The sequence below is a fragment of the Salinisphaera sp. T5B8 genome (assembly GCF_040361255.1).
Taxonomy (GTDB): Bacteria; Pseudomonadota; Gammaproteobacteria; order Nevskiales; family Salinisphaeraceae; genus Salinisphaera.
Genome location: NZ_APNG01000010.1, coordinates 115343 through 164425, shown reverse-complemented (window position 1 = coordinate 164425; position 49083 = coordinate 115343). Strand labels below are relative to the sequence as shown.

The following is a 49083-nucleotide window of genomic DNA, read 5'->3' as shown; positions in this document are numbered from 1 at the left end:
TTACGCCAGCGTTAGGATCGCGAATTTACAGAAAGGGTGTTGCTTATTCCGAGCAAACACCCGTCTGTCTATTCGATCACAAGCGCAGCTATGTGCGCGTCAGTACTGCGAGCTTATAGTGGCTATAGACGGAGCTGGGATCGCGCTTGGCACCGTCATCGGCGCGGCAATTTCGCAAATCGGGCCAATGGTGAAAGCCTTTCTCGAACATCGGGACTCGGTAAGCGACCGCGATAGAGAGCGAATTGAGCAAATGTACCGACTTGCTGAACAGCTTCAAGACGAGGCAATCCAGAAAACTCAAGAGCTATCTATCATGCGCAGCCGCGGCGAAGTTACCGACGGTTACTCGATTGCTCTCGACTCTCTCACTGAACTTCGAATAATTGCACGTCTATATTACGCAGACATTTTGAAGAACGACTTCGATCGTCTCTACCAAGCCTACTCCGAATGGCAAGACTGCGCAGGCAACTTGATGCTGGGTATCGGCCTAGGCTTTCCGGATATGGCGGCCAAAGGAGCAGACGGGATCGGCGCTGCGACGGAATCTTTGAACGGCAAAGCCACCGAATTTCAGGAAGCACTTGCCCCACTGTGCAAGCGCTAATTTCGGTATGCTCGAGAGCGGGCCTCCAGGCGAAGGCCCTACCCCGCTGATACGAAGAGGGAAAATTGGTCGGGGTAGCAGGATTTGAACCTGCGACCTTCTGCACCCCATGCAGACGCGCTACCAAGCTGCGCCATACCCCGAGAAGATGCGTATGGTATCAGAGATATGCCGTACGTCGAGCGATAATCGCAACGTCGATCGACTTGCCTGCGATCAGTCCAGATTTTGGGCGATGGCTTCGAGTTCCTGGCGGATCGAAGCGAGCGAATCGGCGGCGCTGGCCACCGGAAGCGCCGCGAGTACGCGGCCCTTGTCACGCAACTGCAGACGCGCGCCCTGAATGGTAAAACCCTGCTCGTAGAGCAACATACGGATATCGCGCGCAATGATGACATCGTGCTGCTGGTAGTAGCGGCGGTTACCGCGCCGCTTTACCGGTTTGAGCTGAGAGAACTCCTGCTCCCAGTAGCGCAGCACATGCGGCTTGACCCGACAAAGCTCGCTGACTTCACCGATCGTGAAGTAGCGTTTGTCGGGGATCCGCGGCAGTTCTTCAGCTGTTTGCGTCAATGCTCGACTCGACGCGGGCGCGCATTTTCTGGCCTGGCTTGAAACTCACCACACGTCGCGCGGAGATCGGGATTTCCTCACCGGTCTTGGGGTTCCGGCCGGGACGCTGATTCTTGTCCCGTAGCTCGAAATTGCCGAACCCGGAGAGTTTGACGTATTCCCCTTCTTCAAGGGTTTGACGTACTTCTTCAAAGAAGCAATCGACAAATTCTTTCGACTCGCGCTTGTTAAAGCCCAACTGGTCGAAAAGACTTTCGGTCAGATCCGCTTTGGTCAATGCCACGATTATTCACCCCTGATACGCGCGTCGCAGCGCTCGTGCAGAGCGGTCAGGACGCGATCGATTATTTTCTCCACCCGTTCGTCGGTAAGCGTGCTCGCTTTATCTTGGAAAATCAAGCCTAAAGCTACGCTCTTGAAACCAGTCTCAAGCCCTTCACCGCGAAACACATCGAAAATCTGAACCGAGCGCAATTCGGGCACATCGACGCTTTCGATCGCATCGACCAAGGCAGCGACCGGCACCCCCTCGGCGACGACCAACGCCAGGTCGCGGCGTACGGTCGGCTGCTCGGACAATGCTTCGAAACGGATATCGCCGGGCTTACCCAACGCTTCATAATCCACTTCAAAAACATACGGTAATTCTATGTTTTTATAGCGCTTCGAAAAGTCGGGAGATAGCTGGCCGAGCCAACCGACAGGTTTACCGTCCAGCACGATTTGTGCGCTACGGCCGGGGTGCAGGGCCGGATGGGCCGCAGCTTCAAAGGTCAGGCGGCCGGGCACGCCGGCGAACAACGCCTCGACATCGCCCTTGATGTCGAAGAAATCCAGTGCGCGGGCAGGCCGGTCCCAGTGCGTATCTTCCGCGAGACCACTGGCCAGGCCGGCCAGCGTATCGTGCTGGCCGATACCATGTTCGGACTGGCCGTCCGGAATGAAGCGCAGACCCCGCTCGTAGAGCCGAATCGTGGCCTGCTGGCGGCGTACGTTGTGATGCCAACTCGGCAGCAGCCCGGCCCACAGGGTACGCCGCATTTCCACAAGCTGATCGGAGATCGGGTTGTCCAGTACCACCGCGGGTTCGCCACCCGTGAGTTGCGCATGCAGCCCCGGCTCGACAAAGCTGTAGGTAATCGCTTCGTTATAGCCGCGTTCACGCAGGGTAATACCCGCATGGGCCGCCGTATCCAGACCGCCGTCCGCCGGCACCGGCGGCAGGGTTACGCTGGAATCGCGCGTCTGCAGATGGTCGTAGCCATACACCCGCGCGACTTCCTCGATCAGATCCGCTTCGATTTCGAGATCGTAGCGCCAGCTCGGCGGACACGCGATCCACTGGCCTTCGCCCTCGGCTTCCAGCGTGATACCCAGCGCGGGCAAAGCCTTCTCGACCCAGGCATCATCGACGCTCTGGCCCAGCAGGCGCGAAATATGGTGCGTATCGAGCGCGATACGCCGAGGCTGCGGCCATACCGGCGCACCTTCGGTTACGACGACGGGCCCGGCCGAGCCGCCCCCGTGGCCAACCAACAATTCGGCCGCGCGATCGAGGGCGAGCGAGTACAGGGCCGGATCAACGCCGCGCTCGAAGCGGTGCAGCGAATCGGTATGAATCTTGTAGCGCCGCCCCTGCCCGGCCACGGCCGCCGGCGTGAAACAGGCGGATTCGAACACGACATTGCGCGTGTGTTCGTCCACGGCCGTACGCTGGCCGCCAATCATGCCGGCGATCGCCACCGGCCCGCTGTCATCGGCGATGACCAGCGTGCTGGCATCCAGGGCGACATCTTCGCCGTCGAGGGTGACGATATGTTCGCCCTCACTCGCCAGCCTTACACAGATCGTGCCCTCGAGCTTGTCGGCGTCGAAGGCATGCATGGGCTGGCCGAACTCCAGCATTACGTAATTGCCGATATCCACCGGCAGGCTGATCCGGCGAACGCCAGCGCGGCGCAGTCGTTCGCTCATCCAGACCGGCGTCGCGGCGTTTGCCTGTATGTTCTCGATCGTGCGTGCCGCATAGGCCGCACAGCGATCGGGGGCATCGATACGCACCGCGCGCCGGGCGCCGATGCTTGCCGGCGGTGCCGAAATCGCGGGCGCGTGTACCGGCAGGTCCTGCGCGACTGCAATTTCGCGGGCCACACCACGCAGGCTCAAGCAATCGCCCCGGTTGGGGGTGAGATCTATATCCAGGATGCGATCCGGCAGCCCCAGATAGTCGCTCAGGGGCATGCCCACCGGCGCATCGGGTGCGAGCGCGAACAAGCCGGCCGAATCCTGACTCAACCCGAGCTCGCTGGCACTACAGAGCATGCCGGCCGAGGCCTCGCCGCGAATTTCCGTCGCTTCGATGGTCAGCCCGTTCGGCAGCGTGGCACCCACCAGCGCGACCGGCACCATAAGGTCGGTCGCGGCATTGGGCGCGCCGCAGACGATCGCCAGCGGCGTATCGCTGCCGACATCCACCTGGCAAAGCTTGAGCCGATCCGCCTGTGGGTGCGGCTTGCACTCGGTAATACGGCCGACCACGACGGCATCGAGCACTGGCCCGCCATCGAGCACGTCGTCCACTTCGAGCCCGGCCATGGTCAGCTCTCGGGTGAGCACATCGACCGATGCGTCGGTCTCGACCCACTCGCGCAACCACTGTTCGCTAATCTTCATACATCAGCCAATATCGAAAGAACGGTCGCACACCGCGCGCCAGCGCCGTGTGTACCCGCTAGGCGAACTGCTCGAGAAAACGCAGATCGTTGTCGTAGAATTGCCGGAGATCGGTCACGCCGTAACGCAGCATCGCCAGCCGCTCAACGCCCATGCCGACCGCATAGCCGGTATAACGCTGGCTGTCGATACCGGCAGCCTCGAGCACACGCGGATGCACCATGCCGCAGCCGAGCACTTCCATCCAGCCTGAACCCGTGCCCAGACTACGGCCATCGATATCGACTTCCGCGGAAGGCTCGGTGAACGGGAAATAGGACGGCCGAAAACGCAGCTTCAATTCGGTTGCGAAAAAACCCTCGAGAAACGCCTGCAACTCCGAACGCAGCTGGGCAAAACTTACGCCCTCGGCCACATACAGGGCTTCGACCTGATGGAACATGGGGCTATGCGTGCGATCGGAATCGCAACGGTAAACGCGTCCCGGCGCGATCACGCGAATCGGCGGCTGGCGCGATTCCATGGTGCGTACCTGCACCGGCGAAGTATGCGTGCGCAACAAAAGCCGCGCGCCATCGACATAGAACGTGTCCTGCATGGCCCGCGCGGGGTGATCCGGCGGCACGTTCAGCGCTTCGAAATTATGGTAATCGTCTTCGATTTCCGGGCCCTGGACGACCTCGAAACCGTTATGCACGAATAAACGCTCGATACGTTCGCGCGTTAACGTGATCGGATGACCTGCCCCGGGGCGCCGCCCTCGGCCGGGCAGCGTCACATCGACGCTCTCCTGCGCCATGCGGCGCGCCCTCGCCTCGGCCTCGAGGGCTTCGCGTCGGGTATTGATCGCATCCGCCAACTCGGCCTTGACGTGATTGATGCGTGCGCCTTCGTCGCGGCGCTGGTCGGGCGGCAAGGCGCCCAATTGCTTGAGCTGCGCGGTCACCGCGCCCTTTTTACCCAGCAACGATACGCGCTGCGCATCCAGGGCCTGAAGGCTGTCCGACGCCTCGATATCGGCGATCGCCTGCTTGCGCAGACGCTCGAGTTCGCTAGTCATGCGCCGCAACTCCTGCAACCGGAAATCTATGAAAAGCCCCCGGCCGACACAGGCACGCACTCACAAACACGAAAAGGGAAAGGCGACCGCCTTTCCCTTTATCGAGAATGCTCACTCGCTTGCCAATATCGGTTATACGATATCGGTCAGCCGGAGAATGCCCGATTCGAAGGAACCGGGCCAACGAGTCAGGCCTGGGCGGATTTCGCCTGCTCGACGATCGCCGCAAACGTTGCCTTGTCGCGCACGGCTAGGTCCGCGAGAATCTTGCGATCCAGCTCGATGCCGGACTTCTTCAGGCCGTTCATCAACTTGCTGTACGAGGTGCCCAGTTCCTTCGCGCCCGCGCTGATCCGCGTGATCCACAGCGCGCGGAAATCGCGCTTGCGGTTGCGACGGTCACGATAGGCGTACTGACCGGCCTTGAACACGGCCTGGCGGGCAACGCGATAGGTACGACTGCGCGCACCGTAATAACCCTTAGCCTGTTTGAGCACTTTTTTGTGACGGGCCTTGGCCGTCACGCCGCGACTGACTCGTGCCATTTTCGCGTTTCCTGTTTATAACTGTTTAAAAACTATCCGCCGACGTGCCAAACGGGCAGGTCGGCGAGCCGAATATCTTTCAGACCCGCTGCGCGCGCAGCGCCCTTCCCTATTTGTAGGGAATCAGGCGGTCCATGGCGGGCTGATCGCAATGCGCCACCAGCGCCCCCTGGGCCAGACGACGCTTACGCTTGGGCGCCTTCTTGGTCAGGATATGGTTGTCGAAAGCGCGACGGCGACGCAGCTTGCCGCTGCCGGTACGCTTGAAACGTTTCGCGGCGCCGCGGTTCGTCTTGAGCTTGGGCATAACTTCTCTCTAAATCGAACATGTCCCGGCCCGGCCGGGTCTGGTTACTTTTTGCTGTTCTTGGGCACGCCCTTGAGCGGTGCCATGACCATGGTCATCAGACGACCCTGCATCTCTGGATGCTGTTCGACACTGGCCATTTCTTCGAGGTCGTCGCGAACGCGGTCCATCAACTCCATGCCGAGTTCCTGATGGGCCATTTCGCGGCCACGAAAACGCAGCGTGATCTTGATCTTGTCGCCGTCTTCGAGAAACTCTTTAAGCTTACGCAGCTTGATGTTGTAGTCGCCCTTGTCTGTACCCGGGCGGAACTTCACTTCCTTGAGCTGCGTCTGCTTCTGTTTCTGCTTACCGGCCTGCTGCGTTTTCTTCTTTTCGAAGATGTGCTTGCCATAATCCATGATCCGGGTAACCGGCGGATTGGCATTGGGCGAAACCTCGACCAGGTCGAGTGAATACTCAGCTGCCTTTTCGAGCGCATCCTCGATTCGCATGATGCCGACTTGTTCCCCGTCGGGGTCGATCACGCGGACCTCCCGCGCGGTTATCGCATCGTTGCGACGATCCTTTTGTCCAGAAGCGATTTCAGCGTCCTCCTTGCATTACCGGCATATTCGTACTGCTTTTGCCACGCACGAATTGCGCGAAGCGCGCGAGTATAGCAGATGATAACGCGCACGCCAGCCTCATAAGGCTAATTTCTGGCCTTGATGCGTTCATTGGCCAGGGCCAGGAACGCATCGACGCTCATACTGCCGAGATCCTCGCCTTCACGGGTTCGAACCGCGACGGCGTTCGACTCGACTTCGCGATCGCCGACCACCAGAAGATAGGGCACGCGCTGCATCGTATGTTCACGAATCTTGTAGCCGATCTTTTCGTTTCGCAAGTCCGTATCCACACGTAGCCCCGCGTCACGAAGCTGCGTGGCCGTGTCTTCGACAAACCCGGCCTGGGCGTCGGTAATATTGAGCAATACCGCCTGCGAAGGCGACAGCCACAACGGCATGGAACCCGCATAGTGCTCGATCAGAATGCCGATGAAGCGCTCCAACGAGCCCAGGATGGCACGGTGAATCATCACCGGCACCTGACGATCGCCGTTCTCGTCGACGTATTCGGCACCCAGGCGCTCGGGCATGGAGAAATCCAGCTGCGCGGTCCCCAGCTGCCACACGCGATTTAGACAGTCGCGCAGGGAAAACTCGATCTTGGGTCCGTAGAAGGCGCCCTCGCCCGGTTGCAGCTCGAAGTCGAGACCCTTGTCTTCCAGACACTTTTGCAAGGCGGCTTCGGACTTGTCCCAGACGGCATCGGAACCGACACGTTTTTCCGGCCGAGTCGAGAGCTTGATGAGCACCTCTTCGAAGCCGAAGTCGCGATAGACCGCGTACAACAGGTCGATGAACGTACCAACCTCGGCGCCAATCTGGGCTTCGGTACAGAAGATATGCGCATCGTCCTGGGTAAACCCGCGCACCCGCATCAGGCCGTGCAGCGTGCCCGAGGGCTCGTTGCGATGACAGGAGCCGAATTCCGCCAGGCGCAGCGGCAAATCGCGATAGCTCTTCAACCCGCGATTGTAGATCTGCACATGGGCGGGACAGTTCATCGGCTTGACCGCGAACTGCCGCTCCTCGGAACCGGTAATGAACATGTCCTCGATGAACTTTTCCGCGTGGCCGGATTTTTCCCACAGCGACAGATCAATAAGCGAGGGCGTATGCACCTCGCGATAGCCCTGGCGGCTCAGCCGGGCACGGATGTAATCGGTGATCTGCAGATAAATCTGCCAGCCACGATCGTGCCAGAACACCATACCCGGGGCTTCTTCCTGGATATGGAACAGATCCTGGCGCCGGCCGATCAGGCGATGATCGCGCTTCTTGGCCTCCTCGATATGGGCGAGATAGGCCTTGAGATCCTTCTTGTTCGCCCAGGCGGTACCGTAGATACGGGTCAGCATCTCGTTGTCGGCATCGCCACGCCAGTAGGCGCCGGCCAGACTGGTCAGCTTGAACGCACGCAAATGCCGCGAATTCGGCACGTGCGGGCCGACACACATGTCGGTGTAGTCTTCATGGTGGTACAAGGCAATGGTTTCGCCCTCGGGGATGCCGTGCACGATCTCCTGTTTATAGGGCTCGTTGCGGGCGGCAAACGTGGCCAAGGCTTGTTCGCGGGTGACCACTTCGCGGATCACGTCGTGATCGCGCTCGGCCAGTTCATGCATCCGCGCCTCGATCTTTTCCAGATCTTCCGGCGTGAGGGTGCGGTCGATGGCGATATCGTAATAAAAACCGTCTTCGATGACCGGGCCGATCGCCATCTGTACGTTCGGATACAGGGTCTTGAGCGCCTGCCCGAGCAGATGCGCACAGGAGTGACGGATGATATCGAGCCCTTCGCGATCGCGCGCAGTGATCAGCGCGACCTCGGCGTCGTGATCGATTTCAACACAGGCGTCGGCGAGGCGGCCGTCGATTCGGGCGGCGAGCGTGGCCTTGGCCAGACCCGCACCAATGGACTCGGCGACCTGCATGCCGGTCACCGGATGATCGAAGTGCTTGACGGAACCGTCGGGCAAAGAGATAGCGGGCATGGCATTCCTTTGTCAGTGGCGGCCCATACCAGAGGCCGCGTGCATGTCACTCGCCGGACAGCGAATGCGCGAAACAAAAAAGCCGCGGGCGGGAAAACCCGGCTGCGGCTTCTTCAGGCTTCCGACTGTCGATCACCGTGGCATCGAACCACGGCACGACAACAGAGATAAACAAACTGGTAAGCGCGAGTGGATTCGATAACCGCGCGAAGCGAGGTAACGCGACCGAAGGGAGTCCGCAGGATCGGCTTCGTCAAGAAGCCGACAACCCCGACCCGTAGGGTCGGTGGTGAGAATCCCGTCGATCGCCGTGATATCGAACCACGGCACGACCGCCAGATATCAACAAACTGGTAGGCGCGAGTGGATTCGAACCACCGACCTCTACCATGTCAAGGTAGCGCTCTAACCAACTGAGCTACGCGCCTGTCGAGGTGCGAAACAATACCGGCGCCAGCGGGCCGAGGCAACCCTTTACCGAAACATTTTTGTGCCGCGGGACGATCGCTTACGTCCGACTACCCTCGCAGAACGACACCGCGTCAGCCGTAAGCGCGCCGAGTTCACACCCGCCGTCCCGGCGCAGCACGGGCTCGGCGCGCTGTGCCAGCCATGCCTCATGCCGGGCTAGGGAAGCTCTGCACAACCTGTCACGGTCGCGCCGGCGTGCTTTGCGCGCGATTGGCTAGGAAGTGAGAGCGTGGCGTGCTCGTTGCACGGTAGCAAACACTGACGCCGATCAAGCGCGCGCAAAGCCCCGGCCCCGAAGGGGTTCGGCCTCACAGACGCCGCGGCTGCGTTGCCGAGCTTGACCTGCCAATGAGGCAGGCGCTGCGCTCGGACGTCTTGTCGCACCGTCTGTGAGGACTCGAACGCGAGCCGCGAGAGGTTGCGCAGAGCTTCCCTGGCGAGCGTCCCGGGCGCTGGCCCGCATCGTAACCGGCGGCCCATGCGAGAAAACCCGGCCTGGCTGCGCCGTAGCGCTGGCGTTCGCGCGCTTGCAGACGGGCCATGCGCGTGGTCGGGTCGGTATGAATGAAGATGATGCGACCAAAGGCCTTTTCGACGGCGTCGCCCCACCCCATCACCGACCCCGCCACCACGGCACGCTCCGTCTTTCCCAGCGTCTTGAGCAAACGCTCGGCGCGCTCTGATGCGCCGTATTTGTACTGGAAAGGCGGATCACTGGGCTGCCAGTAATAATCGTCTGCCTCGACCCAAGCCACCGCCAGATGCGCGGCGAGTGCCTCGGCGAGCGTACTGGTACCTGAGCCCGGACCGCCGGTGACGAGCACATGCCCTTGCCTGGCTTCGGCAGCCACGAATGCCTCGCCCGCCGCAGTGCTCGATCAGCCGGCTTTGGCCGGCAGCTCGAAAGCGTGCTCGCGCAGCTTGCCGATCCGGTCGCGAATCTCGCCGGCCTGCTCGAATTCCAGGTTTTCGGCGTGCTTGAACATCTGCTTCTCGAGCTTTTCGATTTCCTTGGCCAGCTGGCTCGGGGTCATGCGTGCATAGTCGGCGCCGACTTCGGCCACCTTCTTGCGCTCCTTGACCTCGCTGTATTCCTCGTAGCCGTGGCGCATGACGTCGGCCACCGCCTTCTGAATCGTTTTCGGCGTAATGCCGTGCTCTTCGTTGAAAGCGACCTGCTTGGCACGGCGACGTTCGGTTTCATCCAGGGCTCGCCGCATGGAGCCGGTAATCTGATCGGCATAAAGAATCGCGCGCCCGTCGACGTTGCGTGCCGCCCGGCCGATGGTCTGGATGAGCGAGCGCTCGGCGCGCAGGAAGCCTTCCTTGTCGGCATCCAGAATACCCACCAGCGCGACCTCGGGAATATCCAGGCCCTCACGCAGCAGGTTGATGCCCACCAGCACGTCGAACTCGCCCAGGCGTAGATCGCGAATGATCTCGCTGCGTTCGACGGTATCGATATCCGAGTGCAGATAACGCACCGCGACACCCGCCTCGTGCAGGTATTCGGTCAGATCCTCGGCCATGCGCTTGGTCAGCGTGGTGACCAGAACGCGCTGGTTCTTGGCCGTGACTTCCTTGATCTCGGAGAGCAGATCGTCCACCTGATTGCCGGCCGGGCGGATTTCGACCTCGGGGTCCACCAGGCCGGTGGGGCGCACGACCTGTTCCACGGTGTTGTCGGCATGCTCGGTTTCGTAGTTGCCCGGCGTGGCCGATACATAAATCATCTGTGGCGCTACGCGCTCGAATTCCTCGAACTTGAGCGGACGGTTATCGAGCGCCGAGGGCAGCCGAAAGCCGTATTCCACGAGCGTTTCCTTGCGTGCCCGGTCGCCCTTGTACATGCCGCCGATCTGCGGAACGGTCACATGCGACTCGTCGAGCACCATGATGGCGTCGTCGGGCAGATAATCGAGCAGACACGGCGGCGGCTCACCCGGCGCACGGCCCGACAGATAACGCGAGTAGTTCTCGATACCCGAACAGAAGCCGATTTCGTTGATCATCTCCAGATCGAAGAGCGTGCGCTGTTCGATACGCTGGGCTTCGAGCAGCTTGCCCTGGGACTCGAACTGCTTGACCCGCTCCTTCATCTCAGCCTTGATCGAATCCATCGCCCCGACCATGCGCTCGCGCGGGGTGACGTAATGGGTCTTCGGATAAATCGTCAGCCGCGGCACTTTCCGGTTGACCGTGCCGGTAAGCGGATCGAAATACGACAGGCGTTCGACCTCATCATCGAACAGCTCGATGCGCACGGCCTCATCGTCGGCCTCGGCCGGAAACACATCGATGATTTCGCCGCGCACGCGATAGCAGCCGCGCTCCAGCGCCACGTCGTTGCGCTTGTACTGCAGCTCGGTCAGGCGCTTGACGATATCGCGCTGGCCGATGCGATCGCCCTGATCGAGATGCAGTACCATCGAGAAATAGGCCTTCGGATCACCCAGGCCGTAGATCGCCGAAACCGAGGCCACGATGATGGTATCGCGACGTTCCATCAGCGCCTTGGTCGCCGACAGGCGCATCTGTTCGATATGCTCGTTGACCGACGAATCCTTCTCGATAAAGGTATCCGAGGCCGGCACATACGCTTCCGGCTGGTAATAGTCGTAGTACGACACGAAGTACTCGACCGCATTATCCGGAAAGAACTCGCGCATTTCGCCGTACAGCTGGGCGGCCAACGTCTTGTTGGGGGCCATTATCAGCATGGGTCGGCCGGCCTGCATGGCGACATTCGCCATGGTGAAGGTCTTGCCCGAACCGGTTACGCCCAGCAGCACCTGGTGCGCAAGCCCGTCTTCCAGTCCTTCCAGAAGCCCCGCGATCGCCGTGGGCTGGTCACCGGCCGGCGCCCAGTCTGCCTTGAGTTTGAAACTGCTTTCGCTCATGAATATCCACAATTGGCACGATTGGCCTGAAAACAAGCCTCGTGCGAGACGGGTCCGGCTCCTTCGAGTGCCTACGCGAAGACATTCATACTGGAGGCACGGCCTACCACCTGGCCGCACGCACTTCGACCGATAAAAATTTGCGATTCGTGCTTGCCAAATCCATGGCTGTCCCCTAGCATACGCGGCCTTCGCTACAGAGCGAACACAAGCGGATATCCGATTCCCCGGTAGCTCAGTTGGTAGAGCGGGTGACTGTTAATCACTAGGTCGGCGGTTCGAGCCCGTCCCGGGGAGCCATTCCCATTCGGATAGTCCATGCAGGCCGGCTCATGCCGGCTTTTTTGTGCGCGGCTTCCTGGCCCGCCGCGCCACCATATCGCCTGCGACAAACCCCATACCTTATTAATAACGAGCCGTCTCGGCGTTGCGGACCTTGCAGATCGCGACAATGCGCTGGCCCCGCCTGCGTTCGCGCGATCGAGCGCATACTTGCGCGCCGCAACAACCCGGCGAGACGACGATCTCCTTCAGCGTCCGGTCATATTTGATTTAGATCAATTCGCTCACCCTGGCTGAGGGCTAGCATCTGCGCGTCGCCGTACCCCGGTTCGCTGAGAGTATTATTCGAAATCACAGCGAAAACCGGGGGTTGTCTGGTCTTGCAACCGCTGGAACGATCGATGGACGCTACCCCGCGCTATAACGAAAAGGTGGTGCGCCAGTTCACGCTGGTCACCGTGTTTTGGGGGATTATCGGGATGGCTGTGGGGGTGTTGATCGCCGCCCAACTGCTCTTCCCTTCCCTTAATTTTGATGTCCCATGGCTGACATACAGCCGTTTACGACCACTGCATACGAATGCGGTGATCTTCGCATTTGGCGGCTCAGGGCTGTTTGCGACTTCTTATTACGTCGTACAACGAACCTGCCACACCGGACTGTTCGGCGATCGCTTCAAGCTCGCCGCGTTCACGTTCTGGGGCTGGCAGGCGGTGATCGTCGGCGCGGTCATCACGCTTCCGCTGGGGCTGACCCAGAGCAAGGAATATGCCGAACTGATCTGGCCGCTGGATATCCTGATCGCGGTGGTCTGGGTGGTCTACGCGATCGTATTCTTCGGCACCATCGTCAAGCGCAAGGCCAAGCACATTTATGTCGCCAACTGGTTCTTCGGCGCCTATGTGTTGACCGTCGCTCTGCTGCATATCATCAACAGCATCCAGATTCCGACATCGTGGACGCACTCCTACCCGGTCTATTCGGGTGCGGTCGACGCGATGGTGCAGTGGTGGTACGGGCATAACGCCGTCGGTTTCTTCCTGACCGCGGGCTTCCTGGGCATGATGTATTACTTCGTGCCCAAGCAGGCCGAGCGCCCGATCTACTCCTACCGTTTGTCGGTCGTGCACTTCTGGGCGCTGATCTCGATCTACATGTGGGCCGGCCCGCATCACCTGCACTACACGTCGTTGCCGGAATGGGCACAATCGCTGGGCATGGCGTTCTCGCTGATCCTGCTGGCGCCGTCCTGGGGCGGCATGATCAACGGCATCATGACGCTCTCGGGCGCATGGCATAAGCTGCGCGACGATCCGATCATCCGCTTCCTGATCGTGTCGCTGTCGTTCTACGGCATGGCGACCTTCGAAGGTCCGATGATGTCGATCAAGACCGTGAACGCGCTGTCGCACTACACGGACTGGACCATCGGCCATGTCCATGCCGGCGCGCTCGGCTGGGTTGCCTTCATCACGATCGGCTCGCTGTATGCGTTGATCCCGCGCCTGTATGGCAAGACGCAGATGTATAGCGTCAAGGCCATCAGTCTGCATTTCTGGGTCGCGACCATCGGCGTAGTGCTCTATATCGCCGCGATGTGGATTTCGGGCGTGATGCAGGGCTTGATGTGGCGTGCCAGCAACCCGGACGGGACGCTGACCTACAGCTTCATTCAGGCGCTGCAGGCGACCTACCCCTACTACGCAGTGCGTTTGCTGGGCGGCATTCTGTTCCTGGCCGGCATGGTGATCATGGCCTGGAACACCTGGCGCACGATTTCTGGCCCGCGACCGGTCGCACAGACCGCCGCAGCCACGGCTTAATTCAGGGAGATCCGTTCACATGGCATCGCATGAAGTAGTCGAGAAGAACATCGGTCTGATGGCCATTCTCATCGTCATCGTCGTGAGTATCGGCGGGCTGGTGGAAATCGTGCCGCTGTTCTTCTCTGCATCGACAACCGAACCCGCCGAAGGCATCGAGCCTTACGGCGCGCTCGAACTGGCCGGCCGCGATATCTACGTGCGTGAGGGTTGCTACAACTGTCACTCGCAGATGATTCGCCCCTTCCGGGCCGAGACCGAGCGTTATGGCCACTATTCCGTGGCTGGCGAGTTCGTCTACGACCGGCCGTTCCAGTGGGGCTCCAAGCGTACGGGGCCGGACCTTGCACGTATCGGTGAGCGCTATAGCGACGAATGGCATCGGGCCCATCTGATGAACCCGCGTGACGTCGTGCCGCAGTCGAACATGCCAGCTTTTCCGTGGCTTGCCGATAACGAGGTCGACCCGGAAACGGTGGTAACCCGCATGCGCGTCCAGAAAGACTGGTTGAACGTGCCCTACACCGACGCCCAGCTCGACGAAGCAACGGCCAAGCTCGAAGGAAAGACCGAGATGCAGGCGCTCATCGCTTATCTGCAGCACCTGGGCACCGATTTCTCGGCGCAGGAGAAATAGCATGACCGTCGGCACATTGATGGGAATCGTCACGCTGGTCTTTTTCGTGATGTTCCTGGGAATCGTCGTGTGGGCCTATAGCAGCCGCCGTCGTGCGGACTTCGATGAAGCCTCGCGTCTACCTCTTAACGATATTGGCGATGACCGCCAGCACGGGGAGCGTCGGTCATGAATAATTTCTGGAGTCTGTTCATCATCGTTCTGGCGCTGGCGAATATCGCCGGTTGCTGGCTGCTGATTCGCTGGACCGCCAAGCCGCGGGCCGGCGAGGCATCGGCGGAGGAAACCACCGGCCATGTCTGGGACGGTGACCTGACCGAGTACAACAAGCCGATGCCGCGCTGGTGGCTGTGGCTGTTCTACCTGACCATCATCTTCGCGCTGGGTTATCTGGTGCTCTACCCGGGGCTGGGCAAGTTCGCCGGCGTGCTCGGCTGGAGCCAGTACGATGCCTACGAACAAGAGGTCGCTGCCGCCGAAGAGCGGGTGGCGCCGTTATATGCCGAATACGCGGCAACGCCGATCCCGCAACTCGCCGAGAACGGCGACGCCATGGACACCGGCCGCCGCCTGTTCGCCAATAACTGCGCTGTGTGTCACGGCTCGGACGCACGTGGTGCCACCGGTTATCCGAACCTGACCGACAACGACTGGCTCTACGGTGGTTCACCGGAAAATATCGAACGCACGATCCTGGGTGGGCGCAACGGTATGATGCCGGGCTGGAAGCCGGTACTCGGCGAAGACGGTGTCAAGGAAGTGGCGGCCTACGTATACCAGCTCAACGGCCGTACGCCGGAAAACCCGGATCTCGTCGAGGCGGGCAAGGAACGCTTCGCTGCGACCTGCGTGGGCTGTCACGGCATGGATGGCACCGGCAATCAGGCGATCGGCGCCCCCAATCTCACCGACGAGACCTGGCTACACGGCGGTTCGATCGAAAACATCCGCGATATCGTGGCCAACGGTCGAAGCAACCAGATGCCGGCACATGCCGACCTGCTCGGTGAGGATCGAGTGCACGTGCTCGCGGCTTATGTCTACAGCCTGTCGCACCCGAACGGCGCTGCGGCCACGCCGGACGCCAGCGAAAGCCAATAGGGATGCCATGAAGAATACGACGTACTACAAGCGTGACACCCGCCGCCGTATACACGTGTGGGGGGCGACACTCTGGCCGGCGTTTCTTGTCGCCGGCATCGGTTCGATCGTCTTCTTCGCCAACATCGATCCGGCAACGCTGCGTATGCAGACGTTGCCGGATATCCAGCTCAACCGTGAAGCCGGTTATGCCATCGGCTTTCTGATGTTCTGGGCAATCGGCGTAGCCTCCAGCGTGCTCACCACGCTGCTGCTACGGCGTCCGCGCACGCCACGCCCCGACCCCACGCCACGTGATACGAAATGACTAGTCGCCAGCAGACGCATCGCAGCCACCGTAAAGGCGCATCGGCCGAAGCCGCGCCGGTACAGCCCATCAGCATGTACCAGTCGCGTGCGAAGACCTATCCGCGCGAAATCAACGGCTTCTACCAGCGTCTGCGCACGATTGCGGTCTTCGTACTGCTGGGCCTGTTCTATCTGTTGCCGTGGATCTCCTGGAACGGACGCCAAGCCGTCCTGTTCGATCTGCCAGCACGCCAGTTCCATATCCTTGGCCTGACGTTCTGGCCCCAGGATTTCATTTACCTGACCCTGCTGCTCGTAATCTGCGCGTTGGGTCTATTCTTCGTGACCGCCGTGGTCGGCCGCGTGTGGTGCGGCTATGCCTGCCCCCAGACGGTCTGGACCGAAGTGTTCCTCTGGGTCGAAAGCAAGATCGAAGGCGACCGCATGCGCCGTATCAAGCTCGACCGCGGCCCCTGGAATGCCAACAAGATATGGCGCAAGACCGCCAAACACACGATCTGGGTAGTGCTCGGGTTATGGACGGGGTTTACCTTCGTCGGCTTTTTCACGCCCATTACCGATCTGGGCGCACGTTTTCTCACCCTGGACGTGGGTGGCTGGGAAGTTTTCTGGACGCTGTTCTATGGTTTCGCGACCTGGGGCAACGCGGGCTTTCTGCGTGAAAACGTATGTCTTTACATGTGCCCGTACGCACGCTTTCAGAGCGCGATGTTCGATCGCGACACCTATACGGTGTCCTACGATCCGAATCGCGGCGAACCCCGCGGTCCACGCAAGCGCGGCGCCGAGCCGAGCGCGCTTGGACTGGGCGACTGTATCGACTGCACCATGTGCGTCCAAGTCTGCCCCACCGGTATCGATATCCGCGACGGCCTGCAATACGAGTGCATCAACTGCGGTGCTTGTGCCGACGCCTGCGATACCGTTATGGATCGCATGAACTATCCGCGCGGACTCATTCGCTATACCAGCGAAAACGCACTCGAAGGCAAGCGCTCCTCGCTGCTTCGCCCGCGCGTGCTCATCTATGCCGCCCTGCTGGTCGTGCTGGCCGCAGCGTTCGTGCTCGGCATCGGAATGCGCAGCTCGCTGCGTATGGATATCCTGCCCGACCGTAACGCGCTGTATCGGGTCATCGACGATACCCATGTCGAAAACGTCTACGGAATCAAGCTCATGAACATGAGCCAGGAGCCTCGTGTATTCCGTGTGGAAGTCGCAAACAATAACGCATATTCCATCGAGACCGACCCGGAACGCGTCCGTGTCGCGCCCGGCGAAGTCCGCAACCTGCCGGCGCGTGTTAGCGTCGACAGCCGCAAAGTCCAAGGCGGCGGCCACGACATCGTGCTGCGCGCCTACAGTGTCGATGGCAGCACATCGGTGACCGAGACAACCCGCTTTCATATGCCGATCAACCGGTGAATACCATGTCGATGACGCAAACCGTTCGCCCCTGGTATCGCCACGTCTGGCCCTGGGCCCTGATGGCGCCCCCGGCCGCGTCGGTGGTGTTCTGGGCGGTCATCATCACCACCATGGCCGGCCCGCCGGATTTGGTGGTAGAAGACTATGCCAAGGTAGGCCTGACCTACACCGAAGATCAGAGCGCACGCCACGCAGCCGAACGCCTGGGCATCAGCGCAAATGCGCATGTCGATCGCGATTCGGGCGCTGTCAGCGTTCGCGTGGACGGCTTCGACTCGGCGCCTGAAACGCTTAGGCTGGCCCTGGTGCACGCCACGCAGGCCACCGCTGATCATGTCATCGAGCTAAAGCGCAACAGCGCCGGGATCTATCGCGGCAGCACCCCAACGCGCATCGTCGGCGCACGTGAATTGCGGTTGTCTCCCGCCGATGGCTCGTGGACTATCACCGGGCGCCTGATCGGCCCACAGGCGAGCGTCGCGCTCGCGCCCCGCGCACGGAACAAATAACCCATGAGCGACGCGGCTGGCCAGTGCTATCACTGTGGCGAAGCGTTGCCAAAGGGGCCGGTACGACGCGTGATGATCGCCGGCGTCGAACAACCCATGTGTTGTGCCGGCTGTGAAGCGGTCGCCCGTCTGATCGATGAAGGCGGGTTGGGCGAGTTTTATCGTTTTCGTAGCGAATACGCGCCCACGCCCGACGCCCAGCTAGCCGCGCACGACGATGAATGGAACGCCTACGATCGCGACAGCGTTCTCGAAAGCTACGTACGCGAGGTTAGCGACGCCACGTACGAAGCCGTTCTCCTGCTGGAAAACATCACCTGCGCGGCCTGCAGCTGGTTAATCGAGCGCGTACTCATAGATGACGACGGCGTTGACCATATTCAGGTCAACCCCGCAACCGGCCGCGCGATCCTGCGCTGGCGTGCAGACGAAACCGCCCTGTCCACCCTCCTGCGTCGTATCGCCCATCTGGGCTACCGGCCACACCTGCTCGGCGCCGATCAAGCCGTCCCGATGTTCACCCGCGAGCGGCGTGCCGCTCTCAAGCGTTTGATCGTGGCGGGCCTGGGCATGATGCAGGTGATGATGTATGCGGTTGCCCTCTATGCCGGGGCGATCTACGACGATATGGATGCCGACATCGCGCTGTTCCTGCGCGGCGTGAGTTTGCTCGTGGCCACCCCCGTATTGTTGTATTCGGGCACCCCCTTTCTACGCGGTGCCTGGCGCGACCTGCGCGCACGTCGGCCTGGGATGGATGTGCCGGTGAGTCTGGCGATCGGCGGTGCCTATGTCGCGAGCGTCTACCACTTCTTTACCGGCGGCGAGATCTATTTCGACTCGGTCACGATGTTCGTGTTCTTCCTCACCACGGCACGTTTTCTCGAAATGAGTTCGCGTCATCGCGCCGCGCTGGCGACCGGCGATAGCGCACGCGCCCTGCCAGCCACCGCCCGCCGTATCACCACGCACGGCGAGACCGAAACGGTCGCTCTTGCAGAATTGAGTGCCGGCGATCACGTGCGCGTACCTGCAGGCACGATCGTACCCGGCGACGGCCGAATCATCGCCGGGGAAAGCACATTCGACGAATCGCTTCTGTCCGGCGAGTTCATGCCGGCGGCCCACGGTACCGCCGAAAACGCGATCGCAGGCAGCCTCAACCTGACGTCGAGCGTCGACATCGAAATCGAGCGTGTCGGCCAGAACACCCTGGTCGCCGGCATCGTCCGTTTGCTCGAACGCGCCCAGAGCGAACGCCCGCGTTTGGCCCTGCTCGCCGACCGGATCGCTGGCATATTCGTCTCGGCCGTACTCGTACTGGCCACCGTAACCGGCTTCTATTGGTGGCAGGTCGCGCCGGAACAAACTCTGCCGATCGTACTCGCCGTGCTTGTCGTGACGTGCCCTTGCGCCTTGTCGCTTGCCACACCGACCGCGTTTGTTGCCGGCACGGCCTCGCTGGCACGCCGCGGGCTGCTCGTGGCCCGCGCCGGCTCGCTACAGACGCTGGCCAACGCAGATCACCTGATTCTCGACAAGACCGGCACGCTCACCCAAGCGCGCCTGGGTATCGAACGCGTCGAATGCCTAACGACGGATTACAATGCCGACACATGCCGACGAATGGCCGCCGCGCTACAGGCGCATTCGGCCCATCCGATCGCTCAGGCATTCCGCGACGATGCCGACGACAGCCTGACAGCGACCGACGTACGCGAGCATGCCGGCCAGGGAATCGAAGGCAACCTGGCGGGCCACCATCTGCGGCTGGGGCAACCGGCCTGGCTGGGCGTGAGCGAAGACGCGACGGATGGCGGCACACCGGTCGTGCTGGAAATCGACACCCGCCCCGTCGCCCGATTCGTGCTCGAGGATACGCCACGGCCGCAGGTACAGGCGTCCCTGGCCGCGCTGCGCGAACTCGGCCTGACGCTGGAAATCGCCAGCGGCGACAGCCCCGGCGCGGTCGAAGCAATGGCCAAGCGCATGGGGATCGACGACTGGCGCGCACGTATGACGCCGGAAGACAAGCTCGCCCGACTGCGCACACTGCAAAGCGAAGGCAAACGCGTTGTGATGGTGGGCGACGGCATCAATGACGCACCCGTGCTGGGCGGGGCCGATGTGTCCGTGGCCATGGGCAGCGGCTCCGTACTCGCTCAGGCGAAGGCGGACATGCTGCTCACGCGCGCACAGCTCGCCGATCTCGCGTCCGGCGTGCGCATGGCGCGTCGTACGATGCGCGTCATCCATCAGAACCTTGCCTGGGCCGCCTGTTACAACCTCGTCGCCCTGCCATTGGCCGCCGGCGGTCTTGTCCAACCCTGGATGGCGGCGTTGGGCATGTCGGCCAGCTCACTGCTGGTCGTCGCCAACGCGGCCCGTCTGGCGCGTGCCGATCATTATGAGCCGGTGCTTACAGGCGCGTCGCTCGCTCCGGCGTCGACGCCCGCGGTGTCGACATGACCATCGTACTCGTGCTGTTGCCATTGACGTTGCTGCTGGTCGGCGTTGCCGTCTGGGCTTTTTTCTGGGCGGTGGGCGACGGCCAATTCGACGATATGGATAGTCCCGCGTATCGCATTCTGCTCGATGACGACGACTGGCCTCACGCGCCCGAAGAGCACAAGCGTCCCCCGAATGCCCGCGCTGATGCCGACGACGCGCGGGAACAGAACGAGGACCGACACTCGGCGGAGCCACCCCCGTGAACGCAGACGGACTGACGTTCGCGGCCGCCCTGATTGCCGGCCTGGTCGGTAGTTCGCACTGTATAGCCATGTGCGGCGGCATCGCGATCACCTTCGGCGCACAAAGCCGACGTCGTCCCATCGTATCGGCGTTGCTCTACAACACCGGCCGTATCACGAGCTATGCGATTGCCGGCGCGCTGGCCGGTGGCCTTGGCGTCGGCCTCGGCCAGCTGCTCGATCCCCAGCTGTTGATCGTGATTCTGCGAGCCGTAGCCGGCGCGATGCTTGTCGCGATCGGTCTCCAGATCGCGTTGAACTGGCGCTTGCTGCGGCCGATCGAGAATCTCGGCTTCCGCCTGTGGCATCGCATTTCACCAGCCGCCCGCTCCTTGATCGGCCGGCGGGGCGCACTACCGGCCTTGCTGCTGGGCGGCCTGTGGGGCTGGCTACCCTGCGGACTCGTCTATTCGATTCTCGTGGCCGCCACCTTCAGCGGCGGCAGCCTGCAAGGCGCGGGGCTGATGCTGGCCTTCGGGCTGGGCACGGCACCGGCCCTCATTGCCACCGGCACGGCGGCCTCGCGCCTGCAACGGCTTACGCGTCGGCCAACGTTCCGACGTGCTGGCGGTGCATTCGTTGTTCTGCTCGGTTTGCTAACCGCCCTCATGCCCTGGCTAATGCATCACGCCCCCGAAGGGGGATATCTCAACATGTTCGGCCTGTGCGGGCCGGACGGAACCATACTCTAAGCCTACGTTCGGCGCGTATTCGCGCCGGCACAACCCGTTCCCCAACCTGTAAAAGGAAACGACAATGATGAAGAAACTTCTGGCTGCAAGCGCGCTGACCGCGGTCGGTGCCGTATTCATGGCCGGCCCGGCGGCTGCTGCCGATAGCTGCGAGCTGTCGATCAGCGGTAACGACCAGATGCAGTTCAACAAATCCGAACTCGTGGTCCCCGCCGACTGCGACGAAGTCACCCTCACCCTTGAGCATACCGGCAAGATGCCCGTGGCCCAGATGGGTCACAACTGGGTGCTGTCCAAGGAAGCCGACAAGCAGGCCATCACATCCGAAGGCATGCAGGCCGGCCTGGACAACGAATATCTGCCCGACGACGACAAGATCATCGCCCATACCGATCTGATCGGCGGCGGTGAGAGCTCGAGCGTGACCTTCAAGACCGCGGATCTTGAAGCCGGTGGCGACTACAGCTACTACTGCACCTTCCCGGGCCACAGCTCGATGATGCACGGCAAGCTGATCGTCAAGTAAGCGAGCTGCGATCATCGCATTGGGGCCACGCGGCGGTTGTCGCGTGGCCTTTTTTATGGAGATCGAATGCAGCGCAATATTCTCGGTTTTGGCCGCGACGATGAAGGCGACTGGGCTGCGCGGCTGGCCTGTGGCCATAACCGACACGTTCGTCACCGCCCGCCGTTCATAAACCGGCCCTGGGTCGTACACGCGGCCGGGCGCGCCTCCTGGTTGGGTCGATCGTTCGATTGCCTGCGCTGCGACCGTCTGGAATGGCCCGCTCGGATACTCGAACATTGCCCGCCGGACCACGAGTTCGCGCTCGCACCGGACGACGCCCACAACGGCATACTGCCCTATAACGGCGCGCCACACGGCTACTGGCAAGAAATCGAGATCGAGGCTGGCTCCGCATTGCTTCATATCCCGACCCTGGGCGTCGAACAATCGCTCGGCCCGGGGGCAAACACCGCCATACCACCGGCGCTGGCGTTCCGTCTACAAGCGCTCGTGGCGGTACGCGGGCATATTCGCTCGTACCGACTGATCTGAACGCGCCTTGTAACGAAAAAAAAGCCGGCGCGATAAGCGCCGGCTTTGTTGCTTGGAGCAAACGTGTGCTCAACCACCGCCCGGATTGTAGATTTCCGGTACGTCCTCGCCTTCGACTTTCAGAAAGCCAGCCAGTCCTCGCTCCATGCGGCTCAGCGCATGGTCGACAAGCACATACTTGCCAGGCACTTCCAGTTCGAAGTCGACGATCGTGGCACCGCCCGGCGGTACGCTGATGGTCTGAACATGCTCAGCCGGTGCACTGGTCGTGCCACCCCATGCATAGGCCTTGTCGAACATCTCACCAATGACGTGGAATGAGGATGTCGCATTCGGACCGCCGACACCGAAGTAGATGCGCACGGTTTCACCGACCTTCGCGGTCAGCGGGTGCTGATCGGTCAGGGCGCCGACGGCACCGTTGAATACATAGTATTCCGGTTTTTCATCAAGCAACTTGCGCACATCGAACGATAGCTCGCCATGCTGGCCATAAGCCTGCGTGGTGTAGATCTCGCCCTGCATCACATAGAACTCGTGGTCGACTGGCGGCAGCCCGCCTTCCGGTTCGACCAGAATCATGCCGTACATCCCGTTAGCAATGTGATGCGCCACCATCGGCGTCGCACAGTGGTAAACATACAGACCGGGTTTGATGGCCTTGAACGACAGACTTTTCTCGGCGCCCGGCGGTACCTGAAGTACGGTCGCGCCACCACCCGGGCCCGTGACCGCGTGAAAATCCACCGAATGGATCATCGTGCTGTCCTTGGCGTTGCTGAGCGTCAGGTCGACGGTATCGCCCTCTCGCACACGCAGCAGCGGGCCGGGCACCTGACCGTCGAATGTCCAGTAACGGTAGCTCGTGCCGTCCGCAAGCCGCGCCTGCTTTTCCACCGTCTGCATCTCGACGCTCACGGTCTTGGGACCGCGTTCGCCGATCGGGTCGGGCACATCGGCCGGGTCGCGGCTGATATCGTCGACCGTGCCGGTTTCATCACTGGCTTGGCTGTCGCCGATGATCAGCTTGCCTTCCATGCCAGCCGCGCGATGGCCGGGGATGGTGCAGAAGTAGGCGAATTCGCCCACTTCACTGGCACGGAATACGAATACCGAACTCGAATCCCGGCCCACCACTTGATCCGACTTCACATTCAGCTCGGGAATGGCGACATCGTGCATCGCTCCGTCGCCATTTATCAGCGTCAGCTGTACGACCGCGCCTTCCGGTACCTTGATCTGCGGATTGATACGGCCATCGATCTTGCCGCCCACGCCCTGAAAGTACATACCCTCTTCGCCGATGCCCGTCTTCAGGGTGATCGAGACATCCGGCTTCAATCCAACGCCATCGGCGATATTCGTTTGTGATGCCGTCGCTACGGACATGAAGCCCCCTAGCAGCAACACCCCCAATACACTGATCCAACGCCTCATTTTCATAGGAGCTCTCCCTGGCTACCCGTTATCGATAACGCGAGGATAGGTAGCGCAAGGCAAGCGAGCTTTGATATCGATCAAGACCGAACCGAACTTTCCGGTAACGGTTGTAACCTGCGCTTTCGGTCACTCGAGCATTCGGCGCAGAACATGTACGAGCCGGTATGCCAGGTGCGCCGGATTGCGCAATACGGTGTAGCCGTCGACACCGAATACCGCGGGCATATAGCCGGGCGCCTGACGGTCGACAGTGATGCAGAAGGTCTGGATATCATCGCTGCGCGCCTCGCGCACGGCCTGGCGGGTATCTTCGACGCCGTAGCGGCCTTCGTAACCATCTGCATCGTTGGGCTTGCCGTCCGAGATGACCAGCAGAAGACGTTTACGCTCTTTGCGACGCGCGAGCAGCGCTGTTGCGTGGCGGATCGCAGGCCCCGTACGGGTAAAGCGCTGCGGGGCCAGCGCCGCGATACGTCGCCGTGCTGGTTCGCTTTCGCGATCATCGAAACCGCGTACGCGATCGACACAGACCTGCGAGGCGGTTTCGCCGGAGAACACGTATATGGCGTGGGCATCGCCGAGCGCCTTCAATGCCTCGGAAACAACGAGCAGCGCCTCTTTCTCGACGTCGATGATGCGCCAGTGCGCATCGACCCACGCATCGGTGGAGCCGCTGATATCCACCAATAACATGATCGCCACATCTCTACGCGCGGCGATTGAACGCTGATAGACATGGTCGTCCGCTGTAGCGCCGGCACGGCGCTCGGCGTATGCCATGACCAGGGCATCGATATCCACGAGCTCGCCGTCCGGCTGGCGTCTTTGCCATTGCCGCTGCGCCCGCAGCTTCTGGAATTGGCGCCGTACATCGGCTAATAGCGCCCGACGACGGCGCATGAGCGCAGTCGCCCACTCCGTATCCCCGAGCTCGACGGCCTTGCTGTGTACGATGGCGGCGTTTTCACGGTAGCGACCGGCGCGATAATCCCATTCCGGATACGGCGTGCCCCCGCTACGACGGCGCTGTGCCGAAGCGGGTTTTTTTACCGGCGCCGCCGATTCGTCGGCGAGCAGGATCTCACGTACCGGATCGGGACTTGTCACCTGGCGGGCGCGGGGCAATTCAGCCACGGATTCCGAAAGTGCTTCGGGTTCGCTTTCATCGTCATTATCCGCGGGCCGGCGAAGTCCTTGCGGATCTTCGGCGTGCTCGTGGGGATCGTCGGTCTGAATCATCCATGGCCCGGGCGACGTATCGTCTTCGTCGTCCTCGCGGCCACGAATTTCCGGTGTTCGCTCGAGCGTTGCCACCCGCTCGGTACCTGCCGGTGCGCACGCGCCATGATCTCCAAGTTGCGTCGACCCATTCGATGCAGGCAGCACACGGCCCCACCACCAATCGCGCGGCAGCGGACTGTATTCGGCACCTGAGGTATCCAGTCGTGCTGCGTCGTCGAGCGCACGCGACCACGAATCCGAGGCGTGCGTACTCGCGCCGGCCTCGTCCCATTGCCTGCGCTCCTGCGCCTGCGAACGCCATGTCTCCAGCCGCTGTTGTACCGCGGACCGATAACGCAGGCCACGGCGTTGTTCCATGGCACAGGCATGCAGCAAATCCAGATCGCGTACCGTGCCGGGCAGAGTGGTTCGCAGTGTCAGGTCCGCGGCGGCGGCTTCGTAGAGGCAGAACAGGTCGTGCTGCAAGGCTGTAGCGCGTGGCAGGGTCCAGTCGCCGAGGCGACGCGCTCGAATCGCCTGATGCAACGCCATCACCCGATACAGTCGTTGCGTGCGCGCGCCATAACCACTGAGCCGCGGCGGCAGATAGATCGCGCATCCATCCGTGCCGGGCAACGCGCGCGTGTCGACATGGGCGCGCGGCAAACGCCGTACGACGCGCTCGATGAGTCTCGGCGGCGACGGCGGCTGCGCCACGCGTATCGGCAACTCGGGCACGAACAGGCTTTCAAGCAACAGCGCGAGACGGCGCTGATGGGATGCGAGAAGTTCAACAGCCGGGACATCAGCCTGGCCAGGCAGCGGGCGCAGCCGGTTGACCAGCCACTGCGCTGCGTCGATGAGTACGCCTTCCGGTTCTGCCATGGCCCGGGTCGCCGCCTAAACGAGCGCGACGTCGACCAGGTCGGCGAGCGCTCCGGCGACTTCCGGATCGTCGGTCAGAGGCGCGATCAGCGCTACGCGGCAAGCTGCTCGGGGCTCGATTCCGCACGCGATCAGGCGGGCTGTAGCCACGAGCAGCCGCGTACTGGGTACTTCGGCCAGGCCGCGATCCTCGAGCCGGCGCATGCGCCCGGCCAGCTCCACAAGACTATGCGCCGTCGACCGCGCCACCTCGGCCTCATGCGCCACGATTTCGGTTTCTCGTTCAAACGCGGGAAAATCGAATTCAAGCGCGACGAAGCGCTGCCGCGTGCTGGGCTTGAAATCCTTGAGCGCGTGCTGATAACCGGGGTTGTACGACACGACCAGCTGAAAACCCGGCGCCGCCACCAACGTCTCACCGGTCTTGTCGATCGGCAGCAGCCGCCGATGATCGGTGAGCGAATGAATGACGACCACCGTGTCCTGGCGTGCCTCGACGATTTCGTCGAGATAACAGATCGCGCCTTCACGCACCGCCCGGGTCAACGGCCCGTCCTGCCAGACCGTGGTATCGCCACGTACCAGAAACCGCCCCACCAGATCGCTTACCGACAGATCATCGTGGCAGGCGACCGTGATCAACGGGCGATTCAACCGCCAGGCCATATGCTCGACAAAGCGCGTTTTGCCGCATCCGGTCGGCCCCTTGAGCATCACCGCCAGTTGCTGGGCATGGCAATGCTCGAAGAGCGCGACCTCTTCAGCCGAACCCGCGTAGTACGGCGCGGGCGTGTCTGCAGCCATCGCCTGACTCATACCGTACCCGGCGCATGGCGTGATGCATTGGCACTGTCATGCGGCGCGGGGACACGAGTCGGCGCAAAGCGGAAGAAGTCGACGATATAGAGTATGACGCCGATGGCAAAGAGTGAACTGGTCGCCACGAGCATAACGAAATGAATCTGTATCTTGAGCTGGGTATCCAGATAGCCCAGGCCCATTACACGCTCCAGATACACCTGCCCGATGCCCGCGGTAGCGAACGACAGCGTCATGCCGAACATGCCCGCGATCTGCAGCCAGAACGCCCAGAAACCGAGGCTCTGTCCTCTTTCGGGATTGTTTTCGGTCAGATACGGCCGCGTGTAGCTGATCATCGCCAATACGATCATCGCGTACGCACCATAGAACGCCGCGTGCCCGTGCATGGCGGTGATCAACGTACCGTGTGTCCATTTATTGATCGACGGCCAGGTATGCGCCAGACCCAGCAAACCGGCGCCGAACAACGTGAATACTGCGCTGCCGATCGTCCAGTGTACAGCCAGCGTATTCGGGTGCGCGGCGCCCGAGCGACGCATGGCCGCATAGGCATAAATGGCCATGCCCACGAGCGCGACCGGCTCGAGCGCGCTGAAAAAGCCGCCGATCGGCAGCCAGTAGCCCGGCACGCCGGTCCAGTAATAATGGTGGGCCGTGCCGAGAATGCCCGCCATGAATACAAGGCCCACGATCACGTACAGCCACTTCTCCATGACTTCGCGATCCGCGCCGGATAGACGCACCAGCAGAAACGCCAGCATCGAACCCTGAATCATCTCCCAGACGCCCTCGACCCACAGGTGGATGGTCCACCAGCGATAGAAGGTCTCGACCGTGTAATTGTCGTAGGGCAACAGCGCTGGCAGATAGAGCAACGCCGCCAATACAAGACCCGCGATCAACACCCCCTCGGTCAGAGTCCAGCGGCCCGCCTTGCGGATCGTCATGAAAATGTTGAAGAAGAACAGCAGCATGACCGCAACGATCACGAGTTTCAGGGGATAGGGCTGTTCGAGCATCTTGATACCCGCGGTCCAGCCCAGCATGTAGCCCACGATCGCCGTCGCGCCCATGAGCGTCCAGGCAATCAGCTGTATATAGGCCAGACGCTCACTATAAAGCTCGGCACGCGACTCCTCGGCCACCACATAGTATGTGCCGCCCATGAAACCGGCCAAGACCCATACGATAAGCAGGTTCGTATGCATCGCCTTGGCGACATCGAACGGAATCAGGCCAATGAGCGGATCCGGGCCGAGATACTTCGCTGCCATGAGTAGCCCCATGACCAGTTGCAGCCCAAACAGGCAAAGGGCAACGGCGAAATACCAGTACGCAACGCGCTGAGAACGAAAACGCATGAAATCTCTCCCTACTTCAGAGTGCTGAGGTAATCGACCAGCGCATCGATCTGATCGCTATCAAGGTCTTTGCCGTAGTTGGTCGGCATGAAGGATGTGCCGTTCGCCGAAAAGCGATCCCCTCCAACGAGATGGGCACTGGGCGCGATAATCGACTCGCGCAGATAGCCCGCAGCCGTGTCCGCGCTACCGGTATAACCGTCATCAACCACGGTCTGACGCGCGCGCTCACCGACACCGGCCAGCGACGGGCCAGCCAGATCCACGCCGGGCGCAATCGAATGACAGCCGCTACAGCCGATGTTGGGCTCACTGAACAGCTGTTCACCGGCAGCGGCCCCCTCGGGCATATCCTGCGAGGGCGTATCGGCGTCCGTTACCCGGGTGCCGTTCGTACCCGGAAAGGTTGCACCGGAAACCAGAATCGGGCGCGGCGGCCATCCCTGGTTGTCGATCTCCGAAACCCAATCCAGAAACGCGATCACGTCGTCGATTTCCTTATCACTCAGCTCAGGGTTCGGCATGATCCGACGATGCCGCTGCTCCGAGTAGAACTTCGATGGATTTGCCAGAAACGCGGCCAAATACGCATGACCGCGCTGCTGGGTTATTTTTGTCAAATCGGGCGCGTAGTAGGCGCCCTCGCCAAGCAGCGTATGACAGTTGATACAGTTGTTGCTGTGCCATACATCCTTGCCGGCGATGACCTGCGCATCCATCTTGTCGACGTTGGTCAGTTCGCCGAATCGCGTATGGCTATGCAGTGTCAGCGCGAGAAATATCAACGAGAAACACGCTGTGCTGATTAGAAAGAACAGCCGACTTTGTCTTTTGGTCATGCAGCCTCCCAAGACCTTTTCACCGCGCCTGACAAAGGAATCTCAAACACCAATGAGATTCCAGTAGCGCACGACTTCAACCCCCGCGTACACGATGGTCGCGAACAAGGCTGCGGCCACGACCAGCCCCAGAGATTTAACGAGTAGAAACCACGGAAGGGTTGTTTGACGCATGACCTGCCCCGGATGAACAAATGTTTTTTGTCGTGCCCGGCTGCAAAAATGCTTTCCGAGCCGCGCCAGATTAATTCAGCCAAGCATGTCGAATCATTGACCTAAATCAAGACTTTTCCTTATTTCGCAAACGCCCGGAAATCGCCCGATTCTTTTTGCTGTCGTTTTATAAATTCGTGGGGCGATCGCCAACCGCCATCGGCTGGCGTAAGCCGACACCGTCGGCACTGCGGCGCTGGTTCGCTTTCGTGCGCGCGCGTCAGCAAGCCAGACGAGCCCGGCTTGGTTCGTCGCTTCTAACGACAACGGCAATCGCTTGCGCGCATGGGTGTGGCCGAGCGTAATGACATCGGCGGCGCCATGGCCGGTGTTCGGTGCGATACCGAACAGACCACGGGCGTGGTTCAGCTCAGGCGAAAAAGCCGTACGGGTTATGGCTGAGCGCCACGCTCACGATATAGGCAAAGACCAGGAGCGCAGCGATACAGGCTGCGCTACGGATCGCTTTCGTCGGCCCGCGCTTGAGCCCGATCGTGCCGAGCACGATATACGCGAGCAGCGCCAGCACCTTGGCACTCAGCCACGGCTGGGCGCCGGGATACTGGCCGAGCAGGACGACCAATCCCAGCGCACTGAGCAGGAGGACGGTATCGACACAGTGTGGCAGCACGCGCACCCAGCGTTGTTCGAGCCTCGCCGGCGCAAACACCATCCAGGCAGCGCGTACGACAAACAACGTCAGCGTCAGCACCACACTGCCGACGTGCAGCGTTTTCAGTACGACATACAAGGCCGCGATCGACACGCCTCGACCCGCTCAGCCCGGCTGCCCGTCGACACGCGGGCTGCAATAAATACGTCCGTAACGGATCGCCCACGGCAATATCGCCTCGAACCAGGCGCCGATGGCGACGAACAGAAACAGCCAGCGCGCATTGCCGGTGGTCGCCTCGGCCATGAGGCGTGCGACTACCGCCAATTGAAGAATCAGAAAACAAAGCACGCTGAGGTTATCCATCTCCAGTTTACGGCCGGAATGACCAAGGCTCACCCGGGTGACCATGGCAAACACCATGCTCGTGGCAAGGCCCATCCCCAGCGCGTGCGTGGGCGCAAGACCCAGTACCGCGCCGTAGCCCGCGAAAAGAGCCAGGCTCTGGATGGCCGACAAGCAAGCCGCGACCGGCAGCCAGGCGAAGGCCATATGCAGCGACCAGAGCAAGGGTACATGCGACGCCGCCCAGCCCCGCCAGCGAATGGCATGCCACGCAGTAACGAAAGCCAGCGGCAGGTCGACCACGAAAAGCCAGGCACCATAGCCGTTGAAGGCCAATACGCCGTGCCCGAGCGAGAGCGCGACGACCAGCGGTGGACTCCAGGGTGGCTGGTAGCGCCGGTAGTTGGCAATCATCGGCTCGGAAAAAAACGGCAGCATACGATGCGCTACCACGAATACGATCGGCCCGACGAAACCCCAAAGCGACAGCGAAGGCATCGCCGCGAATAGCGCCCGTTTATCATCCGCAAGCGCGACCAGCCCGCCGAGCACGCCGATGCACCCCACCGCTGCGACGATGATCGACCAGCGCGCATGCATGAGTGACGCGGCCCGCGCCACAAGAAGACACCGGATGAGTGCGACAAGGCCGAGCGCCCACGCAATACCGGTCAGCGCGAGACCCGCGATCAGAAGGGGCAACCCGAGCAGGGTCCCGGCGACGGTAAGCGCATAACCGACATAAAGAACAGCGGCCATGCTTCGATAGAGCCACGCACTGATCGGCGGCGCAGCCACCCACCGCGGTAGTGCCGTGAGCAGGAAACCAAAGACGAAAAAAGGAAAGACACCCAGGGTCATAAGCCAGGCATGCAGCCAGATCGCCGGTATCGGATAGACGCTCGCCGCACCGGCCCAGCGCATGATCAGAACCGGCGCCCACCAGAGCATGCCCGCAAGCAGTGCGCACAGGCCACCCAGGAAAAACAGTCGATGCGGCGCTCGTATCAGACACCGCATTGCCTCGATTACCGAACCCGGCATCGCGCCCGCTCCACACCCAACAGATGATGTGAACTATGCGGTTCCCGCGCGCTGCGGGCATTGATTGAAATCAATATGTCCGGTGCACGACCCAATCACGCGCAGGCGCAACTCAACGAGTCGGTGTCAGCACATCGCCTAGAGCCGTTCGATGATGGTCACGTTAGCCATGCCGCCGCCTTCACACATCGTTTGCAGCCCGTAGCGCCCTGCGCGGGCCTTGAGCGCATGCACGAGTGTCGTCATGAGCTTGGTACCCGACGCACCCAGGGGATGGCCAAGCGCGATAGCGCCACCATTGACGTTCATTTTCTGCGCATCGGCACCTGTCGACTGCAGCCACGCCAACGGAATGGGCGCGAACGCCTCGTTGACCTCGAACAGATCGATATCATCGATCGTCATGCCGGCACGATCGAGCGCACGATGGGTCGCCGGCAAGGGCGCTTCGAGCATGATCACCGGGTCGTGCCCCATCACGCTCATATGATGAATACGCGCCAACGGCTCGACTCCCAGACGCTTGAGACCGGCTTCGCTGACTACCATGACGCCGCTTGCGCCGTCGCAGATCTGACTGGCGGTCGCCGCCGAGATGCGCCCGTTTTCTGCCAATAGCTTCACGCCGGCTATGGAGTCGAGCGTTGCATCGAAACGTATGCCTTCGTCAACGGTATGCACAATCTGTTCGCCGGACTCCGGATCGAGAACAGACACCGGAAGAATCTCGTCCTCGAAAGCGCCGGTCTGCGTCGCGCGAATCGCACGCTGGTGGCTTTCCAGAGCGAACTCGTCCAGCGCGCCACGCTCGATGCCATATTTCGCAGCGACCATCTCCGCGCCCTCGAACTGACTGAACAGTTCGGTTTGGGGATAGCGTTGGCGAATCCCCGAACTCATATAAATGCCCATATCGGCTTTCTTGGCCAGCGTCAGCGGCGACCCCATCGGCACACGCGTCATGCTTTCCACGCCCCCGGCAATCACAATATCCATCGAACCGGACATAACCGCCTGGGCCGCAAAATGCAGCGCCTGCTGGGACGAGCCACACTGGCGATCCACGCTCGTGCCTGGCACGGACTCGGGCAGGCTCGAGGCGAGAACGGCGTTTCGGGCGACATTGGCCGCCTGTTCGCCCACCTGGCCCACACAGCCCAGAATCACGTCGTCTACCGTCTCGGGCGACGCCTTGGTACGCGCGACCAGACCGTCGATCAGCGTGGCTGCCAGATCGACCGGATGCCAACCCGCCAATCGACCACCGCGGCGGCCGCCGGCAGTACGCAGCGCAGATACGATATAGGCTTCACTCATAAGCAGGGCTCGTGGTTATCTGGTCAAGGGCTCCTGTCTTTGTGCCACTCTGCCGCTACCCTGTAAAGCCGACGCACGCGACTGATATGCCCGATTCACACGACCGCCAAGCCGGCGCCGACAATGCCTACGCTGCCGTGTTCGACGCGGTACGCCGTATTCCAGCGGGCCGCGTGACCACTTATGGACGTATCGCGCGTTTGATCGGCCGCCCGCGTGCGGCGCGACAGGTCGGTTACGCCATGCATCGATGCCCCTCGGGTCTGCCCTGGCATCGTGTCATCAACGCCCAGGGACGTATTTCGTTGCCCGCTGCCAGCACGGCCGCGCTGGCACAGCGGCGGCGACTCGAAGAAGAAGGGGTGGTTTTTATCGGCGGCAAGGTGGATCTCGACCGCTTCGGCTGGCCGGACCGGGACTGACAGCCAAAAAAAGGCCCGGCAGAAAACCACCGGGACCTTGCTTTACATCGTCCAACGCACGTTCGATCAGGCCGGCATTTCGTTGGCCTTGTCGTTGCGTGCCCATACGCGATGCTGGCCGAGGTGTTCGCAGAACTCACCAAAGACATCCTCGACGCGCTCGCCGACGATGACGCCTTCTTCGCTGCTATCGAGCCCGGCGGCTTCCATCAGTTCACTGCCCTGCGATACGGCCGCAATCACCTTGAGATGCTTGTAGGCCTCTTGCAGGTAATACAGGCTCAAGCCCGATTTGCGCAGGCGCTTGATGCTTTCTTCGCCACCCGCGACGATCACGGCATCCATGGTCACCGACGGCAAGCCGTTGAGCATCGCGTCCGACTCGATGGTTTCGCCGTTGGCGGCCTTGAGCGGTGCCATGCTCGGGGCAATCACGAAAGCCATCGCGCCGCCTTCGGTGAGCTTCTCCTTGAGCTCGGTGATTTTGCCGGCATCCACGCCGTCGGCGGCAAGAATCGCAACCTTCCGGTGCTTGATATCGCCGGGAAGACGCGCCATCAGACTCAGTGCTTCGGATTTTTCGGTACGGCCACGCCCATATTCCTCTTCCGAGGCAGTGGGACCGTCCGGTACTTCCACGCCGTGCATTTCGCCGACGGCCTGGGCGAGATCCATGGAGATATTGGGCAGCATCCACTGAATGATGCGCTCGCGGATATAAGGACGCTCGACCTTGGACAGTTCGAAGGTATACGCCTGGATGATGTGTTCCTTTTCCACATCCGTCTGGCTGTTCCAGAACAGGCGCGCCTGCGAGTAATGATCCTGGAACGAATCACTGCGCCCGCGAATCTTGTGCGCGTCGACCTTTTCGTTCACCGATTCGAAACCACCACGTTCCGGGCCGGACGCGGTTTCGCTCGGATACCCGCCATCGATCGAGTTCGGCTCGTAGGAGGCCTGACCGGTATTGATGGTCTGGCGATGCATCGAATCGCGCTGGTTGTTGGCGAACGGACAGACCGGACGGTTGATCGGAATCTCGTGGAAATTCGGCCCGCCCAGACGCAGCATCTGGGTATCCAGATACGAGAACAGCCGGCCCTGTAGCAGCGGGTCGTTGCTGAAATCGATACCCGGCACGATATGCCCGGGCGAGAACGCCACCTGTTCGGTTTCAGCGAAATAGTTGTCCGGGTTGCGGTTGAGGGTGAGTTTGCCAATCATCTCGACCGGCACTTCTTCCTCGGGAATGATCTTGGTGGCATCGAGTATGTCGTAGTCGAAGCTCATCTCGTCTTCTTCTTCGACCACCTGAATGCCGAGCTCCCATTCGAGCACGTCGCCGTTCTGGATGTCCTTCCACATCTCGCGACGGTTGAAGTCCGGGTCGCGCCCCCAGAGCAACTGGGCTTCGTCCCAGATCAACGAACAAGTACCGGCGATCGGTTTCCAATGGAACTTGACGAAGCGTGATTTGCCCTCGGCATCGACCAATCGGAACGTATGCACGCCGAAGCCTTCCATGAAGCGATAATGTCGCGGAAACGCGCGGTCGGACATCGTCCACAGAATCATGTGCGCGGTTTCCGGCATCAGCGAGACGAAATCCCAGAGCGTGTCGTGCGCCGACTGGCCCTGCGGGATTTCGTTATGCGGCTCGGGTTTGACCGCATGCACGAAGTCGGGAAACTTCATCGCGTCCTGGATGAAGAATACCGGCATGTTGTTGCCAACCAGGTCCCAGTTGCCTTCCGAGGTATAGAACTTGGTGGCGAAACCACGCACATCCCGAACCGTATCGTTCGAGCCGCGTGAGCCTTGAACGGTGGAAAAGCGGGTGAACACGGGTGTAACGGCATCGCGAAACACCGCGGCCTTGGAGTACCGCGCGGCATTCTCGTAAGGCTCGAAGTAACCGTGAGCGGCGGCACCGCGTGCATGCACGATACGCTCGGGGATTCGCTCGTTGTCGAAGTGGTTCATCTTTTCGCGAAAGATGAAGTCTTCCATCAACGTCGGACCACGTTCGCCCGCCTTGAGCTGATTATGGTTATCGGCGATGCGTACACCCTGGTTGGTACGCAGATCCTGATCGGTGGCATCCATGCGGTCGCGTGCCAGATCCTTGCTCTTAGAATCGCGCTTGAGCTCGGGGTTGGCGCTTGCGGGACCGCGATTGGACTCGGTGTGTGGATTCTTGCTCATGAGATCCTTGTGTGTCGGAAAACGACGAATCGGCCGACTCAGTGGACCACCGGCAATCGGGAGGTGCTATCCGCAATCCTTCGCTCAGGGAATATGCGCACGCACCCGCGATAACAGCGTGACCTTGCCGGGGTGTGGCACCCACCAGCTGGCCCGGTGGTAGGCTTTCGTACGAGAACATCGAACCAGAACAACTCGAGAGGAGAAGCCATGCAGATTACCGAGCGCTGTTTTCTGATCACCGGCGGCGGTTCCGGGCTGGGCGCAGCAAGTGCGCGCATGCTGGTTGAAGCCGGTGCGCGTGTCGTGCTTGCCGACGTCAATACGAACGCCGGGCACCAAACCGCCGAGGCGCTGGGCGATGCCGCACGCTTCGTTCACTGCGATGTCACCCGCGAAGAAGATGGCAAGGCGGCGGTAACCGCCGCGCGCCAGCATGGCGGCGCGTTGCACGGGCTGCTCAACTGTGCCGGTATCGGCATTCCGTCGAAGGTGCTCGGCAAGAACGGCCCACACGATCTAGAGACTTTTTCCAAGGTCATCCAGATCAATCTGATCGGCAGCTTCAATATGATTCGTCTGGCATCCGAAGCGATGGCCCCCGGCGAAGGCCAGGCCGACGACGAACGCGGCGTGATCATCAATACCGCCTCGGTCGCGGCCTTCGAGGGCCAGATTGGCCAGGCGTCATACTCTGCGTCCAAGGGCGGTATCGTAAGTATGACCCTGCCGATCGCACGCGAGCTCGCCCGTCATGGCATTCGTGTGATGACCATCGCGCCCGGTATTTTCGACACCCCAATGATGGCCGAGCTGCCTGAGGAGGTACGCGATTCGCTGGGCAAGATGGTGCCGTTCCCGCCCCGCCTCGGCCAACCGGAAGAATATGCACGGCTGGCTCGCGACATCATCGAAAACACCATGCTCAACGGCAGCACCATCCGTTTGGACGGCGGGATTCGCATGCAGCCGAAATAGGCTCCAAGCCGATACGGTCGGTGTGGTCTTGCGCTAGAGTACGACGGTTACCCTCGCCGCTGTAACGCCATGGCCCGCACCGCGCTTTCCCGTATCTTTATCGCCGCTTTCGCCACCCTGGTCGCCGCGGGTTGCGGGCATGAAGCCCGCCTGTCGGTCGAAGAAGGCATGGGCCCGAACCCCACGCTGCCCGAGCCCGAAAGTTCGTTCATTCCGACGGTCAATATTGCTAAGGCCAACCGCTGGGCCGAAGGCGAAAAACCGAATCCCGGCCCTGGACTGACGGTCAATGCCTTTGCCGAGGGGCTGGACCACCCACGCTGGCTCTACGTACTTCCAAATGGCGATGTGCTCGTCGCCGAAAGCAATGCACCCAAGCGCCCGCAGGATGCCACCGGGCTTACCGGCTGGGTGAAGAAGAAGGTCATGGCACGCGCCGGCGCCGGCGTGCCCAGTGCCGATCGAATCACGTTACTGCGCGATACCGACGGCGACGGCCGCGCAGACGAGCAGCACGTATTCCTCGACGACCTGTTTTCGCCGTTCGGCATGACCGTTATCGACCACACTCTCTATGTCGCCAATACCGACGCAGTGGTGGCCTTCGACTACACCGACGGTGCCGACCGCATCGACGCCCCGGGGCGTGAACTGGTCAAACTGCCGGCCGGACCGATCAATCACCATTGGACCAAGAACGTCATCGCCAGCCCGGATGGCGCAACGCTGTATGCAACCGTGGGTTCCAACAGCAATATCGGCGAAAACGGCATGGCAGCCGAGCAAGGTCGCGCTGCGATCTGGGAGATCGACCCGGAGAGCGCGGAACACGATATTTATGCCAGCGGCCTGCGCAATCCCAACGGCCTGGCCTTCGTACCCCAGCCCGACGGCGGACACACCTTATGGACGGTGGTCAACGAACGCGACGAAATCGGAAGCGATCTGGTACCGGACTACATGACCTCGGTCGAGGACGGCGGCTTCTACGGCTGGCCGTACAGCTACTTTGGCGACCACGTCGATACGCGCGTCGAACCGCAAAAGCCGGAGCTCGTCGCGAAAGCGATCAAGCCCGACTATGCGCTCGGCCCGCATACTGCGTCGCTGGGCCTTTATTACAGCCGCGACAACGCGCTCGGGGGCGACTTCGCCAACGGTATGTTTGTCGGCCAACACGGTTCCTGGAACCGCAAACCGCGTAGTGGCTATCGCGTGATCTTCGTACCATTCGACAACGGCGCACCGGCCGGCGCGCCACGGGTCGTTCTCGATGGCTTCATACAGAACGACGAGGCCAAAGGTCGGCCGGTCGGGGTCGTGATCGATACGGCCGGTGACCTGCTGGTGGCCGACGACGTGGGCAATACGGTCTGGCGCGTGTCGCGAAGTGGTGCTGCAAATCCCGCGCCGTAACCATTGTCGCCGACCTGCGACCCGCTGTTTTAGCGCGCTAGACCTGTCTGGTCCATTGCATCGGCCAATTCATACCAAGGTATAACCTTCCACCCCCGGAAGCACCTATAAATTCATCGCCGCCACCGCCGGCAAAGCCTGTGTTTGCTGTGAATACTTGGTCCGACAAAGGCTTCGTTCGCTAGAGTAAAATTGCGTTTCGATAAACTGCATGTTCGTCGCGAAGATAGTGCTTGCCTATACAGAACTATGATTTAAGCAATAGAACCGGCCCTGCGACATGGACAATCGCTCCCGCCTTTAACCCCACCATGGCCAATCATCTCGGGCCTTTAGCGCGCTTACAGCGACTGCGATCGACGATTCGACCAGGGCACGTCCGCAAACCTGTATTTCGTTATTTTGTCCCGCGCGGGTTACACGCTCCATTTCAGGTTCGCGTTGACCACGCGCCCACGCACGCATACGCTTTGCGACCAGATGTTCGCTATGCAGTCGCATCGAGCACGCACAGCGATTCGGTCGACGACTGAGCCGCGTGCGAACGAAACAATAATCAGTGGAGAAACTACATGCGCCTGAAATCCACGCTTCGCGCGTTCTCACCCCTGCTCGTGACCGCGGCTCTCGGTCTGACGCATGCAAGCGGCGCGATCGCCGCCGATGACAGTGCGCCGGATCTGCCGCGTTCGATGACCTGGTCGTCCTACGACGTCGGTTCTGCCGGCTATGCCGAAGCTTCCGCCATCGCCGATGCGTTCGGACGCAAGTACGGCACCCGTATTCGTATCCAGCCCTCCGGTTCGGCTATCGGCCGGCTGCAGCCGCTGCTGACCAAGCGCGCCGAAGTCGCCTATCTGGCGACGGAAGCCTTCTTTGCCTCGGAAGGCGTGGCGGATTTCGCCGATCGCCGCTGGGGTCCGCAGGATCTCCGTGCGCTGGCCGGCCGGCCCTCCTCGTTCGGTATCTTCACCGCGGCGGACGCCAATATCCGCACCATGCAGGACCTCAAGGGCAAGCGCTTTGCCTATGTCGCCGGCAACCCGTCGATCAACCTCAAGTGCGACGCCCTGCTGGGCGCGGCCGGGCTGACGCGCGACGATGTCGATGCACGCATGTTCCCGACCTATAACGCCACCATGAGCTCGCTGGCTCAGGGCAAGGCCGACGCGTCCTGCACCACCACCACGCCGAGCCAGCTCTATGAACTGGCCGAATCGCCGCGCGGCATTCACTGGCTGGAAGTCGACCCGGACGACAAGAAAGCCTGGGGCCGTCTGCGCCAGATCGCACCGTTTCTCCAGCCCTACACCGAGACGGTCGGCGCCGGCCTGAGCGAAGACAACCCGGTCAATATCTTCGCCTATCGCTATCCGGTGCTCACCGTGCGCGCCGATCAGGATGAAGATTTCGTCTACAACTACCTCAAGGCGTTCGACGAAACCTATCCGATGTACAAGGACGGCACGGCGGTCATGAACCGCTGGAAGCTGGACAAGGCCGGCACCCCGCCGATCGATGTGCCGTTTCACCCGGGTGCGATCAAGTACCTGAAGGAAAAAGGCATCTGGACCGACGAGATGCAGGCCTGGAACGACAAGCGCCTGGCCCGTCTGGAAGCGCTGCAGGCCGCCTGGAAGAAGGCCGTTGCCGAGGGCGAAGGCAAGAGCGACGAAGCCTTTGCCAAGATCTGGGACAACTATCGGCAGCAGGCTATCGACTCGCTCTAGTCGATAGCCGCCGCAGCACGACCGGCCGGCCCTTTTGCCGGCCGGTTTTTCGTTTCACGTTCACCGAACTCCGAAGAGGTCGCCATGGCCACAAATACGCCGTCGGCCACCGAGATCAGCCTGGAAACGGACAAGGAAGCCAGCCGCCTGCGCGGTGTCTCCTACTGGACCGTCATGGCGCTGGGCACCCTCGGTCTGCTGCTCACCATCAATCAGACCTTCACCCTGGGTCTGTTCGGCTTTCAGCCGTTGGGCAACTCGTTTCTCTATTACCTGATCGGCCTGTTTCTGGCCGCGACCTTCCTCTACTTCCCGGCCTGGTCCGGCGCCAAAAGCGGCGTGCCGTTGTATGACTGGGCGCTGGCCGTGATCGCCATCGTGCCCGCGGTCTATCTGGGCCTGCACGGCCTCGAGATCATCCAGCAGGGCTGGGATTTCAGCGCCCCGATCGAGGCCACGGTGGCCTCCGGTGTGATGCTGGCACTCATTCTCGAAGGCACGCGTCGATGCGGCGGCCTGATTCTGGTGCTCGTAGCGCTGCTGTTCGGCTGTTACCCGCTATTCGCCGATCACATGCCCGGCTTTCTCTGGGGTACCCAGTACGGCTTTGGCGAAACCCTGCGCGCTCACGTGCTGGGCGTGGAATCGGTGATCGGCATTCCCATGCAGGTGGTCGCCAATCTGATCATCGGCTTCGTGGTCTTCGGCGCGGCATTGACGGTGACCGGCGGCGGCGATTTCTTCATGGATTTCGCCATGGCGCTGATGGGGCGCAGCCGCGGCGGCCCGGCCAAGGTCGCGGTGCTCTCGAGCGGCATCATGGGCAGTCTGTCGGGCAGTGTGATCTCGAATATCCTCACTACGGGCCCGATCACGATTCCGACCATGAAGAAGTCGGGCTATCCGGCCCATTACGCCGGCGCGATCGAAGCCTGTGCGTCGACCGGCGGTACCCTCATGCCACCCGTCATGGGCGCGGTGGCATTCATCATGGCGTCGTTTTTGAACGTGCCATATGCCGATGTGATGGTTGCGGCCTTTTTGCCCGCGCTGCTGTTCTATCTGGCGCTGCTGTTCCAGGTCGATGCCTACGCCGCGCGGCGCGGGCTCATCGGCATGCCGGAATCCGAAATCCCACGCGTGGTCGATACGCTCAAGCAGGGCTGGCCCTACCTGTTCAGCCTCGCGATGCTCATCTACATGCTGCTGGTCATGCGTCTGGACGCCTATGCGCCCTACTACGCGACCATCATCTTGCTGGTGATTGCGGTATTCAAACGCAGCCATCGGCTGAACTGGGCACGCATGCAATACCTGCTGCTCAATCTCACCAGCAGCGTGGCCAGTCTGGTCTCGATTCTGGCCGGCATCGGCCTGGTCGTGGGCGGGCTGTCGTATACCGGCGTGGCCGGTGCCTTCTCGCGCGAGCTGCTGCTCTATGCCGACGGCAGTATCCCGTTGATGCTGGCCGCGGGTGCGATTACCAGCTTTGTGCTGGGCATGGGCATGACCGTAAGCGCCTGCTATATCTTCCTGTCGATTCTGCTGGCGCCGGCGCTGGTGGAAGCGGGCCTGAACCCGCTGGCCAGCCATCTGTTCATTCTCTACTGGGGCATGCTGTCCTATATCACCCCGCCGGTCGCCCTGGCCGCGATCACCGCCGCGGGCGTGGCCGGCTCCAACGCCGGGCGTACCGGCGTCTATGCCATGCGCCTGGGCAGCATTCTGTTTGTGTTGCCCTTCCTGTTCGTCACCAATCCAGCGCTGATCCTGCAGGGCGATCTGGTGCATATCCTGCTGTCGACGGTGACCGCGGTGGCCGCCATCTGGCTGGTCGCGGCCGCGCTCGAGGGCTATCTCTACCGGGTTGGTGCGATCAATCCGGTCATGCGGCTGATCGTGCTGGTGGCCGGCGCCGGCCTGATCTATCCGGAACGGGTGTCGGATGTGGTGGGCATCGCGATCATCGTCTGCGTTTATATCGCCGATGCGGTGCTCGGCGGGCGACTGGGTTCCAAGGATGCGCAACGCCTGGCCCGTGCCAAACAAGCCGAACAGGCCGCGCAACAAGCGAAAGCTTCCTCCTGAAAGGTATAAGAACATGATAGACAAGCGAGTCGCGTCCGTGCGCGAAGCGATCGCCGGCATCAAGAGCGGCGATGCCGTGATGATCGGCGGTTTCGGCAGCTCGGGCATTCCCTTCGAACTCATCGAGGCGTTGCGCCTGCACGGTGCCAACGAGCTCACCATCATTTCCAACAATGCCGGTTCGCATGAAATCGGTATCGCGACACTGCTGCGCGACCGGTTGGTGCGCAAGGTGGTGTGCACTTATCCGCGCTCGCAGGGTTCGGTCTGGTTCGAAAAACTCTATGAAGAAGGCGCGATCGAACTCGAACTGATGCCCCAGGGCACATTTGCCGAGCGCATGCGCGCTGCCGGGGCTGGCCTGGGTGGTTTCTTCACCCCCACCGGCTATGGCACCAAGCTCGCCGAGGGCAAGGAAACCCGCGAGATCGACGGCGTGGGCTATGTGCTGGAGCCGCCGCTCAAGGCCGACGTGGCCTTGATCAAGGCCCACAAGGGCGACAAGTGGGGCAACCTCGCCTACAACACGGCTGGTCGCAACTTCAATCCGGTCATGGCGATGGCCGCCGATCTGACTGTCGCCGAAGTCGAACATATCGTCGAACTCGGCGAACTCGATCCGGAGAGCGTGGCTACGCCCGGCATCTTCGTTGATCGCGTCGTCGCACAGGAGGGCATCGTATGACCCGTCTCGAACCCGCACAAATGGCCGAGCGCCTGGCCCAGGACATCCCCGATGGCAGCTATGTGAATCTGGGCATCGGCATGCCGGTGATGGTCGCCAACTACGTGCCGGAAGGCCGCGAGGTGATCTATCACAGCGAAAACGGCATTCTCGGCGTGGGCCCCACGCCAGCGCCCGGCACCGAAGACCCGGACCTGATCAACGCGGCCAAACAGTACGTCACCCTGATCAAGGGCGGCTGTTATTTCGATACCGCGGATTCGTTCGCCATGATGCGTGGCGGCCATCTGGATATCGCGGTCCTGGGCGGCTTTCAGGTCTCGGCGGACGGCAACCTCGCCAACTGGGCCACCGACAACGAAAAATATCCGCCGGCCGTGGGCGGTGCGATGGATCTATCGGTGGGGGCAAAAACCGTCTACGTGCTCATGCGCCACACCACCAAGGACGGCGAGCCCAAGATCCTGGATGCCTGTACCTATCCGTTGACCGGCACGGGCGTGGTCAGCCGTATCTACACCGATCTGGCGGTGATCGAAATCACCGAAGACGGACCGCGGGTGGTAGAACTGTTCGGCGACAACAGCTTCGAAGACGTGCAGGCCTTGACCGGCACGCGGCTGTTGCCCGCGGCGTGAACACGGGGCGCCGACGGCCACGATGAACGCTCGCCGCATCGACAACCTGCGCAGCGCGCTGGTCTATCTCACCCTGGTCGCCGGCGTGCTCGGCCTGCCGCGGCTGGCGTGGTTCGTCGGCGCGCCCGCGCTGATACTGGCGATCGTGCTCGCCTGGCCAGGGCTGAACCGGATACCGCGGGTGATCGTGTCCGCGGTGCTGGTGGCGATCGTTGGCGCCCTGCTCGTCGAGCCGGAGCTGCTCAGCGCCGGGCTGATGACTATTACACGCCTGGCAGCCCTGGTCGTTGCGGTCATGCTGCTATCGCACGCGCTCGGGCGTTCGCGGCATCTGTCGATCATCTCGGAACACCTGTTTGCCGGGCGCGCGCTCACCCGCTATCTGAGTATTACCTTCGGTACGCTGTTTCTTGCCATGCCGTTGAACTTTGGCTCGGTGAGCGTGGTTTCGACTCTCATCGGGCGCGAAATCTACAACTACGGCGATTCCGGCGGCGCGCGCAATGCCGCGCGCGCGGTGCTGCGCGGCTTTGGCTCGGCATCGGTGTGTTCGCCGTTGTCGATCGCGGTGGTACTCACCCTCACCCTGGTGCCCGGCCTGCACGGCTGGCAGCTGTTGAGCCTGACCTTTCCGTTGGCCGCGGGTTACTTGATTACCGGCACACTCTTTCGTGAACCCGAGAGCGCGCCGGTGCCCGGCCAGGCCCGCCAGCGCCCGCCGCACGTCGTGCCGTCGTGGCTGTTCTTTGCCGCCTGTATCGGCCTGATCTGTGTGTGTACCTTCGCATCGCGGGCACTTTTCGGGCTGGCCTATGCGCAGGCTGTGACCTGTAGTTGTCTGCTGGTTGTCGCGATCGGCCTGCTTGCCAGTCCCGGTGAGCGACGGCTGCCACGCATGGACAACATCAGCAACGAACTGGCCATCATCTGTGGTTCGGCGTTTCTCGGCGCGACCCTGAGCGCCTTCGTCGCCGCCGGGCTGGATACCGATTTCGACCTGCCCGACTGGGCATTTCCCGCCATCGCCTTCGGCCTGCCCTGGGTGTTGTTTGCCGGCGGCTTGATCGGGATGAATCCGCTGATTCTGGTAACCCTCGCGGGCGGGCTGTCGAGCCGGCTCTGGCCCGAGGCCGCGGGGCTGGGCCTGGCCATCGCGATGGTTTCCGGCTGGGGGCTGACCATCGCCGGCACGCCCTATTCGGCCAACGCGCTGCTCGTACAGCGCCTGACCGGTTACGACAACTGGCAGGCCACCATCGGCTGGAGCCTGGCGCTCTCCCTGCTCGCATTGGCCGTGGCATCGAGCCTGGCGGCGACGACCACGCTGGTACTCATGCCCTGATCGGGCTCGCAACGCGGGGGCCGATGATAGCCTGTGGGCTGGATTTCATTGCGCCGTACTCATGCCCGCCATAACCGATCCGAGCGACTATCGCCCGCTCTATCCCGAAATCGCGCCCTACGACAGCGGCCAGCTGTCCGTGGACGACCGGCATACCCTTTACTATGAGCAGTGCGGCAACCCGCAGGGCAAGCCGGTGGTGTTCCTGCATGGCGGGCCCGGTGGCGGCGCCGGTCCCAGCAGCCGTCGTTTTTTCGACCCGGCGCATTACCGCATCGTGCTGTTCGATCAGCGCGGCTGCGGGCGTTCTACGCCACATGCCGACCTGGTCGACAACACCACCTGGCATCTGGTCGCCGATATCGAACGCCTGCGCGAACATCTGGGCATCGAGCGCTGGCAGGTCTTCGGCGGCTCCTGGGGCTCCACGCTCGCGCTGACCTACGCACAGAGCCACCCGCAACGGGTCAGCGAACTCGTGCTGCGCGGTATCTTCATGCTCCGGCGGGCTGAAATGCTCTGGTTCTACCAGCAGGGCGCAAACGCCCTGTTTCCGGACGCCTTCGAGCCCTATCGCGACCATATTCCGGTCGGCGAACGAGGTGATTTGATCAGCGCCTACTATCGTCGTCTCACCAGCGACGACGAACAGACCCGGCTGGACGCCGCGCGTCACTGGTCGGTATGGGAAGGCGCGACGAGCTATCTCAAGGCCAGCAGCGAGGCCCTGAGCGCAAACGCGGCGAGCCGTTTTGCCCTGGCATTTGCGCGTATCGAATGCCACTACTTCGTGCACGGCGGCTTTTTCGAGCGCGACGATCAGTTACTCGAGAATATTGACCGTATTCGCGATATTCCCTGCGTGATCGTGCACGGCCGCTACGATGTCGTCTGTCCGCTAGCCAACGCCTGGGACCTGCATCGCGCCTGGCCCGAGGCCGACCTGCGCATCACCCCCGATGCCGGCCATTCGGCTTTCGAGCCCGGCAACCGCCATGCGCTGCTCGAGGCGACCGACGCCTTCCGCGACAATCGTTAGTGCGGCATGAGAACCGCTGACAAGGTCGGCTGTTTTCAATCGCTGCGCCGACGTTCGCGCCGGCTGCGCTCGCGCAGGCGAAACGAGCGCGGCCCGCGGCGTCGACGACCCGGCAGGCCGACGTCGGCCCAGGTACGGCGACATCTGCGGTTTTTCGTCTTCCACCTGAAAAAACAGTCCGCGAATGCACGCCAATAAACGCGAACGCAAGGCAGCTATGGGTTAAGAAAACAGCTAGACACGCGGCGCAAACAGCAAACCAAGCGTGTGTCGAGCGATCCGTCTTTTATGTTATTTGCGTGTCTTTGCGTTCATTTGCGGACAACCTACGCAAGAAGTCATCTATCCGCAGATTACGCCGATTACGCGGATTGATTGATGCGGCCCCGGCAGGCGGCCTTAACGCGTTGACTTTGCTGACCGTGGCCGAACCCAAAGGTCCACAGATCAACGTAGATCACACAGATCAACGCCAAGCAATTGCGGTCGTATCGCGCATGGGCCACAGCAGGCCAGCCAGCCTTCGCGAAGCTTATCTTTCGCCTTATTCGCGTGTCTTTGCGTTCATTTGCGGACAACCTGCTTGCTTGAGAAAAGCAGCGGGATTTAAGACATACGCAAGAAGCCATTTATCCGCAGATTACGCCGATTACGCAGATTGATTGAGATGGCCCGGGTGGGCGATCGACATCATTGATGGCTTTGCTGGCCCTCCCGACCGGAAAAGTCCGCAGATCGACACAGCTTACACAGATCAACGCCAAGCAATTGCGGTCGTATGGCGCATGGACCACAGCAGGCCAGCCAGCCTTCGAGCGGCCCATCTTTCGCCCTATTCGTGTGTCTTCGCGTTTATTCGCGGATTATTGCCGGCTTACGCGTCTATCGGCTGCGCCCGCGTCGCGCATGCCGGGGCGACGATGCCCGACGACGTGTCCGGGCAGTCGCCTCGCAGGCCTGGTCCCGGCCGGCATGCTTGGCGGCGAACAGGGCTTCGTCGGCCTCGGCGACCACCGCCTGGGCATCGAGGCCCGCATGCGGCACGACGACGGTATAACCGACACTGATGGTAAGTCCGTCCCCCGGCGCGTCCGGGTTTTCGAGGCCCAGCTCGCGCACGCGCGCGCACAACCGATCAGCGAAATCGCGGGCGGGTTGTGCTTCCATGCCACAGGCCACCACCACGAACTCCTCACCGCCATAGCGCGCCAGAAAATCGGAGCCGCGTTGAAAACTCTCGGCCAGGGTCTGGGCGACCTCGATGAGTGCATTGTCGCCGGCCTGGTGGCCGAAACGATCGTTGAATGCCTTGAAATGATCGATATCGATGAAGAATACCGCCAGCGATTCGCCCGTGCGTCGGCAGATCTTGAACAGCGACTCCATGCGATCGTCGAAGTGGCGCCGGTTGTAGACCCCGGTCAGGGCATCGAGCGTGACCAGTTCCTCGAGCGCCTCCTTGGCCGATTCGAGATCGCGATTACGCGCGCGCAGCTCTTCGTCGAGCAACATGCGCTGGGTGACATCCTTCTGAAAACCAATGAAATGCGTCACCGTGCCGTGCTCGTTATGAATCGGCGATACGCTCAACTCGTTCCAGAACGGCGTGTCATCCTTGCGGTAATTGGTAATGACCTGGGAAAAGCCCTGCCCCTTGGCCAGCGCCGCGCGCATTTGCTCGCTACGTGCCGCTTCGGTCCGCCCGCGCTGCAGAAAGCGGCAATTGCGACCGACCACTTCGTCATGACTGTAGCCGGTCATGCGCTCGAAGGCGGGATTGACGAAGATCAGCGGCAGGTCGTCGGCGCGCGCATCGGCGATGGTGATGCCGTCGCGCGAGTCCATCACGGCATGCTGCAAGAGCTCAAGATCGATCATGGGCCGTTTGAAGTCCACAGAGCAATAAGACAGTGAATCAATATTTAAGGCGCAATTGAATAACGGACACTACGGAGGTTGGGCGCCCCTGTTTATCGCCAACCTAAACACGCCCGCCTACGCCGATACGAGGTGCCGTATGGGTTATCTATCCCAAATTCAGCGGGAAAGCGTACACAGATTCCGTGCACAGCGCATCAAACGCGTGGGCACTGAGCGCGCATGTCGGTGCAGGCAGGCAAATGCGGGCATATGAAATGGCGCCACGTACTGGGCTAGAATGCCTTATTCTGACAACGCCGGTGGTCAGTTTTCGTGCCGGTAGCGTATCGACCTCATCAGCTTGCGAGTGAATAGCATGACCCGACGATCTCCGGCGGCGCGTATCGAAAGCGCGATCGCCCGCGGCACGCTCAGACTGCCTGCCGCGGTACTGCGTATTCTCGCCGGCGCGCCGGTCGTGCGCGACGGCCAGACCCTGGATGTGCAGACGCAAATGCTGCTGCGCCTGCAACGCCTGCGCGGCGATGCCACGCTGGGCGGACGTGCGATTGATCGCGAGCGCGCGCTCATCGATGCCCAATCGCGTCTGCTCGAACCACGGACGCGCGCGCACGTCGCCTGCGAGGACATTCACGTGGCCGGTGCAGACAGCCCCTGCGCGGCACGCGTTTATCGCCCCGCACGCGGGGAACACAAAGGCGGCGCCCTGGTGTTCTATCACGGCGGCGGGTTCGTAATCGGTTCACTGGCCTCGCACGACGGCGTATGCCGCGCGCTCGCCGAACGCGCCAACTGCGTGGTGATCGCGGTCGACTATCGTCTCGCTCCCGAGCATCCGGCGCCCGCCGGCGTCGATGACGCAGTGGCCGCGTTTCGCGATATTGCCCGCCGTGCGCAGGAACTGGACATCGATGCCGACCGTCTGGCGGTCGGCGGTGACAGCGCGGGCGGCAATCTATCGGCGGTCGTCGCCCAGATCACCCGCGACGACCGCCATTCGCCCTGTTTTCAGCTGCTGTTCTATCCGGCCATCGATTTCGCCCGCGAGCGCGCGTCGGTCCATACCTTTGCCGACGGTTTCCTGCTGGAAAAATCGTCCATGGACTGGTTTCGTGGACACTATATCCGGGACGGCTTCGACAACCGCGACCCGCGGGTATCGCCAATCTACGGCGATCTCGAAGGCCTGGCCCCCGCCATCGTGATCACGGGCGGTTTCGACCCGCTACGCGACGAAGGCGAGGACTATGCCAAGGCACTCCAGGCCGCGGGTGTGCAGGCCCGGATCGCGCGTCATCCATCGATGATCCACGGCTTCGTGAACTTCGCGGGCGGGGTTGCCGGCGCCGATGCCGCGCTTAGCGAAGGCGCGCAGGCATTGCGGGCCGCGCTCGCGGACAATACGCACAAAGCCTAGTTCGCCGGCGTATCGTCGTCTTCGATGGCGCGACGCAGTTCCGCGCCGTCGAGTACGCCGTCGTCATTGCTGTCCAGGGCATCGAAATACGGCGTCATCGCGGCCTGGTATTCGGCCAGTGAGACACCGCCGCTGGCATCGCGATCGAGATTGGCGAAGGTGCGCGCGATGGCCTTGCGGCGCGCGCGTCTCACGTCGGCCGAGGCGTGGTCGTCGTCGGGCACCCGGCTGGCGGCGAGTTCGTCCTTGTCGAGCTGGCCATCGCTGTTGCGATCGAGCTGTTCGAAAGTCTTGCGCTGCCCGTCGATGGCCTCCTGACGACCAATGGCGCCGTCATCGTTGGCATCCAGTGCCGAGAGTGCGTTCTGGGCCCAGGCGCTAGCGGGCAGCGCGCCGAGAATGAATACCGCACATAGCGGCCATACCGATCGGCTCATCGTGTGGTTCGTTTCCAGGACATTACCCGGCCTTCGGCAACACACGACGCGCGAGGTTCAATACTCATACCTGTTCGTGATCGCTGGCTTCGAAGCGCACATCGGAATCGTCGGCACACAGTTCCCGAATATCGCTGGGCTGGCCGGCGTCGTTGAAGCGTACATAGCCCATGCCCGCCCCGTTCACCAGCCGTTCGCCGTGATCGGCCGGCACCGGCCGACGCGGATAGATACGCATACGCCGACGCTTGGTGAACCAGTTCAGCGGCGAGTACGGCGCATACAACCAGCGGTTGAGACGATCGAACCAATCCAGCAGTTTGCGCGGGAATTCGTTTTTTACCCCGGAGCTGGTGATCTGCCAGAT

45 protein-coding genes and 3 tRNA genes (1 of these 48 running past the window's edge) are annotated in these 49083 nt (G+C 61.7%); 24 read left to right on the top strand and 24 right to left on the bottom strand.

Annotated features, from left to right (window positions below; translation table 11 throughout):
* A partial coding sequence (locus tag T5B8_RS10920) for a hypothetical protein (RefSeq protein WP_353178668.1) occupies positions 1 to 610 on the top strand: 610 nt, incomplete at its 5' end.
* Between the two features lie 66 nt (positions 611 to 676).
* Here the strand turns inward: T5B8_RS10920 and T5B8_RS10915 are convergent.
* The 12 genes from T5B8_RS10915 to uvrB form a co-directional block, all read right to left on the bottom strand.
* A tRNA-Pro gene (locus tag T5B8_RS10915) sits at positions 677 to 753 on the bottom strand.
* Positions 754 to 826: 73 nt separating this feature from the next.
* On the bottom strand, positions 827 to 1183 hold the full coding sequence (locus T5B8_RS10910; RefSeq protein ID WP_353178667.1) for a MerR family transcriptional regulator: 357 nt from the start codon (positions 1181 to 1183) through the stop codon (positions 827 to 829).
* On the bottom strand, positions 1167 to 1466 hold the full coding sequence (locus tag T5B8_RS10905) for an integration host factor subunit alpha (RefSeq protein WP_353178665.1): 300 nt from the start codon (positions 1464 to 1466) through the stop codon (positions 1167 to 1169). The genes T5B8_RS10910 and T5B8_RS10905 overlap by 17 nt, the downstream gene beginning before the upstream one ends.
* Positions 1467 to 1468: 2 nt before the next feature.
* Complete coding sequence (gene pheT / locus T5B8_RS10900) at positions 1469 to 3856, bottom strand: phenylalanine--tRNA ligase subunit beta (RefSeq protein WP_353178663.1); 2388 nt, start codon at positions 3854 to 3856, stop codon at positions 1469 to 1471.
* A gap of 58 nt (positions 3857 to 3914) precedes the next feature.
* Complete coding sequence (gene pheS, locus T5B8_RS10895; RefSeq protein WP_353178661.1) at positions 3915 to 4916, bottom strand: phenylalanine--tRNA ligase subunit alpha; 1002 nt, start codon at positions 4914 to 4916, stop codon at positions 3915 to 3917.
* A 188-nt stretch (positions 4917 to 5104) separates the two neighbouring features.
* Positions 5105 to 5461 carry a 50S ribosomal protein L20 gene (rplT, locus tag T5B8_RS10890; RefSeq protein WP_353178660.1) on the bottom strand — a complete coding sequence of 119 codons (357 nt, stop codon included), beginning with the start codon at positions 5459 to 5461 and terminating at the stop codon, positions 5105 to 5107.
* A gap of 109 nt (positions 5462 to 5570) precedes the next feature.
* On the bottom strand, positions 5571 to 5768 hold the full coding sequence (rpmI, locus tag T5B8_RS10885; RefSeq protein WP_293623633.1) for a 50S ribosomal protein L35: 198 nt from the start codon (positions 5766 to 5768) through the stop codon (positions 5571 to 5573).
* Positions 5769 to 5812: 44 nt separating this feature from the next.
* Positions 5813 to 6352 (bottom strand): translation initiation factor IF-3, encoded by a 540-nt coding sequence (gene infC / locus T5B8_RS10880; protein WP_353178684.1) that lies wholly within the window; start codon positions 6350 to 6352, stop codon positions 5813 to 5815.
* A gap of 110 nt (positions 6353 to 6462) precedes the next feature.
* Entirely contained in the window at positions 6463 to 8370 is a 1908-nt protein-coding gene (gene thrS / locus T5B8_RS10875) for a threonine--tRNA ligase (protein WP_353178658.1), read from the bottom strand.
* Positions 8371 to 8721: 351 nt separating this feature from the next.
* Positions 8722 to 8798 (bottom strand) — tRNA-Val (locus T5B8_RS10870).
* Positions 8799 to 9149: 351 nt separating this feature from the next.
* A complete protein-coding gene (locus tag T5B8_RS10865) occupies positions 9150 to 9692 on the bottom strand; it encodes an AAA family ATPase (RefSeq protein ID WP_353178656.1) in 543 nt (180 codons plus the stop codon).
* A 27-nt stretch (positions 9693 to 9719) separates the two neighbouring features.
* Positions 9720 to 11741: an excinuclease ABC subunit UvrB gene (gene uvrB / locus T5B8_RS10860; protein WP_353178654.1), complete on the bottom strand. Its 2022-nt coding sequence runs from the start codon at positions 11739 to 11741 to the stop codon at positions 9720 to 9722.
* Between the two features lie 224 nt (positions 11742 to 11965).
* On the opposite strand from uvrB, the gene T5B8_RS10855 reads away from it, so the two are divergent.
* The 13 genes from T5B8_RS10855 to T5B8_RS10795 all read left to right on the top strand — a co-directional run bounded on the left by T5B8_RS10855 (position 11966) and on the right by T5B8_RS10795 (position 22335).
* Positions 11966 to 12041: transfer RNA gene (locus tag T5B8_RS10855), tRNA-Asn, on the top strand.
* A gap of 383 nt (positions 12042 to 12424) precedes the next feature.
* Positions 12425 to 13846 (top strand): cytochrome-c oxidase, cbb3-type subunit I, encoded by a 1422-nt coding sequence (gene ccoN / locus T5B8_RS10850; protein ID WP_353178652.1) that lies wholly within the window; start codon positions 12425 to 12427, stop codon positions 13844 to 13846.
* A gap of 19 nt (positions 13847 to 13865) precedes the next feature.
* Positions 13866 to 14483, top strand: a complete 618-nt coding sequence (gene ccoO, locus T5B8_RS10845) for a cytochrome-c oxidase, cbb3-type subunit II (protein WP_353178650.1) — start codon at positions 13866 to 13868, stop codon at positions 14481 to 14483.
* A 1-nt stretch (position 14484) separates the two neighbouring features.
* Positions 14485 to 14655 (top strand): cbb3-type cytochrome oxidase subunit 3, encoded by a 171-nt coding sequence (locus tag T5B8_RS10840; protein WP_006915435.1) that lies wholly within the window; start codon positions 14485 to 14487, stop codon positions 14653 to 14655.
* Positions 14652 to 15584, top strand: coding sequence for a cytochrome-c oxidase, cbb3-type subunit III (gene ccoP / locus T5B8_RS10835; protein WP_353178648.1), 933 nt, complete (start codon positions 14652 to 14654; stop codon positions 15582 to 15584). The genes T5B8_RS10840 and ccoP overlap by 4 nt, the downstream gene beginning before the upstream one ends.
* A gap of 7 nt (positions 15585 to 15591) precedes the next feature.
* Positions 15592 to 15891: a hypothetical protein gene (locus T5B8_RS10830; protein ID WP_353178646.1), complete on the top strand. Its 300-nt coding sequence runs from the start codon at positions 15592 to 15594 to the stop codon at positions 15889 to 15891.
* A complete protein-coding gene (gene ccoG / locus T5B8_RS10825; RefSeq protein WP_353178645.1) occupies positions 15888 to 17318 on the top strand; it encodes a cytochrome c oxidase accessory protein CcoG in 1431 nt (476 codons plus the stop codon). The genes T5B8_RS10830 and ccoG overlap by 4 nt, the downstream gene beginning before the upstream one ends.
* A gap of 5 nt (positions 17319 to 17323) precedes the next feature.
* Positions 17324 to 17830, top strand: a complete 507-nt coding sequence (locus T5B8_RS10820; protein ID WP_353160202.1) for a FixH family protein — start codon at positions 17324 to 17326, stop codon at positions 17828 to 17830.
* 3 nt (positions 17831 to 17833) lie between these two features.
* Entirely contained in the window at positions 17834 to 20299 is a 2466-nt protein-coding gene (locus T5B8_RS10815) for a heavy metal translocating P-type ATPase (protein WP_353178643.1), read from the top strand.
* Positions 20296 to 20544 (top strand): cbb3-type cytochrome oxidase assembly protein CcoS, encoded by a 249-nt coding sequence (ccoS, locus tag T5B8_RS10810; RefSeq protein ID WP_353178641.1) that lies wholly within the window; start codon positions 20296 to 20298, stop codon positions 20542 to 20544. The genes T5B8_RS10815 and ccoS overlap by 4 nt, the downstream gene beginning before the upstream one ends.
* On the top strand, positions 20541 to 21275 hold the full coding sequence (locus T5B8_RS10805) for a sulfite exporter TauE/SafE family protein (protein ID WP_353178639.1): 735 nt from the start codon (positions 20541 to 20543) through the stop codon (positions 21273 to 21275). Before ccoS ends, T5B8_RS10805 begins: the two co-directional genes overlap by 4 nt.
* A 64-nt stretch (positions 21276 to 21339) precedes the next feature.
* Positions 21340 to 21801 carry an azurin gene (gene azu / locus T5B8_RS10800; protein WP_353178638.1) on the top strand — a complete coding sequence of 154 codons (462 nt, stop codon included), beginning with the start codon at positions 21340 to 21342 and terminating at the stop codon, positions 21799 to 21801.
* 66 nt (positions 21802 to 21867) lie between these two features.
* Positions 21868 to 22335 (top strand): DUF3565 domain-containing protein, encoded by a 468-nt coding sequence (locus T5B8_RS10795; RefSeq protein WP_353178637.1) that lies wholly within the window; start codon positions 21868 to 21870, stop codon positions 22333 to 22335.
* Positions 22336 to 22404: 69 nt separating this feature from the next.
* Here the strand turns inward: T5B8_RS10795 and nirK are convergent, their stop codons facing one another.
* The 8 genes from nirK to T5B8_RS10755 all read right to left on the bottom strand — a co-directional run bounded on the left by nirK (position 22405) and on the right by T5B8_RS10755 (position 32435).
* The gene (nirK, locus tag T5B8_RS10790; RefSeq protein WP_353178635.1) at positions 22405 to 23778 is read right to left on the bottom strand and encodes a copper-containing nitrite reductase; all 1374 of its coding nucleotides are present in this window, start codon (positions 23776 to 23778) and stop codon (positions 22405 to 22407) included.
* A 123-nt stretch (positions 23779 to 23901) separates the two neighbouring features.
* On the bottom strand, positions 23902 to 25881 hold the full coding sequence (locus T5B8_RS10785; protein WP_353178633.1) for a nitric oxide reductase activation protein NorD: 1980 nt from the start codon (positions 25879 to 25881) through the stop codon (positions 23902 to 23904).
* Positions 25882 to 25896: 15 nt separating this feature from the next.
* On the bottom strand, positions 25897 to 26685 hold the full coding sequence (locus T5B8_RS10780; protein WP_353178631.1) for a CbbQ/NirQ/NorQ/GpvN family protein: 789 nt from the start codon (positions 26683 to 26685) through the stop codon (positions 25897 to 25899).
* An 8-nt stretch (positions 26686 to 26693) separates the two neighbouring features.
* Positions 26694 to 28064, bottom strand: coding sequence for a cbb3-type cytochrome c oxidase subunit I (locus T5B8_RS10775; protein ID WP_353178629.1), 1371 nt, complete (start codon positions 28062 to 28064; stop codon positions 26694 to 26696).
* A gap of 11 nt (positions 28065 to 28075) precedes the next feature.
* Entirely contained in the window at positions 28076 to 28903 is an 828-nt protein-coding gene (locus tag T5B8_RS10770) for a c-type cytochrome (protein ID WP_353178627.1), read from the bottom strand.
* 583 nt (positions 28904 to 29486) lie between these two features.
* Positions 29487 to 29882, bottom strand: a complete 396-nt coding sequence (locus T5B8_RS10765; protein WP_353178625.1) for a SirB2 family protein — start codon at positions 29880 to 29882, stop codon at positions 29487 to 29489.
* Between the two features lie 12 nt (positions 29883 to 29894).
* Positions 29895 to 31118, bottom strand: coding sequence for an NnrS family protein (locus T5B8_RS10760; RefSeq protein WP_353178624.1), 1224 nt, complete (start codon positions 31116 to 31118; stop codon positions 29895 to 29897).
* 138 nt (positions 31119 to 31256) lie between these two features.
* Positions 31257 to 32435, bottom strand: coding sequence for an acetyl-CoA C-acetyltransferase (locus tag T5B8_RS10755; RefSeq protein WP_353178622.1), 1179 nt, complete (start codon positions 32433 to 32435; stop codon positions 31257 to 31259).
* Positions 32436 to 32521: 86 nt separating this feature from the next.
* Between T5B8_RS10755 and T5B8_RS10750 the strand changes: the two genes are divergently transcribed.
* Complete coding sequence (locus T5B8_RS10750) at positions 32522 to 32857, top strand: MGMT family protein (protein ID WP_353160180.1); 336 nt, start codon at positions 32522 to 32524, stop codon at positions 32855 to 32857.
* A gap of 66 nt (positions 32858 to 32923) precedes the next feature.
* Here the strand turns inward: T5B8_RS10750 and katE are convergent, their stop codons facing one another.
* A complete protein-coding gene (katE, locus tag T5B8_RS10745; RefSeq protein WP_353178682.1) occupies positions 32924 to 35095 on the bottom strand; it encodes a catalase HPII in 2172 nt (723 codons plus the stop codon).
* Positions 35096 to 35275: 180 nt separating this feature from the next.
* Between katE and T5B8_RS10740 the strand changes: the two genes are divergently transcribed.
* From T5B8_RS10740 to pip, 8 genes are all read left to right on the top strand, one after another.
* Positions 35276 to 36043: a 3-hydroxyacyl-CoA dehydrogenase gene (locus T5B8_RS10740; RefSeq protein WP_353178619.1), complete on the top strand. Its 768-nt coding sequence runs from the start codon at positions 35276 to 35278 to the stop codon at positions 36041 to 36043.
* Between the two features lie 69 nt (positions 36044 to 36112).
* Positions 36113 to 37459 (top strand): PQQ-dependent sugar dehydrogenase, encoded by a 1347-nt coding sequence (locus T5B8_RS10735; RefSeq protein ID WP_353178617.1) that lies wholly within the window; start codon positions 36113 to 36115, stop codon positions 37457 to 37459.
* A gap of 572 nt (positions 37460 to 38031) precedes the next feature.
* Complete coding sequence (locus T5B8_RS10730; RefSeq protein ID WP_353178615.1) at positions 38032 to 39189, top strand: TAXI family TRAP transporter solute-binding subunit; 1158 nt, start codon at positions 38032 to 38034, stop codon at positions 39187 to 39189.
* An 84-nt stretch (positions 39190 to 39273) separates the two neighbouring features.
* On the top strand, positions 39274 to 41277 hold the full coding sequence (locus T5B8_RS10725; protein ID WP_353178614.1) for a TRAP transporter permease: 2004 nt from the start codon (positions 39274 to 39276) through the stop codon (positions 41275 to 41277).
* Positions 41278 to 41290: 13 nt separating this feature from the next.
* Positions 41291 to 41962: a 3-oxoacid CoA-transferase subunit A gene (locus T5B8_RS10720; protein WP_353178612.1), complete on the top strand. Its 672-nt coding sequence runs from the start codon at positions 41291 to 41293 to the stop codon at positions 41960 to 41962.
* Positions 41959 to 42600 (top strand): 3-oxoacid CoA-transferase subunit B, encoded by a 642-nt coding sequence (locus tag T5B8_RS10715; RefSeq protein WP_353178611.1) that lies wholly within the window; start codon positions 41959 to 41961, stop codon positions 42598 to 42600. The genes T5B8_RS10720 and T5B8_RS10715 overlap by 4 nt, the downstream gene beginning before the upstream one ends.
* A 22-nt stretch (positions 42601 to 42622) precedes the next feature.
* Positions 42623 to 43942 carry a hypothetical protein gene (locus T5B8_RS10710; RefSeq protein WP_353178609.1) on the top strand — a complete coding sequence of 440 codons (1320 nt, stop codon included), beginning with the start codon at positions 42623 to 42625 and terminating at the stop codon, positions 43940 to 43942.
* 61 nt (positions 43943 to 44003) lie between these two features.
* Positions 44004 to 44981 (top strand): prolyl aminopeptidase, encoded by a 978-nt coding sequence (gene pip, locus T5B8_RS10705; RefSeq protein ID WP_353178607.1) that lies wholly within the window; start codon positions 44004 to 44006, stop codon positions 44979 to 44981.
* Positions 44982 to 45863: 882 nt separating this feature from the next.
* Here pip and T5B8_RS10700 read toward each other — a convergent pair.
* Complete coding sequence (locus tag T5B8_RS10700) at positions 45864 to 46859, bottom strand: diguanylate cyclase (protein ID WP_353178605.1); 996 nt, start codon at positions 46857 to 46859, stop codon at positions 45864 to 45866.
* Positions 46860 to 47217: 358 nt separating this feature from the next.
* Here T5B8_RS10700 and T5B8_RS10695 point away from each other — a divergent pair, with 358 nt between their 5' ends.
* Entirely contained in the window at positions 47218 to 48279 is a 1062-nt protein-coding gene (locus T5B8_RS10695; RefSeq protein ID WP_353178603.1) for an alpha/beta hydrolase, read from the top strand.
* Here T5B8_RS10695 and T5B8_RS10690 read toward each other — a convergent pair.
* Positions 48276 to 48716 carry an EF-hand domain-containing protein gene (locus T5B8_RS10690; RefSeq protein ID WP_353178601.1) on the bottom strand — a complete coding sequence of 147 codons (441 nt, stop codon included), beginning with the start codon at positions 48714 to 48716 and terminating at the stop codon, positions 48276 to 48278. The two genes, T5B8_RS10695 and T5B8_RS10690, sit on opposite strands and share 4 nt — an antisense overlap.
* A 64-nt stretch (positions 48717 to 48780) precedes the next feature.
* Positions 48781 to 49083, bottom strand: partial view of a metallophosphoesterase family protein gene (locus T5B8_RS10685; protein WP_353178600.1) — the final stretch only. Its footprint extends 1641 nt past the window's final position; the window shows 303 of its 1944 coding nt (coding positions 1642–1944); the start codon falls outside the window, past its right edge; the stop codon is at positions 48781 to 48783.

What these genes read in the sequence shown, in the direction of transcription:
- T5B8_RS10770 (WP_353178627.1), bottom strand. Translation starts at nt 28,903, where the DNA reads ATGACCAAAAGACAAAGTCGGCTGTTCTTTCTAATCAGCACAGCGTGT.
- pip (WP_353178607.1), top strand. Translation starts at nt 44,004, where the DNA reads ATGCCCGCCATAACCGATCCGAGCGACTATCGCCCGCTCTATCCCGAA.
- thrS (WP_353178658.1), bottom strand. Translation starts at nt 8,370, where the DNA reads ATGCCCGCTATCTCTTTGCCCGACGGTTCCGTCAAGCACTTCGATCAT.
- T5B8_RS10700 (WP_353178605.1), bottom strand. Translation starts at nt 46,859, where the DNA reads ATGATCGATCTTGAGCTCTTGCAGCATGCCGTGATGGACTCGCGCGAC.
- T5B8_RS10815 (WP_353178643.1), top strand. Translation starts at nt 17,834, where the DNA reads ATGAGCGACGCGGCTGGCCAGTGCTATCACTGTGGCGAAGCGTTGCCA.
- rplT (WP_353178660.1), bottom strand. Translation starts at nt 5,461, where the DNA reads ATGGCACGAGTCAGTCGCGGCGTGACGGCCAAGGCCCGTCACAAAAAA.
- T5B8_RS10760 (WP_353178624.1), bottom strand. Translation starts at nt 31,118, where the DNA reads ATGCCGGGTTCGGTAATCGAGGCAATGCGGTGTCTGATACGAGCGCCG.
- T5B8_RS10785 (WP_353178633.1), bottom strand. Translation starts at nt 25,881, where the DNA reads ATGGCAGAACCGGAAGGCGTACTCATCGACGCAGCGCAGTGGCTGGTC.
- uvrB (WP_353178654.1), bottom strand. Translation starts at nt 11,741, where the DNA reads ATGAGCGAAAGCAGTTTCAAACTCAAGGCAGACTGGGCGCCGGCCGGT.
- pheS (WP_353178661.1), bottom strand. Translation starts at nt 4,916, where the DNA reads ATGACTAGCGAACTCGAGCGTCTGCGCAAGCAGGCGATCGCCGATATC.
- T5B8_RS10725 (WP_353178614.1), top strand. Translation starts at nt 39,274, where the DNA reads ATGGCCACAAATACGCCGTCGGCCACCGAGATCAGCCTGGAAACGGAC.
- T5B8_RS10820 (WP_353160202.1), top strand. Translation starts at nt 17,324, where the DNA reads ATGTCGATGACGCAAACCGTTCGCCCCTGGTATCGCCACGTCTGGCCC.
- T5B8_RS10780 (WP_353178631.1), bottom strand. Translation starts at nt 26,685, where the DNA reads ATGGCTGCAGACACGCCCGCGCCGTACTACGCGGGTTCGGCTGAAGAG.
- T5B8_RS10710 (WP_353178609.1), top strand. Translation starts at nt 42,623, where the DNA reads ATGAACGCTCGCCGCATCGACAACCTGCGCAGCGCGCTGGTCTATCTC.
- T5B8_RS10775 (WP_353178629.1), bottom strand. Translation starts at nt 28,064, where the DNA reads ATGCGTTTTCGTTCTCAGCGCGTTGCGTACTGGTATTTCGCCGTTGCC.
- T5B8_RS10720 (WP_353178612.1), top strand. Translation starts at nt 41,291, where the DNA reads ATGATAGACAAGCGAGTCGCGTCCGTGCGCGAAGCGATCGCCGGCATC.
- azu (WP_353178638.1), top strand. Translation starts at nt 21,340, where the DNA reads ATGATGAAGAAACTTCTGGCTGCAAGCGCGCTGACCGCGGTCGGTGCC.
- T5B8_RS10690 (WP_353178601.1), bottom strand. Translation starts at nt 48,716, where the DNA reads ATGAGCCGATCGGTATGGCCGCTATGTGCGGTATTCATTCTCGGCGCG.
- pheT (WP_353178663.1), bottom strand. Translation starts at nt 3,856, where the DNA reads ATGAAGATTAGCGAACAGTGGTTGCGCGAGTGGGTCGAGACCGACGCA.
- T5B8_RS10715 (WP_353178611.1), top strand. Translation starts at nt 41,959, where the DNA reads ATGACCCGTCTCGAACCCGCACAAATGGCCGAGCGCCTGGCCCAGGAC.
- T5B8_RS10840 (WP_006915435.1), top strand. Translation starts at nt 14,485, where the DNA reads ATGACCGTCGGCACATTGATGGGAATCGTCACGCTGGTCTTTTTCGTG.
- ccoG (WP_353178645.1), top strand. Translation starts at nt 15,888, where the DNA reads ATGACTAGTCGCCAGCAGACGCATCGCAGCCACCGTAAAGGCGCATCG.
- nirK (WP_353178635.1), bottom strand. Translation starts at nt 23,778, where the DNA reads ATGAAAATGAGGCGTTGGATCAGTGTATTGGGGGTGTTGCTGCTAGGG.
- T5B8_RS10695 (WP_353178603.1), top strand. Translation starts at nt 47,218, where the DNA reads ATGACCCGACGATCTCCGGCGGCGCGTATCGAAAGCGCGATCGCCCGC.
- ccoO (WP_353178650.1), top strand. Translation starts at nt 13,866, where the DNA reads ATGGCATCGCATGAAGTAGTCGAGAAGAACATCGGTCTGATGGCCATT.
- T5B8_RS10755 (WP_353178622.1), bottom strand. Translation starts at nt 32,435, where the DNA reads ATGAGTGAAGCCTATATCGTATCTGCGCTGCGTACTGCCGGCGGCCGC.
- T5B8_RS10750 (WP_353160180.1), top strand. Translation starts at nt 32,522, where the DNA reads ATGCCCGATTCACACGACCGCCAAGCCGGCGCCGACAATGCCTACGCT.
- rpmI (WP_293623633.1), bottom strand. Translation starts at nt 5,768, where the DNA reads ATGCCCAAGCTCAAGACGAACCGCGGCGCCGCGAAACGTTTCAAGCGT.
- ccoN (WP_353178652.1), top strand. Translation starts at nt 12,425, where the DNA reads ATGGACGCTACCCCGCGCTATAACGAAAAGGTGGTGCGCCAGTTCACG.
- ccoP (WP_353178648.1), top strand. Translation starts at nt 14,652, where the DNA reads ATGAATAATTTCTGGAGTCTGTTCATCATCGTTCTGGCGCTGGCGAAT.
- T5B8_RS10795 (WP_353178637.1), top strand. Translation starts at nt 21,868, where the DNA reads ATGCAGCGCAATATTCTCGGTTTTGGCCGCGACGATGAAGGCGACTGG.
- T5B8_RS10730 (WP_353178615.1), top strand. Translation starts at nt 38,032, where the DNA reads ATGCGCCTGAAATCCACGCTTCGCGCGTTCTCACCCCTGCTCGTGACC.
- T5B8_RS10735 (WP_353178617.1), top strand. Translation starts at nt 36,113, where the DNA reads ATGGCCCGCACCGCGCTTTCCCGTATCTTTATCGCCGCTTTCGCCACC.
- T5B8_RS10740 (WP_353178619.1), top strand. Translation starts at nt 35,276, where the DNA reads ATGCAGATTACCGAGCGCTGTTTTCTGATCACCGGCGGCGGTTCCGGG.
- ccoS (WP_353178641.1), top strand. Translation starts at nt 20,296, where the DNA reads ATGACCATCGTACTCGTGCTGTTGCCATTGACGTTGCTGCTGGTCGGC.
- T5B8_RS10830 (WP_353178646.1), top strand. Translation starts at nt 15,592, where the DNA reads ATGAAGAATACGACGTACTACAAGCGTGACACCCGCCGCCGTATACAC.